Source organism: Hufsiella ginkgonis, assembly GCF_009834915.1.
Classification (GTDB): domain Bacteria; phylum Bacteroidota; class Bacteroidia; order Sphingobacteriales; family Sphingobacteriaceae; genus Hufsiella; species Hufsiella ginkgonis.
In genome coordinates, this window is sequence record NZ_WVHS01000001.1 from 576,716 (window position 1) to 633,584 (window position 56,869).

General features: G+C 50.7%; 59 protein-coding genes, 1 tRNA gene and 1 pseudogene (2 of these 61 cut by a window edge). 35 read left to right on the forward strand and 26 right to left on the reverse strand.

Features of this window, described 5'->3' with window-relative positions:
* The 5 genes from hflX to GS398_RS02345 all read right to left on the reverse strand — a co-directional run.
* A protein-coding gene (hflX, locus tag GS398_RS02325) for a GTPase HflX (RefSeq protein ID WP_160905123.1) crosses the window boundary here: on the reverse strand, positions 1-1,067 show its 5' portion. Its footprint begins 124 nt before the window's first position; only the first 1,067 of its 1,191 coding nucleotides appear in the window; its start codon is at positions 1,065-1,067; its stop codon lies off the left edge, out of view.
* 14 nt (positions 1,068-1,081) lie between these two features.
* The gene (gene trpC / locus GS398_RS02330; RefSeq protein ID WP_160905124.1) at positions 1,082-1,870 is read right to left on the reverse strand and encodes an indole-3-glycerol phosphate synthase TrpC; all 789 of its coding nucleotides are present in this window, start codon (positions 1,868-1,870) and stop codon (positions 1,082-1,084) included.
* Between the two features lie 84 nt (positions 1,871-1,954).
* Entirely contained in the window at positions 1,955-2,521 is a 567-nt protein-coding gene (locus tag GS398_RS02335) for an anthranilate synthase component II (RefSeq protein WP_160905125.1), read from the reverse strand.
* Positions 2,522-2,609: 88 nt separating this feature from the next.
* Positions 2,610-4,013 (reverse strand): anthranilate synthase component I family protein, encoded by a 1,404-nt coding sequence (locus GS398_RS02340; protein ID WP_160905126.1) that lies wholly within the window; start codon positions 4,011-4,013, stop codon positions 2,610-2,612.
* 322 nt (positions 4,014-4,335) lie between these two features.
* Positions 4,336-4,785 (reverse strand): cytochrome B, encoded by a 450-nt coding sequence (locus GS398_RS02345; protein ID WP_160905127.1) that lies wholly within the window; start codon positions 4,783-4,785, stop codon positions 4,336-4,338.
* A 185-nt stretch (positions 4,786-4,970) separates the two neighbouring features.
* Here GS398_RS02345 and GS398_RS02350 point away from each other — a divergent pair, with 185 nt between their 5' ends.
* Positions 4,971-8,042, forward strand: coding sequence for an amidohydrolase family protein (locus GS398_RS02350; protein ID WP_160905128.1), 3,072 nt, complete (start codon positions 4,971-4,973; stop codon positions 8,040-8,042).
* 18 nt (positions 8,043-8,060) lie between these two features.
* The gene (locus tag GS398_RS02355; protein WP_160905129.1) at positions 8,061-9,374 is read left to right on the forward strand and encodes an amidohydrolase family protein; all 1,314 of its coding nucleotides are present in this window, start codon (positions 8,061-8,063) and stop codon (positions 9,372-9,374) included.
* A gap of 103 nt (positions 9,375-9,477) precedes the next feature.
* Here the strand turns inward: GS398_RS02355 and GS398_RS02360 are convergent, their stop codons facing one another.
* From GS398_RS02360 to GS398_RS02400, 9 genes are all read right to left on the reverse strand, one after another.
* Complete coding sequence (locus tag GS398_RS02360; protein ID WP_160905130.1) at positions 9,478-9,828, reverse strand: carboxymuconolactone decarboxylase family protein; 351 nt, start codon at positions 9,826-9,828, stop codon at positions 9,478-9,480.
* A gap of 38 nt (positions 9,829-9,866) precedes the next feature.
* Positions 9,867-10,202, reverse strand: coding sequence for an MGMT family protein (locus tag GS398_RS02365; protein WP_160905131.1), 336 nt, complete (start codon positions 10,200-10,202; stop codon positions 9,867-9,869).
* Complete coding sequence (gene trmB, locus GS398_RS02370; protein ID WP_160905132.1) at positions 10,189-10,851, reverse strand: tRNA (guanosine(46)-N7)-methyltransferase TrmB; 663 nt, start codon at positions 10,849-10,851, stop codon at positions 10,189-10,191. The genes GS398_RS02365 and trmB overlap by 14 nt, the downstream gene beginning before the upstream one ends.
* Before the next feature lie 60 nt (positions 10,852-10,911).
* The gene (locus GS398_RS02375; protein ID WP_160905133.1) at positions 10,912-11,355 is read right to left on the reverse strand and encodes a hypothetical protein; all 444 of its coding nucleotides are present in this window, start codon (positions 11,353-11,355) and stop codon (positions 10,912-10,914) included.
* Complete coding sequence (locus tag GS398_RS02380) at positions 11,356-11,730, reverse strand: phage holin family protein (RefSeq protein WP_160905134.1); 375 nt, start codon at positions 11,728-11,730, stop codon at positions 11,356-11,358.
* A gap of 29 nt (positions 11,731-11,759) precedes the next feature.
* Positions 11,760-12,026: a YtxH domain-containing protein gene (locus GS398_RS02385; protein ID WP_160905135.1), complete on the reverse strand. Its 267-nt coding sequence runs from the start codon at positions 12,024-12,026 to the stop codon at positions 11,760-11,762.
* Between the two features lie 78 nt (positions 12,027-12,104).
* A complete protein-coding gene (locus GS398_RS02390; RefSeq protein ID WP_160905136.1) occupies positions 12,105-13,172 on the reverse strand; it encodes an AI-2E family transporter in 1,068 nt (355 codons plus the stop codon).
* A gap of 67 nt (positions 13,173-13,239) precedes the next feature.
* Positions 13,240-14,181: a PAS domain-containing protein gene (locus GS398_RS02395; protein WP_160905137.1), complete on the reverse strand. Its 942-nt coding sequence runs from the start codon at positions 14,179-14,181 to the stop codon at positions 13,240-13,242.
* A 115-nt stretch (positions 14,182-14,296) separates the two neighbouring features.
* Positions 14,297-15,706: a sigma-54-dependent transcriptional regulator gene (locus GS398_RS02400; protein WP_160905138.1), complete on the reverse strand. Its 1,410-nt coding sequence runs from the start codon at positions 15,704-15,706 to the stop codon at positions 14,297-14,299.
* Between the two features lie 175 nt (positions 15,707-15,881).
* Here GS398_RS02400 and GS398_RS02405 point away from each other — a divergent pair, with 175 nt between their 5' ends.
* From GS398_RS02405 to GS398_RS02415, 3 genes are all read left to right on the forward strand, one after another.
* Positions 15,882-16,301: a cobalamin B12-binding domain-containing protein gene (locus GS398_RS02405; protein WP_160905139.1), complete on the forward strand. Its 420-nt coding sequence runs from the start codon at positions 15,882-15,884 to the stop codon at positions 16,299-16,301.
* A gap of 26 nt (positions 16,302-16,327) precedes the next feature.
* Complete coding sequence (locus GS398_RS02410; RefSeq protein WP_160905954.1) at positions 16,328-17,101, forward strand: enoyl-CoA hydratase/isomerase family protein; 774 nt, start codon at positions 16,328-16,330, stop codon at positions 17,099-17,101.
* A gap of 145 nt (positions 17,102-17,246) precedes the next feature.
* A complete protein-coding gene (locus GS398_RS02415; protein WP_202405929.1) occupies positions 17,247-18,914 on the forward strand; it encodes a glutamine--tRNA ligase/YqeY domain fusion protein in 1,668 nt (555 codons plus the stop codon).
* A gap of 77 nt (positions 18,915-18,991) precedes the next feature.
* Here the strand turns inward: GS398_RS02415 and GS398_RS02420 are convergent, their stop codons facing one another.
* Positions 18,992-19,816 (reverse strand): N-acetylmuramoyl-L-alanine amidase, encoded by an 825-nt coding sequence (locus tag GS398_RS02420; protein WP_160905140.1) that lies wholly within the window; start codon positions 19,814-19,816, stop codon positions 18,992-18,994.
* Positions 19,817-19,930: 114 nt separating this feature from the next.
* Here GS398_RS02420 and GS398_RS02425 point away from each other — a divergent pair, with 114 nt between their 5' ends.
* Genes GS398_RS02425 through GS398_RS02445 form a run of 5 tightly spaced genes read left to right on the forward strand, consistent with a single transcriptional unit; the run spans position 19,931 to position 22,879 of the window.
* Positions 19,931-20,347, forward strand: coding sequence for a DUF4199 domain-containing protein (locus tag GS398_RS02425; RefSeq protein WP_160905141.1), 417 nt, complete (start codon positions 19,931-19,933; stop codon positions 20,345-20,347).
* Positions 20,348-20,635 carry a DUF2752 domain-containing protein gene (locus GS398_RS02430; protein WP_160905142.1) on the forward strand — a complete coding sequence of 96 codons (288 nt, stop codon included), beginning with the start codon at positions 20,348-20,350 and terminating at the stop codon, positions 20,633-20,635.
* 9 nt (positions 20,636-20,644) lie between these two features.
* Complete coding sequence (locus GS398_RS02435; RefSeq protein WP_160905143.1) at positions 20,645-21,016, forward strand: TM2 domain-containing protein; 372 nt, start codon at positions 20,645-20,647, stop codon at positions 21,014-21,016.
* 19 nt (positions 21,017-21,035) lie between these two features.
* Complete coding sequence (locus GS398_RS02440) at positions 21,036-22,133, forward strand: Nif3-like dinuclear metal center hexameric protein (protein WP_160905144.1); 1,098 nt, start codon at positions 21,036-21,038, stop codon at positions 22,131-22,133.
* The gene (locus GS398_RS02445; protein WP_160905145.1) at positions 22,133-22,879 is read left to right on the forward strand and encodes a zinc ribbon domain-containing protein; all 747 of its coding nucleotides are present in this window, start codon (positions 22,133-22,135) and stop codon (positions 22,877-22,879) included. The genes GS398_RS02440 and GS398_RS02445 overlap by 1 nt, the downstream gene beginning before the upstream one ends.
* A gap of 75 nt (positions 22,880-22,954) precedes the next feature.
* On the opposite strand, the gene GS398_RS02450 is transcribed toward GS398_RS02445, so the two are convergent.
* From GS398_RS02450 to GS398_RS02470, 5 genes are all read right to left on the reverse strand, one after another.
* Positions 22,955-24,025, reverse strand: coding sequence for a PA0069 family radical SAM protein (locus GS398_RS02450; protein ID WP_160905146.1), 1,071 nt, complete (start codon positions 24,023-24,025; stop codon positions 22,955-22,957).
* A gap of 30 nt (positions 24,026-24,055) precedes the next feature.
* The gene (locus GS398_RS02455) at positions 24,056-24,694 is read right to left on the reverse strand and encodes a response regulator transcription factor (RefSeq protein WP_160905147.1); all 639 of its coding nucleotides are present in this window, start codon (positions 24,692-24,694) and stop codon (positions 24,056-24,058) included.
* 49 nt (positions 24,695-24,743) lie between these two features.
* Positions 24,744-28,088, reverse strand: coding sequence for a transcription-repair coupling factor (gene mfd / locus GS398_RS02460; RefSeq protein WP_202405930.1), 3,345 nt, complete (start codon positions 28,086-28,088; stop codon positions 24,744-24,746).
* A 134-nt stretch (positions 28,089-28,222) separates the two neighbouring features.
* Complete coding sequence (gene pyk / locus GS398_RS02465) at positions 28,223-29,653, reverse strand: pyruvate kinase (RefSeq protein ID WP_160905148.1); 1,431 nt, start codon at positions 29,651-29,653, stop codon at positions 28,223-28,225.
* Positions 29,654-29,729: 76 nt separating this feature from the next.
* Positions 29,730-30,173: an IPExxxVDY family protein gene (locus GS398_RS02470; protein WP_369410211.1), complete on the reverse strand. Its 444-nt coding sequence runs from the start codon at positions 30,171-30,173 to the stop codon at positions 29,730-29,732.
* A gap of 123 nt (positions 30,174-30,296) precedes the next feature.
* Between GS398_RS02470 and GS398_RS02475 the strand changes: the two genes are divergently transcribed.
* From GS398_RS02475 to GS398_RS22795, 6 genes are all read left to right on the forward strand, one after another.
* On the forward strand, positions 30,297-30,533 hold the full coding sequence (locus GS398_RS02475) for an acyl carrier protein (RefSeq protein ID WP_008508386.1): 237 nt from the start codon (positions 30,297-30,299) through the stop codon (positions 30,531-30,533).
* A 21-nt stretch (positions 30,534-30,554) separates the two neighbouring features.
* Positions 30,555-31,808: a beta-ketoacyl-ACP synthase II gene (fabF, locus tag GS398_RS02480; RefSeq protein ID WP_160905149.1), complete on the forward strand. Its 1,254-nt coding sequence runs from the start codon at positions 30,555-30,557 to the stop codon at positions 31,806-31,808.
* 13 nt (positions 31,809-31,821) lie between these two features.
* Positions 31,822-32,550: a ribonuclease III gene (gene rnc, locus GS398_RS02485; RefSeq protein WP_160905150.1), complete on the forward strand. Its 729-nt coding sequence runs from the start codon at positions 31,822-31,824 to the stop codon at positions 32,548-32,550.
* 1,281 nt (positions 32,551-33,831) lie between these two features.
* A complete protein-coding gene (locus GS398_RS02490; protein WP_160905151.1) occupies positions 33,832-34,674 on the forward strand; it encodes a hypothetical protein in 843 nt (280 codons plus the stop codon).
* A 10-nt stretch (positions 34,675-34,684) separates the two neighbouring features.
* Positions 34,685-35,524, forward strand: a complete 840-nt coding sequence (locus GS398_RS02495) for a DUF6443 domain-containing protein (RefSeq protein ID WP_160905152.1) — start codon at positions 34,685-34,687, stop codon at positions 35,522-35,524.
* 89 nt (positions 35,525-35,613) lie between these two features.
* Positions 35,614-38,298 carry an RHS repeat domain-containing protein gene (locus GS398_RS22795; protein WP_160905153.1) on the forward strand — a complete coding sequence of 895 codons (2,685 nt, stop codon included), beginning with the start codon at positions 35,614-35,616 and terminating at the stop codon, positions 38,296-38,298.
* Between the two features lie 303 nt (positions 38,299-38,601).
* On the opposite strand, the gene GS398_RS02505 is transcribed toward GS398_RS22795, so the two are convergent.
* Positions 38,602-38,958 (reverse strand): helix-turn-helix domain-containing protein, encoded by a 357-nt coding sequence (locus GS398_RS02505; protein WP_202405931.1) that lies wholly within the window; start codon positions 38,956-38,958, stop codon positions 38,602-38,604.
* Positions 38,959-39,129: 171 nt separating this feature from the next.
* Between GS398_RS02505 and GS398_RS02510 the strand changes: the two genes are divergently transcribed.
* The 7 genes from GS398_RS02510 to GS398_RS02540 all read left to right on the forward strand — a co-directional run bounded on the left by GS398_RS02510 (position 39,130) and on the right by GS398_RS02540 (position 45,300).
* Entirely contained in the window at positions 39,130-39,330 is a 201-nt protein-coding gene (locus GS398_RS02510) for a SymE family type I addiction module toxin (protein ID WP_160905154.1), read from the forward strand.
* Complete coding sequence (locus GS398_RS02515) at positions 39,312-40,940, forward strand: MTBMA_p00010-related P-loop-containing protein (protein ID WP_202405932.1); 1,629 nt, start codon at positions 39,312-39,314, stop codon at positions 40,938-40,940. Before GS398_RS02510 ends, GS398_RS02515 begins: the two co-directional genes overlap by 19 nt.
* Positions 40,921-41,826 (forward strand): tyrosine-type recombinase/integrase, encoded by a 906-nt coding sequence (locus GS398_RS02520; protein WP_160905155.1) that lies wholly within the window; start codon positions 40,921-40,923, stop codon positions 41,824-41,826. Before GS398_RS02515 ends, GS398_RS02520 begins: the two co-directional genes overlap by 20 nt.
* Positions 41,813-42,745 carry a tyrosine-type recombinase/integrase gene (locus GS398_RS02525; protein ID WP_160905156.1) on the forward strand — a complete coding sequence of 311 codons (933 nt, stop codon included), beginning with the start codon at positions 41,813-41,815 and terminating at the stop codon, positions 42,743-42,745. The genes GS398_RS02520 and GS398_RS02525 overlap by 14 nt, the downstream gene beginning before the upstream one ends.
* Before the next feature lie 64 nt (positions 42,746-42,809).
* Positions 42,810-43,355 (forward strand): ORF6N domain-containing protein, encoded by a 546-nt coding sequence (locus tag GS398_RS02530; RefSeq protein WP_160905157.1) that lies wholly within the window; start codon positions 42,810-42,812, stop codon positions 43,353-43,355.
* Positions 43,356-44,125: 770 nt separating this feature from the next.
* Entirely contained in the window at positions 44,126-44,977 is an 852-nt protein-coding gene (locus tag GS398_RS02535) for an RHS repeat-associated core domain-containing protein (protein ID WP_160905959.1), read from the forward strand.
* 2 nt (positions 44,978-44,979) lie between these two features.
* Complete coding sequence (locus GS398_RS02540) at positions 44,980-45,300, forward strand: DUF6984 family protein (RefSeq protein WP_160905158.1); 321 nt, start codon at positions 44,980-44,982, stop codon at positions 45,298-45,300.
* A 33-nt stretch (positions 45,301-45,333) separates the two neighbouring features.
* On the opposite strand, the gene GS398_RS02545 is transcribed toward GS398_RS02540, so the two are convergent.
* On the reverse strand, positions 45,334-45,690 hold the full coding sequence (locus tag GS398_RS02545; protein WP_202405933.1) for a helix-turn-helix domain-containing protein: 357 nt from the start codon (positions 45,688-45,690) through the stop codon (positions 45,334-45,336).
* Positions 45,691-45,860: 170 nt separating this feature from the next.
* On the opposite strand from GS398_RS02545, the gene GS398_RS02550 reads away from it, so the two are divergent.
* The 5 genes from GS398_RS02550 to GS398_RS02570 are packed head-to-tail and all read left to right on the forward strand — an operon-like array spanning position 45,861 to position 49,534.
* Positions 45,861-46,067, forward strand: coding sequence for a SymE family type I addiction module toxin (locus GS398_RS02550; RefSeq protein WP_160905159.1), 207 nt, complete (start codon positions 45,861-45,863; stop codon positions 46,065-46,067).
* Positions 46,064-47,692: an MTBMA_p00010-related P-loop-containing protein gene (locus GS398_RS02555; RefSeq protein WP_160905160.1), complete on the forward strand. Its 1,629-nt coding sequence runs from the start codon at positions 46,064-46,066 to the stop codon at positions 47,690-47,692. The genes GS398_RS02550 and GS398_RS02555 overlap by 4 nt, the downstream gene beginning before the upstream one ends.
* Positions 47,673-48,386, forward strand: coding sequence for a tyrosine-type recombinase/integrase (locus GS398_RS02560; RefSeq protein WP_160905161.1), 714 nt, complete (start codon positions 47,673-47,675; stop codon positions 48,384-48,386). Before GS398_RS02555 ends, GS398_RS02560 begins: the two co-directional genes overlap by 20 nt.
* 16 nt (positions 48,387-48,402) lie before the next feature.
* On the forward strand, positions 48,403-48,645 hold the full coding sequence (locus tag GS398_RS22640; protein ID WP_160905162.1) for a tyrosine-type recombinase/integrase: 243 nt from the start codon (positions 48,403-48,405) through the stop codon (positions 48,643-48,645).
* Between the two features lie 10 nt (positions 48,646-48,655).
* The gene (locus GS398_RS02570) at positions 48,656-49,534 is read left to right on the forward strand and encodes a tyrosine-type recombinase/integrase (protein ID WP_160905163.1); all 879 of its coding nucleotides are present in this window, start codon (positions 48,656-48,658) and stop codon (positions 49,532-49,534) included.
* Positions 49,535-49,669: 135 nt separating this feature from the next.
* Here the strand turns inward: GS398_RS02570 and GS398_RS02575 are convergent, their stop codons facing one another.
* Positions 49,670-50,050: a hypothetical protein gene (locus GS398_RS02575; protein ID WP_160905164.1), complete on the reverse strand. Its 381-nt coding sequence runs from the start codon at positions 50,048-50,050 to the stop codon at positions 49,670-49,672.
* Positions 50,051-50,427: 377 nt separating this feature from the next.
* Here GS398_RS02575 and GS398_RS02580 point away from each other — a divergent pair, with 377 nt between their 5' ends.
* Both GS398_RS02580 and GS398_RS02585 read left to right on the forward strand, forming a co-directional pair.
* On the forward strand, positions 50,428-51,297 hold the full coding sequence (locus GS398_RS02580; protein WP_160905165.1) for an RHS repeat domain-containing protein: 870 nt from the start codon (positions 50,428-50,430) through the stop codon (positions 51,295-51,297).
* 2 nt (positions 51,298-51,299) lie between these two features.
* The gene (locus tag GS398_RS02585) at positions 51,300-51,716 is read left to right on the forward strand and encodes a hypothetical protein (RefSeq protein ID WP_160905166.1); all 417 of its coding nucleotides are present in this window, start codon (positions 51,300-51,302) and stop codon (positions 51,714-51,716) included.
* Positions 51,717-51,769: 53 nt separating this feature from the next.
* Here the strand turns inward: GS398_RS02585 and GS398_RS02590 are convergent, their stop codons facing one another.
* Entirely contained in the window at positions 51,770-52,105 is a 336-nt protein-coding gene (locus GS398_RS02590; RefSeq protein WP_160905167.1) for a helix-turn-helix domain-containing protein, read from the reverse strand.
* Between the two features lie 38 nt (positions 52,106-52,143).
* Between GS398_RS02590 and GS398_RS02595 the strand changes: the two genes are divergently transcribed.
* From GS398_RS02595 to GS398_RS02610, 4 genes are all read left to right on the forward strand, one after another.
* Positions 52,144-52,488: an ORF6N domain-containing protein gene (locus tag GS398_RS02595; RefSeq protein WP_160905168.1), complete on the forward strand. Its 345-nt coding sequence runs from the start codon at positions 52,144-52,146 to the stop codon at positions 52,486-52,488.
* A gap of 982 nt (positions 52,489-53,470) precedes the next feature.
* The gene (locus GS398_RS02600; protein WP_160905169.1) at positions 53,471-54,028 is read left to right on the forward strand and encodes an RHS repeat domain-containing protein; all 558 of its coding nucleotides are present in this window, start codon (positions 53,471-53,473) and stop codon (positions 54,026-54,028) included.
* Positions 54,013-54,219: a hypothetical protein gene (locus tag GS398_RS02605; RefSeq protein WP_160905170.1), complete on the forward strand. Its 207-nt coding sequence runs from the start codon at positions 54,013-54,015 to the stop codon at positions 54,217-54,219. Before GS398_RS02600 ends, GS398_RS02605 begins: the two co-directional genes overlap by 16 nt.
* Positions 54,219-54,686, forward strand: coding sequence for a hypothetical protein (locus GS398_RS02610; protein ID WP_160905171.1), 468 nt, complete (start codon positions 54,219-54,221; stop codon positions 54,684-54,686). Before GS398_RS02605 ends, GS398_RS02610 begins: the two co-directional genes overlap by 1 nt.
* Before the next feature lie 211 nt (positions 54,687-54,897).
* Here GS398_RS02610 and GS398_RS02615 read toward each other — a convergent pair.
* Together GS398_RS02615 and GS398_RS02620 are read right to left on the reverse strand one after the other, a co-directional pair.
* Positions 54,898-56,429: pseudogene (locus GS398_RS02615) on the reverse strand (IS1182 family transposase).
* 74 nt (positions 56,430-56,503) lie between these two features.
* A tRNA-Met gene (locus GS398_RS02620) sits at positions 56,504-56,577 on the reverse strand.
* Positions 56,578-56,710: 133 nt separating this feature from the next.
* Here GS398_RS02620 and GS398_RS02625 point away from each other — a divergent pair.
* Positions 56,711-56,869: the 5' end (the start) of an START-like domain-containing protein gene (locus GS398_RS02625; RefSeq protein ID WP_160905172.1), read on the forward strand. 222 nt of this gene lie beyond the right edge of the window; only the first 159 of its 381 coding nucleotides appear in the window; the start codon lies at positions 56,711-56,713; the stop codon falls past the right edge of the window.

Genomic DNA, 56,869 nt, shown 5'->3' on the forward strand with positions numbered 1-56,869 from the left:
TTGAAGTCGGCCATCCAGCTTCGTTTAAACTCGGCGAGGGAGAGCGGCGGCACTTCAGGGGCGTCGGCATCGAACGGTGCGGGCCGGTACGCATCGGTTTTATTGAATATGGTGATCACAGGCTTATCCACGGCGCCGAGCTCCTTGAGCGTTTCGTTCACGGTGCGGATATGGTCTTCGAAATTGGCGTGAGAAATATCGACCACATGCAGCAGGATATCGGCTTCACGCACCTCATCGAGCGTCGACTTAAAACACTCTACCAGGTGATGCGGCAGCTTGCGGATAAACCCAACGGTATCCGACAGCAGGAACGGCAGGTTCCCGATCACCACTTTGCGCACGGTAGTATCCAGCGTAGCGAACAGCTTGTTTTCCGCAAACACCTCCGACTTGGAAACCAGGTTCATGATGGTGGATTTGCCTACGTTGGTATACCCCACCAGTGCAACCCTCACCAGCTCTCCCCTGTTCTTGCGCTGGGTTTCGTTCTGCTTATCGATCTGGCGGAGCTTCTCTTTTAACAGCGAGATCTTTTGCAGGATGAGCCGCCTGTCAGTCTCGATCTGGGATTCCCCGGGACCACGCATCCCGATCCCGCCTTTTTGGCGTTCAAGGTGGGTCCATAATCTCGTTAATCTTGGTAAAAGATATTGGAGCTGCGCCAGTTCCACCTGCGTTTTGGCCTGGGCGGTTTGTGCGCGGCGCGCGAAGATATCCAGGATCAGGTTGCTGCGGTCGAGGATCTTTACCTGCAGCTCGTTTTCGATATTGCGCAGCTGCGAAGGCGATAATTCATCGTCGAATACCACGATATCGATCTCTTCGGACTTTACGAATGCGTTGATCTCTTCCAGCTTACCGGTGCCCACAAAAGTGGCGCGCTCGGGACGCTGCATTTTTTGGGTGAACGACCTCACTGTTTCTCCGCCGGCGGTATCTACCAGGAAAGCAAGCTCGTCCAGGTACTCGCGTGTTTCGTCTTCCGTTTCACCGGGGGTAACAATGCCCACCAATACGGCCCTTTCGGGTTTGATGGCGGTGTCGTAAAATTTCTGTCTGGGCATGTTAGGGTAACCCTTTATTTTTTTAATTGTTCCACAAAATCTGCCATGGCGGCGCCGGGATCTTCCTGTTTCATAAAGTTCTCCCCGATGAGGAAGCCGTTAAACCCTGCAGACTTCAGATCGCGGATAGTTTGCACATCGCTGATGCCGCTTTCGGAGATCTTGAGGAACTGGCCGGGGATCGCTTCAACAAGATCGTAAGAATGTTTAATATCCACCGAAAAATCGGCGAGGTTGCGGTTATTCACACCGATGGCGTCGAGGTCTTCGCAAATGCTGCGATCGAGCTCTTCGCGGTTATGAACCTCCAGCAGTACGTTCATGCCAAGGCTTTTCGCCAGTCGGGCAAATTTGGCGATCTCGGCAGGCGTGAGGATGGCGGCGATCAGCAGGATGATGTCTGCACCAAGCGCCCTGGCTTCCACTACCTGGTATTCGTCGATCATAAAGTCCTTACGAAGCAGCGGGATGGCGTTTGCTCCGCGTGCTTCCACCAGGTCGCGTTTCTTGCCGCCGAAAAACTCGTTGTCGGTAAGTACCGACAAGGCCGAAGCGCCCGCCCCTGCATACTCCTGCGTTACTTTCGCCACGTCCGCGCGGTTATTGATGATGCCCTTTGAAGGTGATGCCCGTTTAAACTCGGCAATAATGCCCGTCCGGCTTGTATCCAGCATAAAATCCCGCATCGAATAGCAGGCATGCTGGAAAAGCTCACCCTCTTCGAGCCTCGATACCGGTACCCGGAGACGGGCTTTCGAAACCTCATCGCGCTTTTTAAGCACTATCTTATCTAGTATGGTCATATCTTTAGTATCAGTGGTCAGTTTTCAGTAGTCAGTCCCAGCTAAATGCCGTACCGGCACCGAAAGCTGCTCACCGACTACTGGTTACCCCTCCAGCCAGTTTTGTATAATCACCCTGCCGTTTTCCGTAAGTACCGATTCCGGGTGGTACTGTACGCCGCGCACGTCGAGCGTTTTATGGCGCAGCGACATGATCACACCATCAACATCCGTTCCGGTAACCTCCAATTCGGCAGGAAGGTTTTCCGGAGACACCGCCCAGGAGTGATAACGCCCCACGTTGAACTTTTCCGGGAGTTGCTGGTAAAGCACCTCACCGGGCTGTGTAACGTTGAGCATGGTGGCCCTGCCGTGTACCGGGCGGGAAAGGTTGTAGAGGCTTCCGCCAAACACTTCGGCCATGGCCTGCATACCAAGACAAATGCCGAGGATGCTTTTGGACGGCGACCAGGTACGGATCACGTCCGGCAGCAGGCCCGCTTCCGAAGGGATCCCGGGACCCGGGGACAGCAGGATCTTGTCGAAAGGTTCAATATCTGCCAGTGCAAATTTATCATTTCTCCATACCTCGGCCTGCCGCCCGCACTCATGTAGGAGATGTACCAGGTTAAAGGTGAAGGAATCGTAATTATCAATGACGAGGATTTTCATGTTAGTTGGGTTTTCAGTGATCAGTGGTCAGTTTTCAGTCCCTGTATGGCCCTACAGGAACTGGCAACTTACGACTGATCACTCATTACTAGATTTCTACTGCCATTTCCATCGCTTTGCGAAGGGCCATGATCTTGTTATTTACTTCGTTAAGCTCACTTACCGGGTCTGAATCGGCAACGATGCCCGCGCCCGCCTGGTAGTGCAGCACGTTATTGCGGCTCAGGAAAGACCGGATCATGATGGCGTGGTTAAAGTCGCCATTAAAGCCCATATAACCGATGGCGCCGCTATAAAAGCTCCGTTTGCTGTTCTCGAACTTGTTAATGAGGGTCATTGCCATATACTTGGGTGCACCGCTCAGGGTACCTGCCGGGAAGGTATCGCCCACCACGTACAACGGATCGGCGGTTTCCTGGAGTTTGCCCGTAACCTTCGATACCAGGTGGATCAGGTGCGAATAATACTGCACTTCTTTAAACGCTTCCACCTGCACTTCGGTACAATGGCGGCTCAGGTCGTTACGGGCGAGGTCTACCAGCATTACGTGCTCGGCGCTTTCCTTGGGATCATTTTCCAGTTGTTCGGCTAGCTGCGCATCGAGTATGTCGTTCCCGGTACGTTTAAAGGTACCCGCGATCGGGTAAATTGCGGCCGCACGGTTCTTAATGGTTAACTGCGCTTCCGGCGAAGAGCCGAACAGCTTAAAATCGCCATAGTCGAAATAGAAAAGATATGGCGAGGGATTAATGGAACGCAGCGCCCGGTATACGTTAAACTCATCTCCCTGGAACGAGCGCGAGAACGCCCTCGACGGCACGATCTGGAACACATCGCCCCGGAAAATATGCTGCTTAAGGTTTTTTACCACCTGGATGAACTCTTCGTCGGTAAGGTTGGAGGCTTCTTCGCCTATGGCGGAAAAACGGTATTCGGGGAAATCCTTGTTTTTAATCAGGTAGCTGATCCGCTCCAGGCCTTCGCCGGCACTGTTACCGGTACCATGCTCAAAAATATACAGTTCGTTCTTAAAATGATCGATGGCGATCACATACCTGTAAATGTGGTATTGCAGCAATGGGATATCGCGGCCGTTTTCTGCCTGTGGCTTCAGCTTGATATCTTCAAAATACTCGATGGTTTCGAAGGTAAAGTACCCAAACAAGCCGTCGGAAATAAACTTGAAGGGTTGGGCCTCCTCCTGTTTAAAGCTGTTGCGGAAGACAGAAACACGCTCGTGCAGGTTAAGACCCCGGGCAGAATAGGATTCGGTGCGCCCATCAGGATAGTATTCCGAAAATGTTTCCCCCGTAAGGGTGATGCCTGCGATCGGGTCGCAGCAAACATAGCTCATGCTATTCTCGCGGCTGTGATAGTCGGAACTTTCCAGCAGCAGGCTGTTCGGGAAAATATCGCGCAGGCGCAGGTAGATACTTACAGGGGTAGTGGTATCTGCGAGCAGTTTCTTGTAGTTGGTAGATAACTTGTACATGGACGTTATTACTATCAGCTGCCAGCTATCAGCCGTCAGCTTATTAAATTAATTATCAAGTTGCAACTCTTTAGCACGTTGCAAAGAGCTGATTGCTGACAGCTGACACAACTGACCGCTGATTCACAGCACAAAAAAACCCAACGGGTTAGCGTCGGGTTCATCTATCGTATAGTTCTTATTTCTTTGCTATAAAACGACTATTTCCCGGCGCAGCTGTGCGGGCCACCACCAGATATTGCTTGTATGTAATGCGTTAGTCATCGGGCACAAAAATAGAAAGAAAATTGGATCTGCAAATTATTTGAACATTAATGTGTGGTTACAGGTGTGTCATAGCGAACAACCCGCGCCCGCTATGGACGATGGCTCCAATTACTACCAGGAAGGCAAGGGTGTAAAAAATGGCGATGGTGCGGTGTTTTAATGCGGCTACCGGTTCTTTTTTTGAACGGGAATGACCGATGGTGAACAAAGCGACGGCGATGATCATCATGGTAGCGTGCTCAACGGTCCAGTACCGAAGGGTCGGGTCTTTCATAGCCGTGCCCATGCTGCCTGTTTGTACCAGCGGGCTGTAAAAATAGAGGATGAGCCCTACCAGAAACTGCATATGAACAGCGATCATAGCGAACAGGTTGAGCTTGCGGACGCCTTCGCCATAAGCCTTTTTACCGAGCCAGCCATCGAAGCTGAAGATAATGGCGACAATTACCAGTACCAATACCACATAACGGAGACCTGAATGACTTTCGAGGAGAATTTTGTACATAAAATTATTTTTTTCAAAAATAGGCTAAAAAACTGAGTCTGAGAATTTGGATTTTTCCTAAAAATTGCCGGTTTATATTGAATTTTCGACAACAAAATACGAATAACTATAAAGTTACTTCACCCGCCCATTGTGAAATTAAAAATATCCCCTATTTTCGGACATACTTTAAAATTTTATAGCGAATGAGAAAAATTCTACTCTTGTGCTTTATTCTGGGCACGGTTATCCGCGTAGCTGCGCAGGGAACATTTCCTGTTAACGGCGCATGGGATACCCGCCCCGGGCTATACGCATTTACGAACGCAACGATCGTTGTGAGCGCAGACCAGACGATTTCCAAAGGAACACTCCTGGTTAAAGACCGCACCATCGAGGCCATCGGGCCCGGTGCTGCCATACCTGTTCCAAAAGGATACATCGCGGTCGACCTGAAAGGTAAGTTTATTTACCCGGGCCTGGTAGATGCTTTTACCGGCTACGGTCTTCCTGCCCCGGCGGCAGGCGGCGGCGGTTTCGGCAGGGGCGGCGGCGGTGGTGCAGCGGCGGCGCGCCCGGCAACACCGGCAAAAACCGGCGCTTACGGCTGGAATGAAGCGATCAAACCGGAAGTACATGTGGGTACCACCTTCACCGCAGATGTGGCACGCGCAGAAGCCCTGAAAAAACTCGGCTTCGGAGCGGTACAGGCAGTGAACCGGGATGGAATTGTTCGCGGAACTTCGGCGGCGGTAACGCTTGGCGACGAGCCGGATAACCTGGTGATGCTGAAGGACAACGCGGCAGCCAACTACTCGTTCAGCAAGGGAAGCTCGACCACCAGCTATCCCACTTCGCTGATGGGTACGATTGCGTTACTGCGCCAGACTTTCCTGGATGCAGCCTGGTACAAAACATCGAAGGACGAGTACAACATCACCCTGGATGAGTTTAATAAAATTCAGTCGCTTCCGCAGATCTTCGAAGTAACCGACCCGCAGAGTGTATTGCGGGCCGATAAGATCGGGAAGGAATTCGGCAAACAGTTCATCTTTAAAACAGACGGTAAAGAATACCAGCGCATGGACCTGATGAAGGCCACCGGCGGAAGCTTTATCGTGCCGGTTAGCTTTCCAAAACCATATGATGTGGAAGACCCTGCCGACGCACGAAACATCACTTACGCGCAGATGAAAGACTGGGAGCTTGCCCCTACTAACCCTTCGGCACTGGAAAAAGCCGGGATCCGCTTTGCGATCACCTCGTTTGGCGTAGATAACGCCAGGGATTTCTGGGCCGCCATCCGCACTGCGATGGAATATGGCCTGACCGAAAAACAGGCGCTGAGATCCCTGACCGAGATCCCTGCTGATATGCTGGGCATCAGCGCCCAGGTTGGTACGCTGGCGAAAGGCAAGCATGCCAACTTTATCATCAGCTCCGATAACCTGTTTAAGGCCAACACCACCATTTACGAAAACTGGGTAGACGGCCGCCCGTACGTGGTTTCCAAGATGGATGTGCTCGATATCCGCGGGAACTACACCTTCAATATGGATGGCTCCCCGGCCCTTACCCTCCGGATTGGCGGTACCACCCCGGCTGCGCTCGACGCAACCATCATCCGCACCGGCGCCGACAGCGTACAGGCACGCGGCACCTTAACGCGTAACGGCGACATCATCGGTCTTTATTTCGACCTCAGGAAAAACCCCGCAGGTAACGTAAGGCTGAGCGGCTATATTTCCGGTTACTCCCCCGTTACCATGAGCGGTGAAGCGGTAATGCCAGATGGCACTGCCGGACGCTGGAACGCCATCCGAAAGGATACCCTGGCAAACCGCGGAGGAAGGCCCGAGGCGGCCAAAACCACCCCTGTTACTGGACCGGTAGTTTATCCTTTCCTTGCCTATGGCAATGCCGAAATACCCAAAACAGAAACGGTGTTATTTAAAAATGCCACCGTATGGACCAACGAAAAAGATGGCATCCTGAAAAATACCGACGTATTAATCGAGGGCGGCAAGATCAAAGCGATCGGCAAAAACCTGTCGGCAGGAAGCGCCAAAGTGATCGACGCTACCGGCAAACATATTTCGGCAGGTATCGTGGATGAGCACTCGCACATCGCGGCAAGCAACGGCATTAACGAAGGCGCCCAGTCTGTGAGTGCCGAAGTAAGGGTTGCCGACGTGATCAACGCTGAAGACATCAACATCTACCGGCAGCTGGCGGGCGGGGTAACCACTTCGCACATCCTGCACGGTTCGGCCAACTCGATCGGCGGCCAGACCCAGCTAATCAAGCTTCGGTGGGGGAAAAGCCCCGAGGAGATGAAATTTGAAGGCAGCGACGGCTTTATCAAATTCGCCCTTGGCGAAAACGTTAAACAAAGCAACGGCGGTGGCGGCGGCTTCGGCCAGAACGTTAACCTGCGTTTCCCCCAAACACGTATGGGTGTGGAACAGGTATACATCGATGCGTTTACCCGTGCAAAGGAGTACAAAGCTGCACGCGCGGTAAAGGGCAGCACTACCCGCCGCGACCTCGAACTGGATGCGCTGGTAGAGATCCTGGACGGCAAACGGTTTATCACCTGTCACTCCTACGTACAGTCGGAAATTAACATGCTTATCCATGTGGCCGATTCGATGGGCTTTAAGATCAACACATTTACGCACATCCTGGAAGGTTACAAAGTGGCCGACAAAATGAAAGCACATGGCATTGCCGGTTCTACGTTCTCTGACTGGTGGGCTTATAAAATGGAGGTTGCAGAAGCGATCCCGTACAACGGCAAGCTGATGCATGAGGTGGGTGTGGTTACCGGTTTCAACTCCGACGATGCCGAAATGGCACGCCGCCTGAACCAAGAAGCTGGTAAAGCGGTAACTTACGGTAAAATGAGCGAAGAAGACGCACTGAAGCTCGTTACCCTTAACCCTGCCAAAATGCTTCATGTGGATAACCGCATCGGGAGCATTAAGGTAGGTAAGGATGCCGACCTGGTACTGTGGTCGGCTAACCCGCTTTCTATTTACGCAGTGGCCGAAAAAACCTACGTAGAGGGCGTTCCTTATTGGGACATGGAGCAGGATGCGGTGAAACGCAAAGCGCTTAAAGCAGAACAAGGCAAGCTGATCCAGAAAATGACCGAAGCGAAAGCAGGCGGTGCGGGCACCCAACGTCCGGGCGGATTTGGCGGCCGCGGACCACGTTTGTACGAATGTGAAACCACAGAAGCCGACCTCGATCAGCTGATAGGCGGGAACCATTAATTATTTAAGAAACCAGACATGAAGAAATTTATATCAGGGCTCGCGGCCGTTCTTGTAACTACCACCGCGGCATTTGCACAGCCCAATATTATGCCCGCCCTGCCCCAGGGCAAACCGGTAGTGATTACCGGCGCAATGATCCACGTGGGCAACGGGCAGGTAATCAGCAATGGTTACATTGCTTTTGATAAAGGAAAGATCACGGCAATCGGCGAAGGTGCTGCTCCGGCGGTTACCGGCGCGGAAGTGATCAGCGCTGCCGGAAAACACGTGTATCCCGGTTTTATCGCGCCCATCACAGACCTCGGCCTGGTGGAAGTTGAATCGGTAAAGGCTACGCTCGACGAGTCGGAAACTGGCAACATGAACCCGCACATCCGTACGCTGATCGCGTATAACACGGATTCGAAGGTGATCCCAACCCTCCGTTCTAACGGGATCCTGCTGGCACAGCCTACCCCGAACGGCGGTGTGATCTCCGGGCAATCGTCTGTGGTAACCATGGACGGCTGGAACTGGGAAGATGTAGCTTATAAAACCGACATCGCCATTCACCTTAACTGGCCGGTTTCACGTACCGGCCGCGGTTTTGGCGGCGGCGGTTTCCCTGGCGCAGCTGCCGCAGGCGCAGATGCCGGCGACCGTACGCAAAAGGAGATCGACGACCTGTACGCTTATTTCGCGGCAGCCCAGGGGTATGCTACGATCGGCAAGCCAGCTGTTACTAACATCCGCTTTGCGGCGATGGCCGGGTTGTTTAACGGCACTAAAAAGCTGTTCATTTCCGTAAATAACTCGAAGGATATCCTGAAAGCGATCGCCTTTATCAAAAAGTTCGGGCTAAAAGGGGTGATCACCGGTGGTAACGAGGCTTACCTCGTAGCCGACGAACTGAAACAAAATAACATCCCCGTGATACTGGAAGAAACACAGACACTGCCAAACCGCACCGAAGATGACGTATACCTGCCTTATAAAATGCCAAAAATGCTGCAGGATGCCGGCGTGCTGTATTCCCTGACCGGGATCGGCTTCTGGCGCCAGCGCAACCTGCCTTTCGAAGCAGGCACCGCGGCGGCTTATGGTTTAACCAAAGAACAGGCTTTATCAATGATCACCCTGAACACCGCCAAGATCCTCGGGATCGACAAAACGGTGGGCAGCCTCGAAAAAGGAAAGGACGCCACCCTGTTCATTTCCAAAGGAGATGCGCTTGACATGATCACGATCGACGTGGAAACCGCCTTTATCGGCGGCAGGAACGTTAGCCTGGATAACCTGCACAAACAGTTGTACAAACGATATGCGGAGAAATATAATTTGAAGCAGTAATTTTTTAGCTGAAAGCAAAAAGCCGGAAGCTTAAAGCGACGGGAATGTCGCTTTAAGCTTCCGGCTTTTTGTTACGGCATGATCTTGCTTTAAGCTTCCCGCTTTAAAGTTTTCCCGCATTCAGCTCATCCCAATACTCCACCGCCCGCCGGTAATGCGGGATCACGATCGAGCCGCCTACCAGGTTAGCGATCATAAACAGTTCATTCATTTCGTCGTGGGTAACGCCTTCGTGGTGACATTTCTCCAGGTGATACCTGATGCAGTCGTCGCAGCGCAGCACCATGGAGGCCACCAGGCCCAGGAGCTCCTTGGTTTTAACGGGAAGTGCACCTTCGGCGTATGAAGTGCTATCGAGTGCAAAAAACCGCTTGATGTTGGTATTGGCGGTTTCCATAATACGGTCGTTCATGCGGGAACGGTAAGAGTTAAAGTCGTTTACAAGCTGTGACATGGCATTTTATTAAAGGAACGTAAAAATGAGGTACGATATCAATCGGGTTTAAGTTCGATAGACGGGTCCCAGAACACCGCTTTTAAGTGCCTTACCTGGTCGTTTTGCACTTCGACCCCTTCGCTTTCCAGCAATTGCTGCATGAGGCTGCCGCCGAAATGGTGTTTGGCGGTGAGCAGGCCGGCGCGGTTCACCACGCGGTGTGCGGGCACTGGCGGGTGCACCCTTCCTGCGCCGTTCATGGCATAGCCAACCATGCGCGAAGATCCCTTAGTGCCCAGGTATGCTGCAATGGCGCCATACGAGGTGACCCGCCCGCGTGGAATGAGCCTTGCTACCTGGTATACCATGTCGAAAAAGTTATCTTTCTCCATCGGGGAAACCGAATTTGATGTAATTGATATTCTTATCTTTTTTCAGGTATTTCTTTTCGTAGTAGGTATTTATAGACAATACTTCGTCCGCGTACTCCGACTGGTACAGGTTGTCGGTTTGTAAGTGTACGGTTAATCCTTTTTCGTTTACCTTGTCTATCGTGTAAAGGAACAGGGCATCGTCGTCTGTTTTGAGGTGTACCACGCCGTTCGGCTGAAGGATCTCGCGGTACATGTCCAGGAACCGTGGCGATGTAAGCCGCTTCTTTTCCCGGCTTACCTGTGGTTGCGGATCGGGAAAGGTGATCCAGATCTCCGCGACTTCGTGAGCCCCGAAATACGCCAGGATCTGTTCTATCTGGATGCGCAGGAACGCCACGTTACCGATCCCTTCTTCGAGCGCCGTTTTGGCTCCGCGCCAGATGCGGTTCCCTTTATAATCGATGCCGATGAAATTCCTCCCGGGAAAGAGCCGGGCCAATGCAACTGCGTATTCGCCTTTGCCGCAGGCGAGCTCCAATACCAAAGGGTTCGGATTCTTAAAAAAGTTACTGTTCCAGCTGCCTTTGTTGGTTTTTCCCTCATCCAGCTGAAATACGTTTGGAAACGTGGCGATCTCCGCAAAGCGACGGAGCTTGTCTTTACCCATTAGATCTTTGTTTGTGGGGCAAAAATATCTATTATGGGGAGAAAGAGAATAGGAAACCTCCTAATACGTTTCGCTGTCCGGCGGGATGCCGTAATCTTTTATCCTGATTGCGGATTTCTTTGGCTCTCTTGGGCGCTTTTTAAAGAGGTGTGTTACTTTATCGACCAGGCCGGCAAACATATCACTATTTACATTTTTTGCCGCTTTCTGTGAAAGGAAGGTGACAATAGCTTTAGTGATGAAACCCGACTTTCGGAAAACTATCTTGTTGAGTACCAGGGGAAGTACCACACGCGTAATGGTGGTCACCATATCGTGGCTCATCAAGTCGCCGAGGAGCGATTGTTTACCTGTTCCGCTTTTAAAAAGACCGGTTATGGTACCGAAGATCGCGCCGGGACTGCTGAACTTTTCCTTGATAGCGCCTTCCTGTTCGATCCTGCGGCCTTTCAGCATAAAGATCTCTGTCCTCAGTTCATCTATTGTGGTGAATGATCTTTCCATCTACTTCTTTTTACGAAATATCTTCTTTACCATAAAATTGATCAGGTACTTTTCTACGTACTTGTCTTTTATGAAGTACATGATCAGGGCGAGCCCGAAATAGATCAGCGATACGATCCCGAAGCCGGCAGCGGTCGACTGCAGTTGTTCGCCCAGGTAGAATCCCAGCGTCATCGACCCGAATAAAAAAGTGAGGATCATGGCCACTACTACAAACGCATCGGTAGCCACGTTGGCGATGATCACCACCAGCCGCTCGATAAGCGTGAGGCGTCCAAGCTCCATGCGGGTGGTGAGGTATTCTTTCAGCAGGGCGATGAGATCTTGTTTCTCAGGCTGCGGTATTCCTTCTTTTGGTTCGTATGATTCTGGCATAAGATCTCCTGATGTTTATCCGGCCAGGATTATACCTGGTCGGTGGCGCCGTTAAACTCTTCTTCGGGGGTAGCGGTTTTCGAGCGGAAACCGCCTATTACTTTGTCTTTCAGCTCTGCAAGGTGATCGATCTCTTCCGCAGCGCGGTCTTTAATAGAATCGCCCAGGTTCTTTAACGCATCGCTCAGTTTATCACGCGTTTCGGTGCCTTTATCTGGTGCGAATAGTATTCCTAATGCGGCTCCGGCGGCTAATCCCGCCAGCAGGGCTACAATAACTTTGGTGTTATCTTTCATGGTTCTAAGGATTTTATGTTTAAGTTTCAGTTCCAGGGTTAAGCATCGCGTATATTACCTTTACAATACAAGGGATCGTTATAAAGTGTTTTCAGAAATGTTATTCTTTTCTTCCGAAAGCCTGATCTTTTCCAGCCGCTCGCTGGCCATTTTACTGGTTTCGTAAATACGGATGGTCAATATAAAGTAAGACAGTAACAGGGGGCCAAAAACGAGCCCCATAATACCGAACATAGGGATCCCGATGATCACCCCGATCACTGTAATAATGGGATGCGTATCTGCCACGCGCTTGGCGATAATAAAGCGGATCACGTTGTCGATATTGATCACCAGGATAAGCCCCCATAGCAGGAGCCCGGTACCGCTAAACGTGTTTCCGTTAAAGATCTGGATGAGGGCGGCGGGGATAAATACGATGGGCGCGCCCACTACCGGCAGGAACGACAAAAAGATACAAACCACTCCCCAGAATATGGCGTCGTCTATGCCAAAAATAAAGAAGCCGATGCTCACCAGCGCACCCTGCACAAAGGCGATAAACCCCTGTCCGAGCACGTTGGAGTATGTAATATTTTTCAGCTCGGTGGCGAATTTCAGTGCATTCTGTTCGCGGAAGGGCGCGTACTTGAGCATCCCCGCTTCAAATTCCTCGTGCTGGGTAAACATGAAATAAAGCAGGAAATACATGATGGTAATGCCCAACGCGATCTCACCTGCGCCCCCCAGGATAGAGGGGAACAGCTCTCCGGCGAGCGTATTCGATTTCTCGATGAGGTGCTCGTACATATCCGGCTGGTTAAATTTATCCGACAGGAAATCGTCTATCTTCGATCCGATCACGCGGATGCGGATGGCATCTTTCTTAAAATCCGCGATCTTGTTGATCACCATCATCGTAAGCGTAAGGAACGGCAGGATGATGATGATAAACGAGCCGATCATCACCGTGAGGGCCGCCACCGAGCGCCGCCACCTGAGGCTGTCGGCAAAGTACAGGTACACCGGCCGCAGGATGGTGAACATGATAATGGTACTGAGCATCGACCCGGCAATGGCGCGCAGCGAATACACCACACAGGCACCGAGCAGGATCAATATAAACAGGACGACGCTGTTTCGCTGTCTGTGGTTAAAGAGGGACATCGGTGGTAAATACTTGTCGGTAAAGTCAGCCTTATACGTGCTACAAACTATGCACCAACGAAATTGTTTACCGAAACTTTGTCAGCTGGTTAATCTTGTCGCAATTTTCCTTCACGATAGAAAGGTAATATTTTACGTCCTGCGGCTGCCCGTGCAGCTGGGCGCAGATCTCATCTACCGCGAGGTTTACGGCGGTAAGGGGATTGCGGATCTGGTCCGCGAGCAGCACGGTACCGTCTGGCTGGGCTTTGCGTGCTTTTAAAGCGGTGATGTCATGCAGGGTGACATAATAAAGCTTGAGGGAGCCATGCTGCGAGATCTGCAGGAAAGAAGAAATGCTGGAATAACGCAAGCCGCCATTAGCCAATTTCAGCGAAATTTCATGCCCGGTTACAAAACCGTTCCGCTCCATCTCCGTCACGTAACGATCGCGCTGGTACTCGTCCGTGTAAAAGCTTGCGGCATTGGCGCGCAGGAATTCCGCACGCGTTGTTTCGAAGTATTCCAGGGCGGCATCGTTCACATCGTAATGCTTCCCGCTGATGTCTGTTACAAACATAGGGTCTTTAGATCGTTCGAAGATGATGCGGAACTTATCCTCGCTGGCCTTCAGCGCGCTGAACGACCTGCTGTTCTTTATCGCATAGCGAATGCAGGAGTCGAGCACATGCCCGCTGATGCTGTCGATGGAAAAATAGGCGGCGGCACCGAGATTCATGGCCGTCTCGTCTGTTTCCTTGTTGTAATGTTCACCCAGGAAAATAATGGGCTCGGTGCAATTTGAGCGGATCGCTTCGTGTAAAAGATCGAGGCCCTCGTACCCCTGCACCTTTTCATAAAGCAGGTAGGCCTCGAAACGCGATTTAAGCATGGCATTGATCGCCTCCGGGTAAGTGCCGCACCTGGTTACGCGGTAAACTTTATTGCCGGTTGTTGCACCAAGGAGGCGCTCAAGGGCCGTCAATTCCGGCTCCTGGTTACCAGCAAGTAAAATGTTCACTAATTTCATCGTCCTCCTTTATTGATCAGGAGGAAGCCATTACAAGATGCATGCCCGCAGCAATTCCAAGCGGCAAACCGCCTGAAACACGGCATTACTGTGCATTCTGTTGCTCAAATGCGGGTTATTCGATCTTAATTCCCCGCATTTTATTGTAAAGGGTCTTACGGTCGATGTTAAGGATCCTGGCGGCTTTGGTTTTGTTAAAGTTCACTTCTTTGAGCACCTTCAGGATGGTTTCATACTCCGCCTCCATGGCGGCGTCCTTCAGCTTACGCTTACTTTCGCCAACAGGCGCAGCCGTGGCGCCCATGGCAGTTTCCATAGCCGATACACGGGCGAAGGTGGAGATCTCCAATGGCAGCGACTTGATCTGCACCACGCTGCCCTCGGTAAGCAGGGTGGCCCTGCGGATCACGTTCTTCAGCTCGCGCACGTTGCCCGGCCAGTTATAAGAAAGCAGGCATTCCACTACATCGTCAGAAAAACCGGTCACGTTGCGGTTCAGTTCCTGGTTGGCTTCCTTCAAAAAGCTGTCGGCAAAGATCAGGATGTCTTTCCCGCGCTGCCTTAACGGCGGAAGGTGAATGCTAAACTCGTTAAAACGATGGTAGAGGTCCTCGCGGAAGCGGCCTTTTACGATAGAGTCCTGCAGGTTTTCGTTGGTCGCTACAATGATGCGCACATCGAGGTTGATCTCCTTGGTGCTGCCGATACGTTTTACCTTGCGTTCCTGGACCGTTCTGAGCAATGCGGCCTGGATGTCGTAAGAAAGGTTACCCACTTCATCCAGGAACAGGGTACCGCCGTTAGCCATCTCGAAATGGCCGATCTTAGTGTATAGGGCGCCCGTGAATGAGCCTTTTTCGTGCCCGAAGAACTCGCTTCCCGCCAGCTCCTTGGTGAGCGATCCACAGTCCATCGCGATAAACGGCTTATCCTTACGCAAGCTGTTGAGGTGTATGGTTTTTGCAACCGACTCCTTGCCTGTGCCGCTCTCGCCGGTGAGGATCACGCTATAACTGGTGGGCGCGATAAGCTCGATCTGCCGCACCAGGTCGGCCGAGACCATGCTTTGCCCTGTAATGAACTTTTCCTTTACAAAACCCGCATTGGCCTGCTGCTTTTGCTGGGGGTTGCCCGGTTCTTCCTTGTACACTTTTGAAAGGGCTTCCTGCGTTTCTATGGCTTTGTTAATGGTGTTCAGGATCTCGTCTGGATACAAGGGCTTGGTGATATAATCGTAAGCACCGAGCTTGATAAGCTCTACGGCAAGCTTGATATCCGAGTAACCGGTAATGATGATCACCCCGGTGGTGGGGTGGATGGCCTTGATCTTTTTAAGGATCTCGCGCCCGTCGGTATCCTCCAGCCTGAAGTCGCAAAGTACCAGGTTGTAGGGTTCCTTAGAGATCAGCTCCATCGCCGTCGCGCCGCTCGTGGCCGTATTTACCTCGAAGCCGTTGCGGGTTAAAAACCGGGAGAGAAGTAATCCAATGTTTACTTCGTCGTCTACGATCAGGATCTTCTTCATATAATTGGGCGCGTTTCTTTGAACCGATATTTAAACGAATAAATATAGAATTAAATTTAAAAAGCGGGAATTTTTTTCCACAAACATGCGTCATATACCTGAAATCAGGTAGTGCGGCACAGGTGGCGGAGATTAATCATTATTCATTATTCTCCAAAAAGGATACTTTTACGGGATGAGCGACAAGATACAACGCCCGATCAGAATCCTGGTTGCCAAAGTAGGCCTCGATGGCCATGACCGGGGCGCCAAAGTCATTGCGGCCTCGTTGCGGGATGCCGGCATGGAGGTGATCTACACCGGTTTACGCCAAACACCCGAAATGGTGGTAGCCACTGCCCTGCAGGAAGACGTAGATGCCATCGGGATCTCGATCCTTTCCGGCGCTCACATGACGGTTTTCCCGAAAGTGATCCGCCTGATGAAGGAAAAAGGCCTGGACGATGTACTGCTTACCGGCGGCGGGATCATACCCGAAACAGACATGGAAGCCCTGTATGCGCTCGGCGTGGGTACGCTCTTCCCTCCCGGCACCAACACACAGGATATTGCCGCTTACATTCGCCGATGGGTAAAGGCCAACCGCGATTTTTAACCAATATCATTATCGTTCAACATACCATGGAATACCAGAACCTCCTCCTCCGCGCTGCAGATAAGGTGCTCACCATCACTATAAACCGGCCGAATAAGCTCAATGCCCTGAATAAAGAAACCCTGGCAGAGCTGAACCAGGCCTTTACCGCCGCTTTTGCGGATGCAGGCACCCGGGCGGTCATTATTACCGGTGCGGGTCCTAAGGCATTTGTGGCTGGCGCCGATATCAGCGAATTCGCCTCCTTCTCTGTCGAGGAAGGCCGCGAGCTCGCCCGTGAAGGTCATACCCGCGTATTCGACCTGATCGAGAACGGCCCCAAGCCGGTGCTGGCGGCTATCAACGGCTACGCACTGGGGGGCGGCCTCGAACTGGCTATGGCCTGCCACCTGCGCATCGCGGCAGACAATGCGCGGCTCGGCCTGCCTGAAGTAAGCCTCGGCCTCATTCCCGGTTACGGCGGTACACAACGACTTACCCAACTCGCCGGTAAGGGCAAAGCGCTGGAAATGGTCCTCACGGGAGATATGATCTCCGCTGAAGAGGCGTACCGTACAGGGCTTGTAAACAAAGTAGTTCCCGCCGCAGAACTGCAGGACGCCGCAAAAACCCTGATCGGCAGGATCCTTACCCGTTCTTCCAATTCGGCCGCAGCGGCCATCCGCGCCATCAATGCCGCTTGTAAAGATGGCGTGAACGGTTTTGAAACCGAGATCGCCGAGTTCGGCAATTGCTTCGGTACGGCCGATTTTAAGGAAGGAGTATCCGCCTTCCTGGAAAAAAGGGAGCCGAAATTTTAACCGGGATGCAGGAGGTTTGAAGTCGGAGGTTTAAGATGGGAGGCTTAACCGGCCGACCGCCCTCAAACTTCAAAAGCCCTAAAATGCGACAACGGCACCCTATTATTCGCCGCCGTTCATTACTTTTGCGTCCCTAGTATATATTATGAGCGAAGACCGGTCACTGAACTTTATTGAAGAGATCATTGAAGAAGATATAAAAAGCGGGAAACACGGTGGCAACGTTATCACCCGTTTTCCGCCGGAGCCAAACGGGTACCTGCACATCGGCCATGCCAAGTCTATCTGCCTTAATTTCGGGCTGGCACAGCGCTATGGGGGCAAAACCAACCTCCGCTTTGACGACACCAACCCCGAAACCGAGGAAACCGAATACGTTGAAAGCATCAAATACGATGTACAATGGCTGGGATTTGAATGGGCCGAAGAATTGTACACTTCCGATTATTTTGATAAACTATACAGCTTTGCCGTAAAACTGATTGAAAAAGGACTTGCCTATGTTGACGATAGCACTTCCGAAGAAATAGCCGGACAAAAAGGTACCCCGACAGAGCCCGGTGTTCCTTCGCGTTACCGCGACAGGAGCGTTGAAGAGAATCTCCGGTTGTTTTCGGATATGAAAGCCGGCGTTTACCGCGATGGAGAAAAGGTACTTCGCGCGAAGATCGACCTCGCCTCCCCGAACATGCACATGCGCGACCCGATCATCTACCGCATTAAACACGCCCATCACCACCGTACCGGCGACAATTGGTGCATTTACCCGATGTATGATTTTGCGCACGGGCAGTCTGATGCCATCGAAAAGATCACGCATTCGGTGTGTACGCTGGAGTTTATCCCGCACCGCCCGCTTTACGACTGGTTTATCGAGCAGCTGGAGATCTACCCGAGCAAACAGTATGAGTTTGCGCGCCTGAACATGACCTACACGGTAATGAGCAAGCGCAAGCTGCTGCAGCTGGTGAACGACGGATACGTAACGGGCTGGGACGATCCGCGTATGCTTACCATCAGCGGCTTGCGCCGGAGAGGATACACGGCGGCATCCATCCGCGAATTCTGTGAACGTATAGGTGTAGCGAAACGTGAAAATATCATTGATGTAAGCCTCCTCGAATTCTGTGTACGCGAAGACCTGAATAAGCGTGCATGGCGCCGCATGGCGGTGCTCGACCCTATCAGGCTGGTGCTTACCAACTACCCGGAAGACCAGGTAGAGATTTTCCAAGGGGAGAATAATCCGGAAGAAGAGAACGGCGGCGGCAGCAGGGAGATCCCTTTCAGTCGCGAACTGTGGATAGAACGCGAAGACTTTATGGAAAATCCTTCCAGGAAATTCTTCCGCCTTGGCGTCGGCCTGATGGTTCGCCTGAAGAATGCGTATATCATAAAGTGCGACGATTTTCGCAAGGATGAGGCCGGCAATATTACCGAAGTGCACTGCACTGTTGTTTGGGGCACCCGGAGCGGTGAAGACAACAGCGGCCTCTCTGTAAAAGGCACCATCCACTGGGTGAGCGTGCCGCATGCCAAAACCGCCGAGGTGCGCCTCTACGACCGCTTGTTCCGGGTAGAAGATCCGGGCAGCGGGGAAGGCGACTTTAAGGAATACGTAAACACCGAAAGCCTGCAGGTGATTCCCGGCGCTTATATCGAACAGGACATGGCCACCGCCGAAGTTGGCAAAGGCTACCAGTTCATCCGGAAGGGATATTTTACGCTCGACAAAGAATCTACCCCCGAAAAACTTGTATTTAACCGCACGGTAACGCTGAGAGATGCCTGGGCCAAGGAAATGAAGAAGTAGTAGTAAGATCAGTAACCCGTGATCGGCGCCGGTAAGCGCCATACAGGAACTGATCCCTGATCACCGGCTACTGATAACTACAAGTACTTCCTATACACGTTATACAACACATCCAGGTCATGCTGTGTTAGCTTTGGGGCGATGTCTGATTGGATAAAGTGTCTTTTGAAGGCGATGACGGCCGATTTCAGGTCGCCGGTATCGTAGCCGATGATACGGAGCGCAGGTACCGGGTCGAAGTTTGCCGGCGCCACCTCAATGATGTTATCGTACCATAGTCCGAAACCTTTTTCGGCAAGTTTCTGCCAGGGAAAATGTTCGTTCGGATCGGGCTTGCGGCGCGGCGCCACGTCTGCGTGCCCGATAAAATTGGCCGCCGGAATGCTGTAATTTTTCTTGAGGTTGCCCAGGAGTTTTAAGAGGCTGGCGATCTGGCGATCGTCGAAGGGCTCAAACCCGTTGTTATCCAGCTCGATGCCGATTGATGAAGAATTCAGGTCGGTGGCATTTCCCCATTTGCTTACCCCTGCGTGGTGGGCACGGAAATAATCGTTCAGCATGTGGTAAATCGTGCCGTCTTTGGCGACCACGTAATGTGCGCTCACTTCCGTTCGTTTAAGGGTAAAGGTGCTAAGCGTCTGACCCACGGAATCCTGCGCGGTATGATGGATCACCACGAAATTGGGTTTCCGCATGCTGAAATTGGTGGTACCCACCCAGTCTGCCGCCAGGCTGAGCGAATCCTGGCCGGCGTTAGTTGCCGGAACGTATTTGTAGATCCTGGAAAATTCTTTCGCCTGTTTCTTGTAAACCTTGTTGGTGGCTTTGTATTTAAACGGAGCGCAGCTGCTTACAGCGATTCCGCATACAGCCAGCAGGCAGCGGGAAAGGGTTGACTTCATGAAAATAATGCGTGTTTAGCATGCCAAAGGTAGGGATACGATCTTAACTACCACGAACAATTTAAGTTACCGGCTGTTAAAAATGATCATTAGCCAACCTAAAATACAAAAATCATGAAGAACGCGATTAAATATGGGATTGGGATCGGGATCGTAAGCGGCATCTGGCTGCTGGTGATGCACTTCGCAGGAGTGTTGAGGGGTGATGAAGCAAATACGACCGACCGCACGTCGTGGATGGAATACGCCTCGGTGCTAATTCCGTTAACCGGCTTATATTTGGGTATCAAAAATTTCAGGGACGTGGAAAGCGGCGGCAGGATGGAATTTTTCGAAGGAATTTTTGAGGGATTTAAGATTATGCTGGTGGCAGGGGTCATCGTTGCCTTTTTCTCGGTAGTGTATATTCAATATGTTTCTACCGCTTTGGAAACCAACCTGATGGGACGCATAGCCGCAGCCGGCATCGTGGGGATCCTTTTCAATATTGTGATGTCGCTGGTGCTTATGAACAAGCAACGAAATTTGTAAATGCTAAAAAGATTTCCTTTCGAATTGGTATGCTGGCTGGGCGGATTGCTTTTCCTCGCTGTGGCCAACCCTGGGGAAACTCATTTTACCGTTTGTCCGCTTGCGCTTGCCGGGTTAAACTGGTGCCCGGGCTGCGGGTTGGGACGTTCGGTATCGGCGCTGCTGCATGGCGATCTGCGTGCTTCGTTTGGTTACCATTGGCTTGGCCTCCCCGCAACGGTGATTTTGACCCACCGCATTTTGATCTTGTTTAAAAATTACTTAAACTCACTGCGGATTTACGCTTAAACCATCACTATGCATCAGGATTTTTTAGGACAGTTAAAAGGGATTACTCCTGAGGAGTACGCATATCTTCAGCATACCATGACTGGCATGACCGATGAACAGGCAAAACAGTTTGTCTTGTTCTATTCGGGAAGACGGAAATCCGCCCAGGATATCTTGTTATTTACCCTAATAGGATTATTAGGTATCGGAGGCATTCAGCGATTTGTAACAGGGCAAACCGGCATGGGCATTTTATATATCTTAACCATTGGCCTCTGTTATATCGGAACCATTGTCGACCTCATTAATCACCAAAGCATCGCCAGGGATTATAACGAGAAAACAGCATACGAGTCTGCAAATATGGTTCGGGTGATGTATCCGGCCAAAGGAATATAAGCTGCGGAAAACGCTGCCGATGAAATTATCCGAGCTTACCGCCTGCATCGAGTCTTTAGCCCCTCTATCTTACCAGGAAGACTACGACAACGCCGGCCTCCTGGTGGGATCTGCCGACAGCGAGGTTAATTCGGCATTGATCTCCCTCGATTGTACGGAAGATATTGTCGACGAAGCGATCAGGACCGGCTCGGATCTGATCATTTCTCACCACCCGATCGTTTTCAAGGGCCTCAAAAAGTTCAATGGCAAGACCTACGTAGAGCGCGTGGTGATGAAGGCCATCCGGCACAACATCGCGCTTTATGCCGTTCATACCAACCTCGACAGTATCCACACCGGCGTAAATGCCATGATCTGCGAAAAACTTGGGATCCAGGAGCCCCGGATCCTTTCGCCAAAGAACAACCTGCTAAAAAAGCTCGTCACGTTTTGCCCCTTTTCGCAGGCAGCGCAGGTACGCGAAGCGTTATTTACCGCGGGGGCAGGCCAGATATGCGATTATGACTCCTGCAGTTACAACACAGACGGAACCGGCACCTTCAGGGGGAACGAAAATACCGAGCCGTTTGCCGGTGAGCCGGGAAAATTACATACCGAGCCGGAAACCAGGATAGAGGTGATCTACCCCATAACGATAGAACGGAATTTACTTAAAGCCCTGGCAGCCGCCCATCCTTACGAGGAAGTGGCTTACGACCTTTACCCGCTCGCCAACACCCACCCGCTGGTGGGCCCTGGCATGATCGGGAACCTGGCGGAAGCACAGGATGAACTGGATTTTTTGCGGTTCGTGAAATCGCAGCTGGGCGCATCAGTGATCCGCCATACCAAACTCCTGGGAAAAAAGGTAAAGAAGGTGGCCGTTTGCGGCGGCGCGGGAGGTTTTCTCCTCCCCCATGCCATTGCTGCCGGCGCCGATGTTTTTGTAACCGCCGATTATAAATACCACGAGTTTTTTGACGCCGAAGAAAAGATCGTGATCGCCGACGCCGGACATTTTGAAAGTGAGCAATTTACACAGCAACTGTTGTTTGGAATAATACGGAAAAAATTTCCTACTTTTGCACTCCGTTTAACGGAAATAAATACCAACCCCATCAATTACTTGATTTAATGGAACAAACTGTAGAACAAAAGCTAAAAGCTTTATACGAGCTTCAAACCATCCACACACAGATTGACAGGATCCGGCAGGTTCGTGGAGAGCTTCCTATGGAGGTTACCGACCTTGAAGATGAAGTAGCCGGTTTGGAAACGCGTATTCAGAAAATAAAAAATGAGCTCGACGATCTCGAGGACTCGATCGTAACACGCAAGAATAACATCAAAGACGCTCATGCAGCCATCAAGAAATATGAAGGACAGCTGAACGAGGTGAAAAATAACCGCGAGTACGATGCGATCTCGAAGGAGATAGAGATCCAGGGACTTGATATCCAGGTTTCGGAGAAAAAGATCAAAGAATACGATTTCGAGATCACCAGCAAAACCGACGTTTACGAAAAGGCCTTAGCCGACCTCGAAGAACGTAAAAAAGACTTAGCTGCAAAAAAAGCGGAGCTCGATAACATCACTTCCGAAACACAGAAGGAAGAAGATGAGCTGTCAGACCGTGCAACCGAAGCGGAGAAAACCATCGATGAGCGTTTATTAACCGCCTACAAGCGCCTGCGCAACAATGCCAAGAACGGATTAGCCGTGGTAACCATCCAGCGCGATTCATGCTCAGGATGTTTTAACCAGATCCCGCCGCAACGGCAGATGGATATCCGCCAGCATAAAAAAGTGATTGTATGTGAACATTGCGGACGCATCCTGGTGGATGAAGCGCTGGCACACGATATTGTGGAAGAAGGATAATCACCATCCGGATATAAAGGCGAGCCCGGCGGGCCTTTTTTATATCCGGATGGTAGCTGGCCAATAGTTATCAGTTTAAAAAAGCCCCAATTGTTTCCCTCCTGCGGGCATAAACAGGTCGGTTCGTTGTTCAGGCATCGACCTGCCTTTTAAAAACCTGTTTACCGAGATCCTGAATAGTTGGTGGATGCTGTCTGCCACTTTCCCGTCGCCCCGCATGCGGGTACCCCAGCGGCTGTCGTTTAACCGGCCGTCGTGGCAATCGGCGATCATGTGCAGCACTTTCTCCGCCCTATCAGGGTATGCTTTGCGGATCCAATCGGTAAAGATCTCGGATATCGCGCCGTTTAGCCGCACAATGGTAAATATCGCACCGCGAACACCTTCCTCTGAAGCGGCCTTTATTAACGCGGGGATCTCGTCGCTGTTTAAGCCCGGCACGATGGGCGCCAGCATCAACCTCACGGGAATGTCTTCAGAAGCAAGTTTATTGATGAGCATCAGCCTGCTCCGGGCGGTAACCGTCCTGGGCTCCATCTTCTGCCGCAGGCTCTCGTTTAACGAATTTATGGTGACGGTAACATGCACCAGGTCCATACGGGCCAGCTCTTTCAACAGGTCCAGGTCGCGGTAGATCAGGTTATTTTTGCTGATGATCGCCACCGGGTTACGGTATTTCAGGAACACTTCCAGCAGCGAACGGGTGATCTGCAGCTTGCGTTCCACAGGCTGGTAGCAGTCGGTATTCCCCGAGAGCATAATGGATGTAGGTTTATACCCGGGTTTATTAAAAAACGCCTCGAGCAATTCCGCGGCATTTTTCTTTACCACTATCTTTCGCTCGAAATCGAGCCCGGCACTAAATCCCCAGTATTCGTGCGCGTTCCTGGCATAGCAATACAAACAACCATGCTCACATCCCTGGTAAGGGTTTATGGAATACATAAACGGCAGATCGGGGCTGTCAGAGATGCTTACGATCTTTTTAGCATGCTCCATAAACAGCTGGGTGGCCGTGTTTTCGTGCATCACCTCGTCAAGGCCCTCGATATGATCGGTTACATACCTGTTCCGGAGAAACTTGTTGTAAGTATTTACCTGCGCACCCCGGCCCTTAAAATACTCGTCGTTCTCTTCATAAGGCATGGATCAAAATTGCTAAATATATTAGCAATTTCAAAATTCGATCAGTCTTTTTTTAATGGCATACATTACCAGCCCAACGCGGCTTTTCACGCCGATGCGTTCAAACAGCTCCGCCCTCATCGAGTCTATGATACGAAAGCTTACGTTCATGCTTTCCGCCATTTCCTTGTAAGTAAGCTCGGTAGCGGCGTGCCTGATAAAATCCTTCTCCAGCTCGGTTAGCTCAGACATCACGGTTGGTTCGCCGTTGAGGTTTTTCACGAGGAAATCCGTAATGAATGAAGGAAAATAAGTTTGCGACTTAGCGACGGTATCGAGCGCGGTGAGGAATTCGGCGGGTTTGGTATTTTTGAGCAAGTAGCCTTTTACACCTGCCCGCAACATGGTGAGCACGCGCCCCTCATCCTCGTACATCGAAAGAATGATGGTACCGATCTTAGGGTGATTTTTCTTCAGCCACCTGGCGGTCTCCAGGCCATCCATTACGGGCATATTAATATCGAGCAACACGATGGAAGGAACCTGGCCTTTTTTGATCTTTTCGATCATCTCCTGCCCGTTCCCGGCCTCGAAAAGAATCTTGTAACCGCTGAACTCACTAAGCACAGAAGCAATTCCGCTTCTGAAAAGGGAATGATCATCTACAATTGCTACTCGTACTTCTGTCATAAAAACCGGGGAGATTTCGGCTGTAAGGTACAGAAAGTTCAGGTAAGTTTTAGCTTCGGCTGATCTCTTCCAGCAGCAGGATGGCTTCAGAGATCGTAGAAACATCGTCGATCCCCAGGCGCAGCGTATCCTTTACTTCCTTGAGGTTACACCGGCGCGGGTTGCCGCTTACAAACCTAAGGATCCGTCCGAACTGCCCGCTTTCAAAATAAGCCGATTCTTTGTTGGTGATAAAGTACCCGCGAAGCACTTTTTTCTTGAAAGAGATCTTCTCAAAACCGAGGTCTTTTCCCAGCCACTGAAGACGCAGGGTATTCATCAGCTCTTTCACCTGGTAGGGCACCGGGCCGAAGCGATCGTTCAGGCCGCGCGAGAACTGGTCGAGCTGTGCGTCGTTTTCCAGTTTCGAAAGCTCGGTGTACAGGTTATAGCGTTCGGTGATGTTGGTTACGTAATCGTCGGGAATAAGCACTTCCAGGTCCGTATCTACTTGCGTGAACGAGATGAACGGCCGCGGCGACTCGTTGCTGAACAGGCCCTGGAACTCTTCGTCTTTTAACTCCTGGATGGCTTCATCCAGGATCTTGTGGTACATTTCAAAGCCAATTTCGGCTATAAAGCCGCTTTGTTCGGCGCCAAGCAGGTTCCCGCTTCCGCGGATGTCGAGGTCGCGCATGGCCACATTGAAGCCGCTGCCAAGATCCGAGAACTCTTCGATGGCGCTTAACCGCTTCCTGGCTTCGCTGGTAAGCGTGGAGAGCGGCGGGCTCAGCAGGTAACAAAAGGCCTTTTTATTCGACCGGCCCACCCTCCCCCGCATCTGGTGCAGGTCGCTGAGACCGAACATATGAGCGTGGTTAATAATGATCGTATTTGCGTTGGGAATATCCAGGCCCGCTTCAATAATGGTAGTGGCCACCAGCACGTCCTTTTCACCACTTACGAACTGCAGCATCACGTCTTCCAGGTCGTCGCCCTCTAACTGCCCATGTGCGATACCGATACGTGCTTTAGGTACCAGCTTTTTGATCAGGCCGCCAAGCTGGGCAAGATCCTGCACCCGGTTATGGATAAAGAACACCTGGCCGCCGCGGTCGAGCTCGTATTCTACTGATTCTTTAATCAGTTTCTCATTAAACACATGCAGTTCGGTGGTTACCGGCTGCCGGTTTGGCGGCGGGGTGCTGATGATGCTCAGGTCGCGTGCGCCCATCAGCGAAAAATGCAGCGTACGTGGGATCGGCGTGGCCGTAAGCGTTAACGAATCTACGTTGGCGCGCATCTGCTTGAGCTTCTCCTTAACGCCTACACCAAATTTCTGTTCCTCATCGATGATCAGCAAGCCGAGATCGCGAAACTTAATGTCTTTACTCACGAGTCGGTGCGTACCGATAATGATGTCAACTTTACCGTCTTCGAGCTTTGCCAGCGTTTCCTTTACCTCCCTGGGCGATTTAAACCGGTTGATATAATCTATGTTACACGGAAAATCTGCCAGGCGCGACGAAAACGTCTTGTAATGCTGCGCTGCAAGTATCGTAGTCGGTACCAGGATAGCTACCTGTTTGCTGTCGGCAACCGCCTTAAAAGCGGCACGTACGGCGATCTCGGTCTTGCCAAAGCCCACGTCCCCGCAAATCAGGCGGTCCATGGGATGCGGCGCCTCCATGTCCTTTTTTACGTCGGCGGTAGCCTTTACCTGGTCGGGGGTATCTTCATACAGGAACGAAGCCTCCAGCTCGGTCTGCAGGTAAGTATCGGGGTGGAAGGCCGTGCCTGTTTTCGATTTCCTGACGGCATAGAGCTTGATCAGGTCGCGGGCGATATCTTTAACTTTTTTTTTTGTGGTTTTCTTTAGCTTGTCCCAGGCATCGGTGCCCAGCTTATTCATTTTCGGCACCGTGCCTTCCTTGCCCGAATAACGGGAAATGCGGTTCAGGGAATTGATGTTTACGTACAACAGATCGTTGTCGGCGTACACCAGCCGGATCATCTCCTGCGTTTTCCCGTTTACCTCCACTTTTTCGAGGCCGGCATATTTACCTACGCCATGATCTATATGGGTGATAAAGTCGCCGGGTTTTAGTTCCCGAAGCTCCTTCAGCGTGATGGATTGTGTACGGTTATACCCTTTTTTCAGTTTGTATTTGTAGTACCGGTCGAAGACCTGGTGGTCGGTATAACAGGCGATATTGAGGTCGTGATCTACAAAACCTTCGCGTAAGGAGAGGTTAATGGGTGTAAATTTTACCGTTTTATCGATGTCTTCGATGATGCTGTACAGCCTTTCCGCCTGTTTCGGCGAATCCGTGAAAATATAGTTAGCGATCTTCGCGTGGTCGTGCAGCTTAAAGTTATGGATCAGCAGGTTAAAATCCTTGTTAAAGGAAGGCTGCGGTTTGATGTTGAAATCGAAAACCTCCTTTGCATGATAAAAAAACTGCTTCCCGAATTCCGCGATAGCGAAATCCGACAGCTGGTCTGCGAGCAGCTTTTCATCCGTAAAATTAAACTTCGGATCGATCCAGGAAAGGTTCTGTTCCTTTTCCGCTGCCGGGAGGGCTTTCCAGAGCTCCACCGCTTTTTTATAACCGGTACGTATAATATCCAGTGTAAACTGCACGTCCCTCATCCACACGAGTGAGCCTGGGCCAAGGTATTCGAGAATCGAGATATTATGTTCTGTGAGAAATTTCGCCTGCACATTGGGCACTATGGTGATGGCTTTCACGGATTCAACAGAAAGCTGGTTCTCGGTGCCAAACGTACGGATACTCTCGATCATGTCGCCGAAGAACTCGATCCGGTACGGGAGCTCGTGCGAAAACGAGAAAATATCCACAATCCCCCCGCGAACGGAGAACTGACCGGGTTCGTAAACGAAATCCACGCGCTGAAAGTCGTATTCTACCAGGAACTCGCTGATGAACTCGATATCCAGTTTATTCCCGGCGGCGATCTCCAGTGTGTTTTTTTCCAGGTCGTAACGGTCTATCACCTTTTCGGCGAGCGCTTCTGGATAGGTAACCACCAGCTTGCCGTATTCCGAAGCATGGTTCAGCTCATTGAGCACTTCAGCGCGCTGCAATACGTTAGTAGTATCTACCTGTGTAAAGTCAAAGGATTTGCGGAAAGAGGAAGGAAAGAGGAGGACGTCGTTATCGAGGATATTCTCGAGGTCGCTTTGAAAGTAAGCAGCCTCCTCCCTATCCGGCAGCACGAAGATCATATGCTGGTGCTGCAGGAAATAAAGGGCAAGCGCAACCATCGTTTCCGACGATCCGACCAATCCTTTAAGATGCACCCGCGGGTTTTTCGAGCCATTAAGCGCCGTTGCCAGTGCGGCTACCCTTGCATCTGCCTTGTATAAATTTACTAGATCACGAACATTCAAACCGGGGCAAAGGTACGTAAGAGTAATCAGTTTTTAGTGATCAGTTGTCAGTTGTCAGTGATCAGTTTTCAGTGATCAGTTCCGCAGGCGTATAAAGGAGGGATCACTGATAACTGACAACTGATTGCCTCCTGCTACTCTACAACGGTTACACGGATCATATTCGTTTTTCCCTTCTTCTCGATCGGCATGGCGGCGGTATTGATCACCACTTCGCCATCTTCGATCAGGTTTTCGGCCTTGAGGATGGCATTTACGTCGCTGATAGATTCGTCGGTACTTACAAACTTATCGTAATAAAATCCGCGAACGCCCCATAAGAGGCTCAGGGAGTTAAGCAGTACCCGGTTACTGGTAAAAATAAAAGTACCGGCTTTGGGGCGGTGACTGGATATTTCGAAAGCGGTATAGCCCGAAGACGTCATGGAAATGATCCCGATCGCATCTGTTTTTTCAGACAGGTAAACTGCCGAGCCGCAAACCGCGTCTGCGTTATACGTAGACGACTTCATATTCAGTTTTTTCGGGGTATGGTAAGGGTAGGCGGTATCCTCTACGTTCTTAATGATCTTCGCCATGGTTTCGATTACGATCAGCGGAAATTCGCCAACGGAAGTTTCGCCGCTCAGCATCACCGCATCGGCGCCGTCGAGCACCGAGTTGGCCACATCGTTCACCTCGGCGCGTGTAGGTCTTGGCGTGGTGATCATACTTTCGAGCATCTGGGTAGCTACGATTACCGGCTTGGAAGCTTCGCGGCATTTACGCGCGATCATTTTCTGAAGTACAGGCACCTGTTCCATCGGCATTTCTACCCCCAGGTCGCCACGTGCCACCATCACCCCATCCGTAACCTCGATAATCGCGTCGATATTATCGATCGCTTCCGGTTTCTCGACCTTGGCGATTACGCGGGCGGACTTTCCGCTGCGCGAGATAATGCGTTTCAGGTCTACTATATCTTCGGCCGTACGCACAAATGAAAGACCGATCCACTCAACGTCATTTGCCAGCGCAAACTCAAGGTTGGCAAGGTCATCCTCGGTTAAGCTGGGGATAGAGACCTTGGTGTTGGGCAGGTTCACCCCTTTGCGGGAAGTGAGAATGCCGCCGTGTATGATCTCGCAGTTAACGGTATCTTTATTATTGGTGCCCAGCACGCGCATCTGGAGTTTTCCATCGTCGAGCAGGATCACTTCGCCTACCCGTACATCTTTCGGGAAGCTTGGATAGGTAATGTAAATCTTTTCGTCGTCGCCGATCTGCTCTACGGTGGTAATATCGATCGTGTTGCCGTTTACCAGGTGAATGCCGCCGTCTTTTACCATCCCGATACGGATCTTGGGGCCCTGGAGGTCGGCGAGGATCCCCACGTTGGTTTTATATTTTTGGTTCAGCTCGCGGATGGTGTTGATCACCACCAGGTGATCGCTAAGCCGGCCATGGGAAAAGTTGATGCGGCAGACGTCGACACCCGCCTTGATCATACTTAATAGCACTTCCTTCTTTGAGGACGCGGGGCCCATCGTCGCAACTATTTTCGTTCGTTTGTGAACTTGTCTCATGATATCCTTGTTAAGTTTTACAACTGGTTTAGGCGCTAAAATAATAGTGTAAAATGTACACCATGTTAATATGCCGCTAAAATATCAGATTTTCTTTAGATTTCAATCTCTTGGGATCAACTTCTGCGGCAACAAGCACTTCGGGAATTTTATTCAGGGCCGAAATCAGGGCTGAGAGCTCCTCAACGTCGATATAGCTCCTGATTAAAATAAAAAAATCTGCTGTTTTCATTTCCGGGACCAGGAAGCCCTCCGTACCTTTATTAGCGATAAGATAATAATCCGTTTCTGTTTCTGCCACAAAATAGTTGTACCTTGTAAACCAGGAAACTTCGGAAATATTGGCCTGTTGCAGTGATAATTCGTCGATACGCGCAAACTGAATCCGCAATTGCTTGTTCACCTTAAAACATAGCCTGTAATCTTTTAACGGAGCAGTTATCGCAATTAATACGAAATCAAGGTCCGGTTCGTACCGTAGGATCAGCTTATTCAAGATCGGGTCGATTTTATAACTCAAAATTACAAACTATAACGCTTTAGCCGCACTTTTTAGCTGTAATGCCGCAAAAACAAAAAGGTTTGATATTTACAGGAATTTATTTTTCTTTGCACAGAATTTTAACCATTAAATCATAAGACCATGTCTGATATCGCTTCAAGAGTAAAAGCAATTATCGTTGAAAAATTAGGTGTTGACGAGAGTGAAGTAACACCAGAGGCTTCCTTTACCAACGACCTGGGTGCTGACTCTTTGGACACCGTTGAGCTCATTATGGAATTCGAAAAAGAATTCAACGTCGCCATTCCTGATGACCAGGCGGAAACTATCGGAACCGTAGGTCAGGCGATCGCTTACCTGGAAAAAAACGTAAAATAACCGTCCGGCCACATTAAATAAATGGAGCTCAGAAGAGTTGTTGTAACGGGATTAGGTGCGCTTACTCCGATTGGGAATACTGTTTCAGCATACTGGAACAGCTTAATCAATGGAGTAAGCGGCGCTGCTCCGATCACTAAATTCGATTCGACGCTTTTTAAAACCAAGTTTGCGTGCGAGATAAAGAACTTCGACCCCGAGGACTTTATGGACCGCAAAGAAGCCCGGAAACTGGATCCCTTTGTTCATTATGCTCTTGCCGCGACAGATGAAGCGGTAAAAGACGCCGGTCTCGATTTCGACCAGCTGGACACGAACCGCATCGGGGTGATCTGGGGATCAGGCATCGGCGGGTTAAAAACCTTCCTTGACGAGGTGACCAATTTTGCCAAAGGCGATGGCACACCGCGTTATAACCCTTTTTTTATCCCTAAAATGATCCTGGATATCGCCCCCGGCCATATCTCTATCAAGTACGGGTTAAGGGGACCCAACTTCTCTACCGTTTCGGCGTGTGCTTCCTCCACCAATGCCCTGATCGACTCATTTAACTATATCCGTTTGGGTATGGCAGATATGCTGATCTCCGGCGGTTCAGAAGCCATTATCAATGAGGCAGGCATGGGTGGATTTAATGCCATGCATGCGTTATCGACACGCAACGACGACCCGGCGACGGCGTCGCGCCCGTTTGATAAAGACCGCGATGGTTTTGTCGCCGGCGAAGGTGCCGGCACCATTATCCTCGAGGAGCTTGAGCACGCCAAAGCCAGGGGCGCCAAGATCTATGCCGAGCTGGTTGGCGGCGGCATGAGCGCCGATGCGAACCACATTACGGCCCCCCATCCCGAAGGCCTGGGCGCGCGCCTGGTAATGACCAATGCACTTAAAGACGCACAGCTCACCACCGCAGACATCGATTATATCAACGTGCACGGCACGTCTACCCCACTGGGCGATATCAGCGAAGCAACCGCCATCCTGCAGCTTTTTGGTGAGCATGCCTATAACCTGAACATCAGCTCTACCAAGTCGATGACCGGTCACTTGCTGGGTGCTGCCGGGGCTATCGAGTCTATCGCTTCGATCCTGGCTGTTAAGAACGACATCATCCCACCTACCATTAATCACTTTAACGACGATCCTGCATTTGATCCGAAACTGAACTTTACCTTCAATAAGGCACAGAAACGCCTGGTACGTGCAGCCCAAAGTAATACCTTCGGGTTTGGCGGCCACAACGCATCTGTGATATTCAGTAAGTATAAAGATTGATTGATGTGAACTGATGCCTTTTCTTAAGATCTATAAACTTCACCTTTCACCACAACGTAACTACGTAAAAACCCTGAGGAATATGCTGGGGTTCGTGCCGGGGAATATTGCGCTGTATAAAATGGCGTTCAGGCATCGCTCTGTGGCCATCCCCATAAAAAACGGCTCGAAAAACAGTAATGAACGTTTAGAGTTCCTGGGCGATGCCGTCCTTGGTTCGGTAGTTGCCGAGGTACTTTTTAAAACCTACCCCTACCGGGATGAGGGATTTCTTACCGAAATGCGTTCCAAGATCGTAAACAGGGCCAACCTGAATGCGCTGGCTAAAAAGCTCGGGTTCGATAAATTGATCGAATACGATAACCGCATCGTGAACTTCCCTATTAAACAAGGCTCGATGACGGGCGACGCTTTCGAGGCATTGATAGGCGCCATTTACCTCGACAAAGGCTACAATTTCGCCCGGAATTTTCTCATCAAGTTCATTATTAAGCCACACGTCGATATCGCAACGCTCGAACAAACCGAAACCAACTTCAAGAGCAAGCTCATCGAGTGGTGCCAGCGCCAGGGAAAAGATATCGTTTTTGAGCTGGTAAGTAATGCAGATGGCGAAAGCAGCAAGCTATTCACCATTCGTGCGCTGGTAGACGGCGAGCAGCTTGGTACCGGCTGCGACTATAGCAAGAAAAACGCGGAGAAACTCGCGGCCGAAAAAGCCTGTGCCGGGCTCGGGATCTGATTACACGCCAAACACCTGGGAAACCAGTATCCGAATTATACACTAATTCGACGGTGTCGCTGATTACAAAAACTTTTCCCTCTTTATCAAAATCCTCCAGGTGTTTTATCACCATGCACGCCTTTGGCACGTCAAGAGCTGCCTTCTGGTGACCTTCAGGTTGCTGGCAAGACGCTGCGAATGGAAGCAATGCAATTAAATGAACAAGTCTTGTTAAACGGTGCAGCAAACTCATAGCTATGGCAATTGCCAGGTTTTTGACTTATTAGTAATCACCGTTCTGTATAAACACAAGCTTTACAGACGATGCGGGGTTATTCTTATCAATATCTTTATCTTCATCCTGAAAGGCAACGGCTAAGGTTTTTGCGCTTTTCACCGGCACCTCGGTAATTGTGCTGTCACCGCTTTTATATTCAATCGCCTGCGCTCAATTGAGTTCTATTGAGAGGTTCTTCACCTTTTCAGATTGCTCGGATGACATCGTTTCACCATTGTCCGGTTGTTTAAAAATGGCGACGCTTTGGCTTTTGTTGTGCGTGTAGGCAGAATACCAATTCTTCAGTGAAGAAATTGTGTCATTCTTGCTTGTTGGTCTTTTCATTTTAATTGATTTGTATTTAAGTATTAGGGAATTAAGAACGCGATCAACTATCACTTTGTCTTAAAAACATAACGTTACCTGACAAGCGTCAAAAGTAACTGTAGGATTGAAAACCACCACACGACAACCAATGATTTAAATGTAGAAATATAAAGATTATCTTCAAATCACACAGAGCGTTTTTTAGAAATTTCTCCGGCTCAATACAGATTATTCTTCCAAAAAAATTGACCTTTAATCAAACAGTTACCCTGAACGCGTGAGTAGTTTGACGGGTTTAAACGAAGCCCAGAAAGACGCGACCCATAGGTCACGCCCGCAGCTGATGCGCCTCACAAATGCCACCTGGCTCGACGATTAGACGGGGTCAGTATATTTGTCTAAAATAAAAAAACCGCCATAAAATATAGCGGCTTTAAAAGTCGGTGGGGGGGGATCGACCCTCCCGCAGGCAGCAAGCACGACAAGTATTTTCCACACCAATAAGAAAAACGCTATTTAGTTGCTAACATTATTTGATGCGTTAAATATTACCTCTATATTTCAATCAAATTATCAGCCGGTAGCTTCGTCATTCGCACTCCTTTATCAAAAGGGTTCAGTCAAGATAGACGAAATACTTCGCTGACGCCTTATTTTACATGGCAGGTTAAATATTCCGATCCGGTTTTTTATGGATGAAAAATGAAAAAATGGTGATCGTGGCTAATGGGGATGTAGGTATCGGAAAAACTCTTCCGTCCTTTAAATTGGACGTAGCAGGAAATACCCGTCCAGGTGGCGCTATCAGTTCCGGAAATAGCGGGATCATGCCGGCAAGCGGTTCGATGAGTCTGGGCAATACCTCTTTAAGCTATTCACCAAATGACTCTACCTGGGTAAGCACCGGTTCAACTTTGCTGCTTAACGCGCAGGATTATTCAACATTGGTATTTCATGATTCTGGCTCCCGCGTTGATTTTATCCGTGCCGGGGCTGGAAAGATACAACTTGGTTACAATGGCGGTTTTGGCGAAGCATGCATTGGGCTCCCTGGCTCGGGTGGACTATATGCGCCAAAGGAAATATATACCCGGCAGGGATACAACAGCGAGGAATTGCGTATCCGGTACAGTAACTATGACGGCCACGGCGCCATTGTATCGATCAGGCAGGAAAATGGCGTTTCGGCATGTTACGTCTGGGGCTATGGCGGCGATTACCTGGTGGCGAAGATAATAAATGCCGGCTATGCGGCAGTGAGCACGGCGTTGGGCGGTCCCGCAGCCATTGAAACGTTCAGAAATAATAAAAATCCGGGCGATGCGGCTGTCGAAGCGTTTATCGGCCCCCTGCGTACCGGTCTTACGGGAGCGCAGATAGAAAGCTTTACCTGGCATACCCTGCTGAGCCATACAAGTCACACTGATGTAAAGGGACTGAAAACTTACTTTGAGTACGATATCTTCTGCCGGTTGGCTAATATTAAAGACCAGGATGGAAATATTGTAAAAAGTTACGGCTATCACTATAAAGACTAACAGCGCTGTCATGAAATATTATATTTTCTATTTCATCGTTTGCTTTTGGTTGTGCCCAGGGCTGGCAGTTGCCCAGCAGCATGTTTCGACCGACACCTATGCCGGACAATCGCAGATCAGGGCCTCTGAAAGTATTCACCTGCTGCCGGGCTTTAATACGGCAGGCAAGGATTTCAGGGCAAAGATCGTCCCCACGTTCACCAATTGCACCTTGCTGAATGCGGCTCCTTCCGCCAACCAGAATTACGTCATCAGTTACCTGATAAAGGTGCCGGGCATCACCTCGCAAGCCCAGCTGGGTGGCCTTACGGGCTGCGGGTTAATACAAACCGTCCAGTATCTCGACGGTTTGGGACGCCCCCTTCAAACCGTACAAACAAAGGCCAGCCCGCAAGGAAAAGATGTAATACAACCTGTTGAATACGATCCTTACGGACGTGAACTAAAAAAATATCAGTCCTATACTTCCTCCTCAGGTCCGGCAGGTTCCTATCGCGCGGGGGCGCTCAGCGGTACGGGCGGATACTCAGGAAGCGAGCAATATGCTTTTTTCCAGGCCAGCGGAGGAGGCTATACTACCACTGCTGCGCCGTTTGCCGAAACATTGCCGGAGGCCTCCCCGCTTGCCCGGCCAATGCAGCAGGGAGCACAGGGGGCGGATTGGCAGTTAGCCGCAGGCCATATTCAACGGGTGGAGTACGGGGCTAACAATATGGATCACAACTATAGCACCACCGGCTACTCGGTAAGGCAGTGGCGCGCCGACACCGTGCCCACAACCGGTCAACTTTACAAACGGCGACTGGTTCTTGAAACGTTAATTCAGGCTATTATGCGGCAGGTGAGCTGAGGCTTACTATTACCAAAGATGAAAACTGGACCAGCGGTGATGGCAAGAAAGGCGTTAGCGAAGAATATACCGATAAAGAAGGACATGTTGTGCTCAAACGAACCTTCAATTATTTGCCGGCCACGGCAGCCATCGAGGTGCTTTCTACTTATTACGTTTACGACGACCTGGGCAACCTGAGTTTCGTTCTTCCTCCAAAAGCCGAACCAGACGGCGGCTCGATCTCTCAAACCGTCCTTGATAACCTTTGCTACCAGTACCGTTACGACACCCGCGCCAGGCTGATTGAAAAACAGATACCCGGCAAAGGATGGGAATACATGAACTATAACAAGCTGGACCAATTGGTATTTTCACAGGATTCGGTTCAGCGTACGCAGACAATTGCTGGTTTTACTCCCGGTCAGTATCATATGTTTAGTAAATATGATGCCTTTGGCAGGGTGATCATCACTGGTCAGGAACGCAGCCAAGGCCTCGACCGGGCCACGGTGCAATATTATCTCGACAATGCCGCCGCATGTTGGGAAGAACGCGTAGGCAGCGGCGGCTACCAAGGGTATTCCAATAACGCCGTTCCTACCCTTACCGGCGACTTCGACCCTTACGTGATCAACTATTACGACGATTACAATATTCCGGGCATGCCGTACGGGTCGGTAGCGGGTAATTACAGCGCCAATACCAAAGGCCTGCTTACGGCCACCAAAACAGCCGTGCTGGGAACTTACGGCACCTTCCTTTGGACGGTGTTTTACTACGATAATGAAGGCCGCGTAGTAAAAACCTATAAGCAGCATTATAAAGGCGGAGTTCAGCATGTGAACAACTATGACGAACTGACAACCACTTATGATTTTACAGGCATTCCCCTGGAAACTGGGCGCAAGCATTATATGAACAGCGGCGGTGTGCCTGCTCTCGCTCTTACCACCGATAACTACACGGATTATGATCACGCCGGCCGAAAACTGGCATCCTTTCAGTCAACCGGCGGCGGTAGCGACGTGATCCTTTCCCGGATGATATATAACGAGATTGGCCAGGTAATAACCAAAAAACTTCACAGCGAAAATGGCGGCAGCACTTTCCTCCAGGACGTAGCTTATAGTTACAATGAAAGAGGCTGGCTCAGGAGCAGCAGCGCTCCGCTGTTCGCCCTGGAACTGAAATACAATACGGGGACCACCCCGCAATATAACGGCAACATCGCAAACCAGCTTTGGGAAACGCCCGGGAGCTTGGGCAATACCTTCACTTACAGTTACGACAGGCTGAACCGCCTCACTTCCGGCGCTTCGACCGGTATCGCAATGAGCGAAGCGCTCACTTATGATAAGAACGGCAATATCTCCACCCTCTCCCGGTACGATGGGGCGACATTGATCGATGACCTCAGCTATGCTTACCAAAACTCGGGGACCAGCAATCGGCTGGGTACGCTTACCGATAACAGTTCCGGCCCGGCAGGCGCAAGACCCGGTGCTTATAATTACAGCTACGATGGCAACGGCAACGCCACCACCGACGCCCGCACGGGGCATACCCTTACCTATAATGCCCTTAACTTACCCGAGACGGTGAACAGCGCAGGCGGCCTTACTTATATCTACGACGGAACAGGCACCAGGATCCGCAAAGTGAGCAACGGCACCGCCACTGATTATATCGACGGCATCCAATATACCGGCAGCACGATAGAATTTGTGCAGACCGAGGAAGGCCGGGCATTGAACAGCGGCGGTAATTACAACTATTACTATAACCTGAGCGATCACCTAGGGAATGTCAGGCTAAGTTTTTACAAAAATCCATCCACGGGACTTGCAGAAAGTACGCAGATGGATAACTACTTTCCCTTCGGGATGCGGAAAGTTGCGGCGGGAGGTACGAATAAGTATCTTTATAACGGCAAGGAGTTGCAGGAGGAACTGGACGGGCAGTATGATTATGGGGCAAGATTCTATGATCCGGTGGTGGGGAGGTGGAACTCTCCTGATATGCTAGCCGAAATGGCCTATAGCTTAACTCCCTACAGGTACTGCTTTAATAATCCTGTTAATTATATTGATCCTTTCGGCTTATGGGAAACTACTGCAGGTGGATATAAAACCGACAAGAAAGAAGACATTGAACGATTGATGTCTATGTTGGATGCCGAGAAGTATGTGCTGAAAAAAGACGCTAATATATCTCAGATCTCAAACTTCATAGCCGGTGAGATGGAAGGCGGTTTAGGTAAACTAAGCGATGGATCTAAATTATTATCGACTGTTTCAGCCACAAGTTACAAGGGGGTAGGCGGATTCACCAGAATCAATGTTGAGCAGAAAGCAATGGACAATTTATGGCATGAAGTCCAACGAGGCTTAACGCCTGATGCGCTCGACCCAAGAACAATTGGCCAGAACATCTTAGGATTAACTTATGCGGGTCCTTGGAATCCCACAAAATATAACGGGAAAGATGATTATTCTTATGCTCCAAAGTATCCGGAAGACATCCCGGCTTATATTCACGACAAAGATTTTGATCGCTTAGGCCTCAAAGGAGCAGGGCCTGTTTTCAATGATTCTAGGGCTCAGGGTCCAAATGTCAGCCTGGTTAACCGAGAGATAGGTGTTGCTTTCTCACTTGACGCTTCTCTTATGTCCAGAATAAGAGCACTTGTTGTGGCTAACGGAATAGGGGCTGCCAGTATCTATCATGATATCAAAAGTGCCGCTGATGCTGTTGCAAAACCGTTCCAGGATATGTATGGCAATAAAAAGTAGCCGAGGAATACGATAAAATATGCTTTTGTGCTCAAGCCTGTCAGCTTCCTTAAGGCAGACTTGAGCACAAGTAGTTTTATCGAGTTGCTTTGCTAATAGCTTTACTGATCAAATATATTACGCAACCACCCGCCATAACAAGTCCCAATATTATAATTATATTGTTCATGCTCGGACTACCCAGTCGGGTGGTAAACGCTAGTGCCATTAAGTACGCTCCCAGGCAAATTCCGCCCAGGGCAAGAATAACTTTAATGTATTTCCACATAATCATTGTATTATAGTAGATATCAGCTTTCTGTGTTATTTAGCCAGTTCCTGTATCTGCCTTTTGGTCAGGAAAGCATCAATAAACGTCTTAACCAGGTGCTTGTCTTCGGGGCTTAATTGCTCGACGAGCTTGAACAGCCGTAACAGTTCCTTGTCGGTCAATTGTGCGGCCACGGCTTCGTCGTGGCTTCCCATCATCAGGAAATCCGTGGTGGTGTCCAGCGCCTGGGCGAGCTTCTGCAATACGTCCGAGGAAGGCGCCGACTTCTGCGTCTCGTAACGTCCCACCTGGATGTACGTTAACCCCACCTTTGCGGCCAGTTCGGCCTGCGTCAGCTTCTTTGCCGTGCGTAATTCCTTGATCCGTTCCCCTATGTTTATTGCCGCCATGTATCGTTCTGCTACCTGTATAGATCAAAAATACCTGTTAGTAACCTCCTGTTAAAACATTGTGGATAAGTAATGATACCATAGTGTTTGATATAATCATACATATTGGTATTATTGCAATACAATAATGTATCAAAACTTTTTTTATACATCGATCAGAGAGGAGGCACTATGAACAAAGCACTTAAACTTACCACCCGAAAAATCCGCGTCTACAGCAAATGCGCCGCCCATTACCAGCGCCGTCCCTGGGTGACCCTCAGCGGCCTTTGGCTGGAACAGGCGGACTTCAAACCGGGCGATTACGTGGACATCAGCGTGGAAGAAGGCAAACTAACGCTCACCCGCACCGTATGGAAAGCCCGAAGCTGATCACCTCAAACCCCGACCTGCTGTTGTACACGGAAGGGAAATTGCAAATGGCCATCCCTGGTGGGGTGAAGCTCACCGGGCTGGACCGGTTGAAGGTCACCCTGAAACTCACCCCGACTGGTCAGCCTAACGGCCCGGCTTTCCGGCACCACCTGGACCTGTATAATCATATTCAAACGGAGCAACTGGCAGAAAAAGTATCGGAGGCGCTGAACATAAACGCTTACGAGATCCGCACGGTGATCAGCAACCTGACCACCGCTTTAGAGGCTTACCGCTCGGAGCGTTTAGAGGCGATGAAACCCCGGCAGGCGGAGCAAAAAGAGCTGACGGAAACGGAGCGCAAAACGGCTCTTGCCTGGCTGAAAGCCCCCGATCTGCTCGGCCGTACCAGACAGGCCATTGCGGCCAGCGGGCTGATCGGCGAGGAAACGAACGGACTGATAGCCTACCTGGTCTATACGTCAAGAAAACGCCCTGCGCCCCTGCACCTGGTCATTCTCAGCGCAAGCGGGATGGGCAAGACCTGGTTACAGGAAAAGGTATCGGAGCTGATGCCGGAAGAAGATAAGCTGGAGATCACCGCGCTTTCGGGCAACGCCTTCTACTACTTCGGCCAGCAGGAGCTGAAACATAAGCTCCTGCTGATCGAAGACCTGGACGGGGCCGAAAGCGTGCTGTACCCGCTTAGAGAACTGCAAAGCAAACGCAGGATCAGTAAGACAGTGACGCTCAAAGACGGTAAAGGCACCCTGAAAACGGTCACCCTCAACGTGGAAGGGCCGGTTTGCGTGTCGGGTTGTACGACCAGGGAACAACTGTACGAAGACAATGCCAACCGCTGTATCCTGCTGTATATGGATGCCAGCCCCGAACAGGATAAACGGATCATGGACTACCAGCGGAAGTTATCTGCGGGACTGATCGATCAAAGCATCGAGCGAAGCGTACGGGAGCAGCTCAAAAACGTACAGCGGATGCTGAAACCCATTACTGTAAGGAACCCGCTGGCCACGTACTTACAACTGCCTGAATCGGTGTTCAAACCACGGCGCACCATGCTGTTACTGCTGCTGTTCACCGAAACGGTCACCTTCTATCACCAGTACCAGCGGGAGCTGAAAATGGATGAAGCCACCGGCGAACAGTACATCGAAAGCACCATAGAAGATATCGAGGCCGCTTTTATACTGCTGGAAGATACCTTACTAAAAAAGAGCGACGAGCTGACCGGAGCCTGCCGGAACTTCTTCGAACAGTTAAAAGCCTGGTTAAAAGAGCAGGGTACGGAATGCTTTTACAGCAAGGGCGTACGCTCGGCCTTCCGGATCACACCGAGCAGTTTACAACGTTACCTCGCGGAACTGGAACGGATGGGCCAGATCCTTGCCATCAGCGGCAACCGCTACAAAGGCTTCGTGTATAAGGTAGCCGCCTGGGACGATCTGGAACTGCTGACTGCAGGCACCCGCAGGCTGGTGGAAGACATCCTGTCACAGATCCGGGCGGTAGCCCGTAACCCGGCAGTGGCCCAGGGCAGCGATGGGTTACATAACTCGCTAAAAATCAATCCTAAGAAATCAGTCACCCGTGGAAAATCAAAAACATAAGGCTACCGCTTTGCCGGAGCTGAAAACCCCGCTGTACGTGCGGCTGAAAGAAGGCTTCGCCACCTGGCTCCGCGTACTGAACTTCGATCATACCAGCCAGCGGGATATGCCTAAAATCCTGCACGAGTTCCTGCTCTTTATGGAAGCCGGCGGTTGTCATACTATTACCGAAATACAGGAGGAAAAAATCCGTGCTTATCTTGATCACCTGGCCGTGCGCCCGAGCCGCAAACGGGAAGGCGGTTTGAGCCTGAACTACATCCGCAAGCACCTGCAGGTGATCCGCAAGTTCGCCCGTTACCTCACCGAGAGCGGACAGGAGAGCTTCGGGGAACAGATCGAAATTGAAGGCAAGACCTCGAATATCAAAAGCATCCTTAGCCCGGAAGAAATCGGCCAGTTGTACGGGGCGACGGGTGACGACCTGCTGGGCCTGCGCGACCGGGCGATACTGGGGATCTGTTACGGGTGCGGCTTGCGCAAGAACGAGGCGATCAGTTTGAACACGGCCGATATCCTGCTGGAAAAAGACCTGGTACTGGTAAGAAAGGGCAAGGGCTATAAAGCGCGGTTCGTACCGCTTTCCGGGGCGAACAAGACCGATATTGAATACTACCTGAACTATGGCCGTCCGTATCTGGTCAACGGGAAGAAACAGGAAGCCTTCCTGGTGGGGATCCTGGGCAACCGGTTTACGAACATCTTCGGAAGACTGCAACAACTCAAAGCGAAAACGGCGATCACAAAATCCTTCGGGCCGCATACGCTCCGGCACTCGATCGCTACGCACCTGATCGAATCAGGCATGGAGCTGGAACAGGTAAAGGACTTTTTGGGGCATGAATCACTGGAATCCACACAGATCTATACGCATGTCACCGCTTAGCTTTGAAGATTACCTGTCCGCTCAGCGGTTCAGCCCGCATACGGTGAACCAGTACCGGCGCTATGCCGCCTGCTTTACCGATTGGATGGACGGGCAAAGCCTGGTAGTGGAACAGGTCGGACACAGCGAGACGCTTGATTACGCGGACCAGCTGCGCAAAGAAGGCAGGAGCATAAACCAGGTGAACAAGATGCTCATCGCCGTCCGGTATTACTTCGCCTGGCTGATCGGGCAGGGAAAAGCGGCACATAATCCTGCTTCGGGTCTTCGGCTGAAAGGAACGGTACGGAGCGTGCCGCACGGCCTGCTGGAGAAAGCGGAACTGGAAAAGCTGTACGAAAGCTACGGGGTAAACGACGAGCGGACGCACCGGAATAAAGTCATGCTTGGCCTGATGGTGTACCAGGGAATCACCTCGGAAGGATTGCACGATCTGCGGGCCGAACACCTGAAACTGCGGGAAGGCAAAATACTGATCCCGGCTACCGGTACGCTGAACGCCCGGATGCTCCGGCTGGAATCGCACCAGGTGCTGGACTTACAGGAATACGTGTTGGCCATACGTCCGAAAATACTGGCTGACCGCTCGAAAGAACGTCCGGGCAGGAAGCCTGAAGCGATGAAAGAAGCGGACGCGATCCGGCAACTGTTCATCAGCATGAACGGCAGTGAGAACATAAAGAACGGCTTGTATCATCTTGGCCGGGCATTGAAAAAGATCGAGCCGAAGTATCGCGACCCTGATCAGATCAGGCAAAGCGTGATCACGAATTGGCTGAAAGAAAAGAACCTTCGAGTAGTGCAGTACATGGCCGGTCACCGGTATGTGAGCTCGACGGAGCGGTACAAAACCACGAACCTGGAAGACCTGAAAGAAGCACTGAATAAGTTCCACCCGATGAATAAAAAGGGTGGATAAAAACATAAATTGGAGGACGCAAATTGCGACCTCCAATCGGGAACTGAACTTAAAACACCTGAATATGGAAACCAATATTACCATACCTGATGAAGTGATCATCAACAAAATCTACCTGGTACGGGGGCAAAAGGTGATGATCGACCGGGACCTTGCCGTGTTGTATGGCGTAGAGACCAAACGTTTGAAAGAAGCCGTAAGACGTAATATCGCCCGGTTCCCGGAGGACTTTATGTTCGAGATGAACAGGCAGGAGTTCGATAACTGGCGGTCGGAACACGTAGACGTCCAAGAAGACAAACAGGGCCTTCGGTATGCTCCGTTCTGCTTTACCGAGCAGGGAGTAACGATGCTATCCTGTACCCTGAACAGTCCGCAGGCCATCGCCGTCAATATCCGGGTGATCCGTGTCTTTACGCGGATCAGGCAGTTGCTGATGGACAATACCGAAATCCGGCTGGAGATCGAGAAGATCAAAAACAAGCTGGACAACCAGGACAAGAATATGGAGATCGTGTTCCGTTACCTGGATGAACTGCTGGAAAAGAAAGAGAACCCGGAACCGCGGAAAGTGGTCGGTTACCGGTTGAAGGGCAAATCCGAATCCTGAATAAGATCATGTTCCTTTTCACGGCAGGTAAAGCGGCATTCGTCCTCGTCAGTCTGCGCAAAAGCCACGCCAGCCCGTCCGGCGCTACAAAATCCTGCTACCATAAAAGATCACGTTCAGCGCCTACCTGGCTGTCATGTCTTTCGCCTTCCTTCCTCTTCCTCATAGTCGGCTCCCCTGTCTGCTCGTGCCTCGCATCCAGCCGCCGCCTTATTGTCTGGCTCGCCTGCGGGTCGCTTGGGCTTCGGGCGAATTGGTTTAGTTGCCTGCGGCAGCATGGCCGCCCTCGTGTAGTTCGGCCGGGCCGACACGATCCGTTAACCTTGAAGATAAGAGCAGGCCCGGCCTCCTACATGTGCGCCGGTCGCGCTCGTGCCTCGCGCTTCTCCCGGCACACCCTCGCTCCACTCGCGGACGGCTCGCAACGAAGATCCTGCCCTTAGTGATGATCCGTTAGGAACGGGATGCTTACCTGTAACAGCGAAGGTAGCCTCCGGCAGGGATCGGTTCAAGGGCTTTCGCGGCATAAATGCTCATTCCGCTACGCTCCATTCCGCTTTATTCCACGGTCCCTTGAGCCGATCCCTGCCTACGAGCTCTTTGCGGCTTAACAGGTCAGCACCCTAACGCTCTGCTAATCCCCGTCAACGCCTCTACGCCTTCGTTCATCACAAAAAATTGGGGTGGTTCGATCCTGTCAAACAGCTATCTTTGGTGGTAACGTTCTTTGAAGTAACCCCGGGGAGTGTGGCCGGAAAGTTCGGCTAACGCTGAAAAGTCGAGGTAGGCAGTATGATTATGGGGCGCGGTTCTATGATCCGGTGATTGGAAGGTGGAATAGTTTGGATCCGCTGGCGGAAAGCTATTATAGCCTATCTCCCTTTAACTATGGAGCAAACAACCCTATTCTCATCTATGATGAAGACGGGCGTTTTTTAGGAACATTGATCGGGGCTGCTGTAGGGGCAGTTGTTGGGGGAGTAAGAGCAGCTATTAAACACGAGAATGTTTGGAAAGGTGCCGGTAAAGGATTAGTTGCCGGAGCCGTAGTAGATATTACGATAGCTACAGCAGGCACTGGAACCGTGGCACTAGTTGCCGCTGGAGGGCTGTCAGGAGTAGCTGGTAGTGTAACAGATCAGCTACTGGATCATGGAAGTGTTAGTCTTAAACAAACCGCAATTGCTGGAGGGTTGGGTTTGGGCTTGGGCTATATCGGGGCAAAGCTTGCTCCTGTTGTAGGTAGCTGGTTTAGTAGCAGCAGCAATGGAATAGCAGTAGGTGAGCTTCAAATGACGCAAATTGGCAATCGTGTGGTTCAGCCTTCGGCGGAGGCAGCAGCAGAAGCAGCCGCAGCCGCTAGCAAACCTTCTATACCGATACAATTTGGGAAAGATGCCAATCAGGTCTATCATACCTTCAGGCATATTGAAGAAGCCGGCTTAAGCAGAGGTGCTGTACAGTCAGCGGTGGAAGCTGATCTTGTAAATACATCAGGGGCTATTCAAGCGGGTAAACTTCATACTGGTACAGTAAACGTTAATGGTACAGCAGTTACATATAATGCGTTCAAACTCCCTAACGGTACTATTAACGTGGGAAGAATAACTACACCCAAATAAATATGGCAAGAAGGTTAAAAGACCCGGAAAGCAGTCTAATAAAGGCACTATTGAAAGGAACCAAGTTTGAAAACGAATTGACTGCTCAAATAGGACTGCTCCAGGTGGAAGAAATGCAAGACGGAGAGATGGGTAGTTTAAGAGTTGTGCGACCACATAAGAAACAGTCTTTAGGCGCAATCGCAGCTCAAGCAGAATTTACCGACGAGGATGATGTTCCTGTGAGTGTTACCTTGAACCTCAACCAAGACGGCGAACTTTTTGAGTTAGATATATTCAAAGCAGACTTTTCTCCCTTAAAAAAGTTTCCTGAAATTGAATAGAAGAAGCCCGGCGGATCCCGCCGGGCTTTTGTGTTATTTGGCCAGTTCCTGAATCTGCCTTTTAGTGAGAAAAGCATCAATAAACGTCTTAACCAGGTGCTTGTCTTCGGGGCTTAACTGCTCCACCTGTTTGAACAGCCGTAGCAGTTCCTTATCGGTCAATTGCGCGGCTACCACCTCATCCTGGCTTCCCATCATCAGGAAATCGGTGGTGGTGTCCAGTGCCTGGGCGAGCTTCTGCAGCACGTCCGAAGAAGGCGCCGACTTCTGCGTCTCGTAACGTCCCACCTGGATATACGTTAACCCCACCTTTGCGGCCAGTTCGCCTTGCGTCAGCTTCTTTTCCGTGCGCAGTTCCTTGATGCGCTCCCCTATGTTTATGCCTGCCATGTATCGTAGTGCTACCTGTATAGATCAAAAATACTGTTAATAACCTCCTGTTAATACATTGTGGATAAATAGCGATACATCGCTGTTTGATATTATGATACATATTGGTATTATTGCAATACAATAATGTATCAAAACTATTTTTTCACTTAACGATCAGAGAGGAAGCCATGAAAAGACCATCCAAGACCAACCGCCGCGTTAAAATCTACGACAAGTACGTCGTACGTGACCAGCATACGATGGGCCGCCATCACATCGTCATTCCCTGGCTGAACATGAGCGGCCTCTGGCTGCAGGATGCCGGGTTCTGCCCGGGCGACCAGGTGGACGTACAGGTGGCACAGGGGCAGTTAACGATCACCAAACTGGTATGAACAAAAATACGCTGATCACTGCAAACCCCGACCTGCTTTTGTACACCGAGGGCAAACTAAATACGGCCATCCCGGGTGGCATCAAGCTCACCGGGCTGGACCGTCTGAAAGTCACATTGAAACTCACCATTGCAGGGCAACCAAACGGCCCGGCTTTCCGGCACAATCTTGACCTGTACAACAGCATTCAAACGGATCAGTTGGTGGAGAAAGTATCGGAGGCGTTAGAACTAAACGTTTATGATGTCCGCGCGGCGATAAACGACCTGAACACCGCACTGGAAGCCTACCGTTCGGAGCGATTGGAGGCCATGAAGCCCCGGCAGTCGGGGCAAAAGGAACTGACGGAGACCGATCGGAAAACGGCCCTTTCCTGGCTGAAATCCCCCGATCTGCTCGACCGCACGAAACAGGCCATTGCCGCCAGCGGGCTGATCGGGGAAGAAACGAACGGCCTGATCGCCTACCTGGTGTACACCTCGCGCAAGCGGGAAACGCCCCTGCACCTGGTCATTCTCAGTGCCAGCGGCATGGGCAAGACCTGGCTACAGGAAAAGGTGTCGGAGCTGATCCCCCAGGAAGATAAGCTGGAGATCACCGCGCTCTCGGGCAACGCCTTCTACTACTTCGGCCAGCAGGAACTGAAACACAAGCTCCTGCTGATCGAAGACCTGGACGGGGCCGAAAACGCGCTGTACCCGATCCGCGAACTGCAGAGCAAGCGCCGGATCAGTAAAACGGTAACGCTCAAAGACGGTAAAGGCGCCTTAAAAACGGTTACCCTGAACGTGGAAGGCCCGGTTTGCGTATCGGGCTGTACCACACGCGAACAGCTGTACGAAGACAACGCTAACCGCTGCATCCTGTTGTATATGGATACCAGCCCGGAGCAGGATAAACGGATCATGGACTACCAGCGGAAACTGTCGGCGGGGCTGATCGATCAAAGCATAGAACGGGACGTACGGGAACAGCTCAAAAACGTACAGCGGATGCTGAAACCCATTACTGTAAGGAACCCGCTGGCCACGTACTTACAACTGCCCGAATCGGTGTTCAAACCGCGCCGGACGATGCTGTTACTGCTCCTGTTCACCGAAACCATCACCTTCTACCACCAGTACCAGCGGGAGCTGAAAACGGACGAGACCACCGGGGAGCAATACATTGAAAGCACCATAGAAGATATCGAGGCCGCTTTTACAGTGCTGGAAGATACCTTACTGAAAAAGAGCGACGAGCTGACCGGAGCCTGCCGGAACTTCTTCGAGCAGTTAAAAGGCTGGTTAAAAGAGCAGGGTACGGAATGCTTTTACAGCAAGGGCGTACGCTCAACCTTTAGGATCACCCCGAGCAGTTTACAGCGTTACCTATCCGAACTGGAACGGATGGGCCAGGTCCTTGCGATCAGCGGCAATCGCTACAAAGGCTTCGTGTACAAAGTGGCCGCCTGGGACGAACTGGAACTGCTCATGGCAGGCACCCGGCAGCTGGTGGAAAACATCCTTTCGCAGATCCGGGCGGTAGCCCGTAACCCGGCAGTGGCCCAACAGCCGGATGGGTTACATAACTCGCTAAAAATCAATCCTAAGAAATCAGTCACCCGTGGAAAATCAAAATCATAAGGCCCACGCTTTAGCAGAGCTGAAAACCCCGCTTTACGTGCGTCTGAAGGAGAGCTTCGCCACCTGGCTCCGCGTGCTGAACTTCGATCGCACCAGTCAGCGGTACATGCCGGGAATGCTCCATGAGTTCCTGTTCTTCCTGGAAGCCGGCGGCTGCCACACCATCGCAGAATTACAGGAAAGCCACATACAAGCATATCTTGATCACCTGGGCCAGCGCCCTAACCGCAAGCGGGAAGGCGGGCTAAGTTTGAACTACATCCGCAAGCACCTGCAGGTGATCCGCAAGTTCGCCCGCTGCCTGGCCGATAGCGGCCAGGAGAGTTTCAGCGATACGCTGGAACTGGAAGGGGAAACGGAAGAACCCGGAGCGCTGACGCTGGCCGAGATCACCCAACTTTACGGGGCGACGGGTGATGATCTGCTAGGCCTTCGCGACCGGGCGATGCTGGCGGTGTACTACGGGTGCGGCCTACGCAAAGAGGAAGGGATCGCCCTGAACGTACCGGATATCCTGCTGGACAAAGACCTGGTACTGGTACGTAACGGCAAGGGATACAAAGCCCGTTTCGTTCCCCTTTCAGGCGGTAATAAGGAAGACGTGGAAGCGTATCTGAACTACTCGCGTCCATACCTGGCCGGAAGTAAGGAAAGCGCCTTACTTACAGGAGCGGGTAAACGGGATAGCCCGTGAAGATGAACCCGCCTTTATGCTGAACACGACGGGTAACAGAATGAGCGGACAGGGTTACCAGCGGGTGCTTTCGGCACTGCTCTTTCGTGCCGGTTTGCCGCAGGGAATTACGCTGCACCATTTGCGCCACTCGATCGCCACGCACCTGCTGGCCTCGGGCGTAAGCATGGAAATGCTCCGGGAGTTCCTGGGACACAGCCGCCTGGAAACCACGCAGATCTATGCCGGTATAACCCGGCAGCAGGTCTTAACCCTTTAAACTAAACATCATGAAAACGAATGACTACGGGTTTGAAACCTACCTGCGGGAACGCTATGCCCTGACCATGGCAAAGTTGTACGCCCGTGAAATCGGGATCTACCGGGGTAATTGCCCCGGTGCCGGGGATGCCGGCTTTAACGGGGTGATGGCCTATATCGGCCAGCTGCGCAACCGCTACCCCAATGCCGGGACCGTGCGCCGGGTCCTGTGTGCCCTCAAAGCGTATTACCAGTACCTGGCCCTTACAGGGCAGCGCAATGATAATCCTGCGGCATCGGTGCGCCTGCGTGATCCGGCTCCTTCCGATATCCAGTTACAAGACCTGTTCACGGCTTCGGAACTGGAACAACTGCTGCACAAAGAAGAGCGTTACCCGGTGCTGGCCGGGCGCAACCGGGTACTGATGGGCCTGCTCATCTACCAGGGCTTGCAGCCCCGCGAGCTGGAGGAATTGCGCGTACCGGACATCGACCTGGAAGCCGGAACGGTCCGGGTCCGGGCGCAAGCGAACACCAACGGACGGACCTTGTCGCTGAAAGCTGCCCAGGTGCTGCTGATCCTGAACTACCTGCAGGTCATCCGGGAACAGCTGCTTGCCGGCCAGCAAAGTGATCGTCTCCTGGTCGGTCTGCGGGGAAGCCGGTTCCTTGCTGCCGACATAATCAAACACGTAACGAGCCATTACGGCAGCCTGTTCCTTCCCCGCAAAGTGAGCTGCCGGACAATCCGGGCCAGCGTGATCGCAAACCTATTGAAAGACGGGAAAGAGCTGAGAGCGGTACAGGTCTTTGCCGGCCACAAGAAGATAAGCGCGACCGAAAAGTACCGGCAGGACCAGGTACAGGCACTGCACAGCATTATCCAGGCATGGCACCCGATGAAGTGAGCCACAGGCTTTACCTGCACTGCCGGGAAGTTCCCGCACTGCCTTTGTTCGGAGGGAAAGGGTATATCAGAACAAACTTTGGGTACCAGCTGGCGCAAACGACCCGGGCGGCGGAAGAAAAGCCCTAAAACGTGATCATCTTCTTAGCAGGACCTCCGGGGCTCTTCTTCTGACGGCTGGGTTGGACGGGCGCAGTGTCCCTGCTTCGGAGGATGCCGTTATTCTCCCGGCCAGGCTGGCACTGCCCCTAAGCGCTTTGCTGCAATTGGTTTGTACCAGGATCATCACTAAGGGCAGGATCTTCCTGCAAGCCGGTCTGCGAGCGGAGCCCGGGTGGCGCAGGAGAAGCCCGAGGTACGAGGGCGACTGCGGCACATGTAGCGGGGCCGGGCCTGCTCTGATCGCCAGGTGTAAACGGATCGCCTCCGGCCCGGACGCGCTACACAAGGGCAGCCCACCTGCCGGAGGCGATAAAACAAAGTCGCCCGAAGCCCGGGCGACCCGCAGGCGAGCCATACAATAAGGCGGCGGCTGGGTGTGGGCGGCCGGTGAGGAACGAGCCGGACGAACGCAGACAGGGTAGCCGACTATGAGGAGGAGGAAGGAAGGCGAAAGGCATGACAGCCAGGTAGGCGCTGAACGATAACCTGATGGGTAAACGATACTTCAAAGCGCCGGACGGGCTGGCGTGGCTTTTGCGCTGACTGACGAGGACGAATGCCGCTTTACCTGCCGTGGGTTGAACCGAAATCCTGTTCTGAACACGCGCCTTTCTTCTTTCTTTCAATTGAATAATCTTCTTCTTTCAGCTGAAAAAAATAAATCCGACCGGTAACCCTGTTCTTCTTTCTTTCAACTGAACTAAAAAATCCTACCTTCAAGGCAAGAAAACTTTGGCAAAAAAAGGCGTGCGAGACGTTGAAAATTGCCTGAAAACCGGTTCGGGGTGCAATAAGTATCTTTATAACGGGAAGGAGTTGCAGGAGGAACTGGACGGGCAGTATGATTATGGGGCCAGGTTCTATGATCCGGTGGTGGGGAGGTGGAACTCAGTCGATCCGCTTGTAGAATTAGGACAGGAAAACACCTCACCTTATATTTATGTCCTTAACAATCCGATCAGATTGAGAGATCCTGATGGAAGGTATCCAGATGGCGGAGAAGGGGGTGACGACTTCGCGCTAAATGGCGGATTGGGTTATTTGATTGGCAATACTATTGTTAATGCCTGGAATTCTACTAAGACTTTAGTGTACAGCGCTTTTGTTTCGGCTGATGAAGGAAAGAAGTGGGAAGCCGGACAAGAATACTCCAAAGAAAAAGGAAAATATGTTTCGACTGTAAAACAGGTACCTAGCGAAGGCCCGTTAGGAGATGCTTTTGGTCATCTCAGTGATGGGTTAAATGTTTTTGGCATGTATCCTGGTGGCGGCCCCGCTCAGTCTCTACTGACAAAGGTTCCCGGCGCGAAATCTAGTGCCGGTGCGCTGATCCGCTTTGGTAAGGAAGCTGAAGACACCACTCAGCTTGCTAAAGATGCCGCAAAAGCGGAAAATGCCGGGTTCCCTCATGGGGTATCAACCAGGTTAAAACCAAAGGTTCAAGGATCAGACAAACTACACAGGTCAGCAGAGAAGAGTGAAGTTAAAAGGTTTTCGAGGTTAAGCAGACCGGAAAAGATCCGAAGCATCACACAGTTATTTTGCCGAAGCCAGTTACCGAACAGGTTGCACAGTGGTTTAATTCACTGTTTAATTAAATAAATATGCATTTCATTGAAGTTTCAATCCTGGACTGGTATGATAATATCATAAAAGCGTTTTGTAAAACGGAGGATAATACGATTTACTATTGCAGTCTCGTTTACATCGACAAATCGACCGATAATAAAATATACATCTGTGTAGATATTGAGTTTTTTGAAGCCTACGAGCAGATAATAAGCTTCATAGAGTCAGATGCTCTTAAGGAGCATTGGGATGAGCTGTATTCTTTATTAAATAATATCCGTTCAGAGGCCAAATTGTATCTCATAGAGACCGATGACTTAATGAGCGATCAGAGTAAATTTATTAGATACAACGAGAATGTGGAGAAGTTGGAGGGCTTGTTGTTTGCTGATTACCCAGATCTGCTCGAGGAAACTGGGCAAGTTGATAATTGGCCTGCCTTTTTTAAATAATAAACTTACGATAAACGAACAAAGCCCGGTGCATTCGCCCGGGCTTTGTTCGTTTATGACCCATATTCCTTCCTGGTATTGGCGTTGCGTAGAAACGCATCGATGATGGCCAGTAAATGCGTTTTATCCTCTTCGTTCAGGCTGTCGATCTGCTGCAGCCGTTTTACGGTGCGCTTATCGAAGGTCGCGTTCACGCCTTCCCCGGCCAAATAATCCAAAGACACTTCCAGGGCCTGGGCGATCTTCTTTGCCGCTTCGATAGATGGTACCGCCTCATCACGTTCGTACTTGCCGATCATCACGCGGGAGATCCCGCTCTTCTCGGCCAGGTCCTTCTGTACCCAGCCCTTCTTTTCCCTCAAATCGGATATGATCTTACCTGTGTTCATCGCTTAAAGGATACTTAATTACTTGTTTACGGCTATATATGGCAAAAATATCACAAAATGTGATACCTTCCCGGCAGCACCTGGGTGGATCCCATCCGTTCGCTTTTACAGAAACCGGTGTGGCTATGTTGTCGAGTGTATTGAAAAGCCAGAGAGCCAGGGAAATGAACATTGCTATTATGAGGGCTTTTGTAGCGCTGCGTAAGCTTCTTGTTGAGCAGACCGATCTCCGTCTGGAGATTGAGAACATCAAAAAGAAGCTCGACAACCATGATAAGAATATTGAGTTAGTGTTCCAATACCTGGACGAGCTGCTGGAAAAGAAAGAGAATCCTAAGCCTGAAAAACCACCGGTAGGTTACAAGCTGAAAGGCAAATCCTGAACAAGATCACGTTCCCTTTCACGGCAGGAAAAGCGGCATTCGTCCTCGTCAGTCAGCGCAAAAGCCACGCCAGCCCGTCCGGCGCTATCACGTTCCCGTTACCGCAAGAAAATCCGTTCAGCGCCTTCCTGGCTGTCATGTCTTTCGCCTTCCTTCCTCTTCCTCATAGTCGGCTATCCTGTCTGCTCGTGCCTCGCATCCAGCCGCCGCCTTATTGTATGGCTCGCCTGCGGGTCGCTCGGGCTTCGGGCGGCCTTGTTTTATTGCCTGCGGCAGCATGGCAACCCTCGTGTAGTTCGGCCAGGCCCGCACGATCCGTTAATCCCTGATGATCACAGCAGGCCCGGCCTCCTACATATGCGCCGGTCGCGCTCGTGCCTCGCGCTTCTCCCGGCACACCCTCACTCTACTTGCAGCCGGCTCGCGAAGATCCTGTTCCTAAAGAAGATCCCGTTAAACTTCACGGCAGCACCTGGTCGCAGAGGGCTTCTACCAGCCTGGCCGGGGGAACAACGGCATCCTTCGAAGCAGGGACAGTACTCATGGCCGGGCAGCAGGCGAAAGAAAAGTGCCCAGGGGGGTTCTGGTACACTTTTCCCTCCGAACATCGGCAGCAGGTAAACATCGGTTCTGCTCAGAACTCCAACCAGGTTATCAGGGGCTCAGGGAGTTCATCCGTTAAGCCGAGAAGAGACGAAGTGGTTAAGAGGGTCAAGGGATCGTGGAATAATGGCCCTGTGCTGAAAAGGCCTTGTGGGTTTATGCCGCGAAAGCCCTTGACCCTCTTAACCACGGAGGCTATCTTTGCTGAAACGGATGATCTTCCGGATACGAATCTCTTAGCCACCAGCCGGAATAAACATCAATCCCACCAAAATCCTGTAAAAGCAACACAAAAAATTGGCGCGAGCCAGCCGTGTAAAAACCAACAATCAACGCCTATCTTTGAGCGGAGACGTTCTTTGAATAACCCCGCTCCGGGGTGACCAGAAAACCGGGCCAACAGCTAAAAAGTTGTGGTAGGCAGTATGATTATGGAGCCAGGTTCTATGATCCGGTGATAGCAAGATGGAACTCGGTGGATCTGATGTCAGAAATGCATACAGATCTTACCCCATACAATTATGTGATGAATAATCCATTGCTGTATAGTGATGAGTTCGGTATGGATACAACAAGAGTAATTCGCTTGCAAGAGATCCCAATAAAGTCCGGTTCTGTCAACCGAATTAAACCTGGCGTTATTTTTAATTGGAACCAAATCGATTATAAAAGAGCGCAAAGGGATCCTCAAGGATACGATCCAGAGGGAATGACAAGAGGCACCGCTGTTCAAGCCGGCTTGCTTTTAGTGCCTTGGGGAAGGGTACTTAAACCTTTGGGCGTCTTGCTTGAGTCTGTGATAGGAGCGGAAAAATTATTACCTATCGTTGAAGCGTTAAGTGCGCAGAAAATGATTAAAATAATGTCAAAATCCCATGCTTGGGGAAAGTGGCGGTTACCGAAGCTGAAGTTAAAGCGATTATGTCAAAAGCTTTAACCGAAGGGGCAGAAATGGGGTACGCTAATACAGCCCTTGGCTCATCAAGTAAAATTATACAATATGGTGGCGAAATTGTGCAAGTAACAACTAACCAGGTAGCAGGAAAGACTGTGGTAAGCAATGCCTGGGTAATAACAGACCCGGCTTACAAATGGCAAGCGCTAAAAATCCTCTCAAATGTTAAATAATGAAAGACAACGACTTGAAAACCTATAGGCAAATGCTTGACGCTTTGCAATTTAAAGAACTTGAATATGCTCTTGGGAAGTTGTCTTTTGGAGACAGGAAAGATGCAATACACCTGCTCGCGTACAATTCTGATACCGATGAAAGTAACTTAACTATATACACCTTTTTACAAAGTTTACTTTATAAGCATGAATCTGTTGAAGTTCATTTTTTTGCAAGTCAAGTAATGGCATTCACTTTAAACCATGTTGATAAAGCGGAGTTAATCGGTCTATTTCATGCATTGCGGGCGTCTGAGTTAGATCCGCAAGACGCTGATATCTTGGAATACCTGTTATACTTTAATCATATTCCAGAAAAGCTCTTGGGTGATGGTAAAGCCATTGAGATCGCAAAGCAGGTGATCTTAAAAAAACCTGAAAGCAAGGCAGCACAACTGACGTTGGCTAAATTGGCGTACAAATAGGCGGAAAAAATCGCATCCGATTGATCAGGTTTATACAAAATGATCACTGATAGTATTGGAAGAGGCCGTCTCATAAGCAATTATGGGACGGTTTTTTTTTGCACTGTTGGAGGTAGCGTTGGATGATCGTTTTTAACGAGGATTCAAGGCAGTGAGGTCTGTTGCTAAGATGCTGGTGTTTATATTGCCGCCGTTAAAGCTAAAGAAAGGCTTACGCCTTCCATTTTCTCAGGTTATGGGCGATTGAAAGTAGCCCGATCTCCACTTCCGTCTTATTCATTCCCTTTAGCAGGAAACGTTTGAAGCCATGATTGCTTTTGATACTGGCGAATACCGGCTCTACATCCCAGGGGCGTTTCTTTCGGTAAACTACTCCCTGTTCACTGCTAAGGCGCGTCCTTGCGGCCTCTTTGTGGCGGATAAGATTATGGTCGATCTCTACGATCCTCTCGCCCTGTCCCCTATGGCATTGTCCGCCTAAGGGACAGCCCTTGCAGTTGATCGCCTGGTACAGGTGGACAGTTCGTTCAAAGCCGGATGCAGTAGTGCGCCTGCTCTGGCTAATACGGTGCATCTTCTGGCCCATCGGGCAGTAAAGGCAATCGTTCTCCGGGTCATAATACAGCTTTTCGGCGGCAAAGGGTTTGGGGTCGTTCTTCTCCTTTTTCTGTTCTTTATCAAAGGTATTATACTTGATATAGGCTTCGACCTGTTTGCCTTCCAGCAGAGAATAGTTCTCCGCTGAGCCGTAACCTGCATCGGCTACTACCGCTGCAGGCAGCAGGTTATAAAGTGCCTGGTATTGTTCGATATGTGGTTTCAGGGTTAAGGTGTCGGTTGGATTGGGATGCAGCGAGTAGTCAGGATGAACTGGTCCTGTGTGCTGATCTGAAGGTTATAGGCCGGTTTGAGCTGCCCGTTACGCATATGATCCTCTTTCATTCGCATGAAGGTAGCATCGGGATCGGTTTTCGACATGCTGTTACGGGAACCGAGCTGCTTTTCCTGATCATTATACCGCTCCAGGTTATCCGGCCAGTGCTTGCGGGCATAGTTCAACTTTTGCTTTACCTTTTTATCCACTTCCTTATCCTCCAGCGCCTGGTCGATCCGGGCGATCGTTTTACGCACCTGCTCAGCATTCACCTGCCCGAATTCAGACGGGGAAGCATCTTTTAGTTCTTCAGCGGCTAGTCCCTGTGCGTATTTCCACAAGTCATCCAGTTGCAATTTGATCCGCTCTTTGCTCGTTTTAATGCTTTTTCCCCAAACAAAGGTATACCGGTTAGCTGCTGATTCGATCTTGGTACCATCGGTGAAAACGGCCTCCTTTAACGACACTATTCCTTCTTCCGACAACAACAGTACGATCTGCGAGAAGATCTGCTTTAATATCCCCGATAGCTTCTCGCTCCGGAAACGGTTGATGGTGTTATGGTCCGGAGTTTTCATCCCGCAAAGCCACATAAAATGGATATTCTGCCGTACCTGCTCTTCCAGTTTACGGCTGGAATAGGTGTTGGTCAGATAGCCATACACCAGTACTTTCAGCAGCATCCGGGGATGGTAGCTGGAGGCTCCGCCTCCTTTGTATTTACGGTTGATCGGCCGGACATCGATCTCATCGATAACTTTCTTTACGATACGGGCCGGGTGATTAGCCGATACCAGCTCTTCCAGGCTGGGTGGAAGTAACTGCATCTGGTCGGAATCATATGGCTTAAAAACAGGCGTGCTTCCCATACCTTTAAAATACGAAAATTGCCTGAAATAAAAAAAGAGGCTATCCTTTTGAGACAGCCTCCTCACAATCAGTGTAGCGGGGAGCAGGATCGAACTGCCGACCTTAGGGTTATGAATCCTACGCTCTAACCATCTGAGCTACCCCGCCGTTTAAGTTCGCAACGGCGAAAGGATGCCGGCCATTGCCCTTTTAAATAGTTTGCAAATATAGTTTAAAATCCCTTTCTTTAGAAAGAAATGTAAAAAAACGCGTACCGCGCTTTTGAGTAATAATTAATATAATGTCTGAAAAAAAGAAGATTACGCTCGAATATGAAGTAAAATCATCTCCTAAAATATTATTCGGTTTTCTGAACGAGCCTAACGGACTGGCGCAGTGGTTCGCAGATGATGTAGTTTACAAAGACAATATTTACACCTTCACCTGGGACGGGGAGCAG

Excerpts from the sequence above, each read along its gene's own strand:
- trpC (WP_160905124.1), bottom strand. The coding sequence starts at position 1,870 with ATGACCATACTAGATAAGATAGTGCTTAAAAAGCGCGATGAGGTTTCG.
- GS398_RS02335 (WP_160905125.1), bottom strand. The coding sequence starts at position 2,521 with ATGAAAATCCTCGTCATTGATAATTACGATTCCTTCACCTTTAACCTG.
- GS398_RS02340 (WP_160905126.1), bottom strand. The coding sequence starts at position 4,013 with ATGTACAAGTTATCTACCAACTACAAGAAACTGCTCGCAGATACCACT.
- GS398_RS02345 (WP_160905127.1), bottom strand. The coding sequence starts at position 4,785 with ATGTACAAAATTCTCCTCGAAAGTCATTCAGGTCTCCGTTATGTGGTA.
- GS398_RS02350 (WP_160905128.1), top strand. The coding sequence starts at position 4,971 with ATGAGAAAAATTCTACTCTTGTGCTTTATTCTGGGCACGGTTATCCGC.
- GS398_RS02355 (WP_160905129.1), top strand. The coding sequence starts at position 8,061 with ATGAAGAAATTTATATCAGGGCTCGCGGCCGTTCTTGTAACTACCACC.
- GS398_RS02360 (WP_160905130.1), bottom strand. The coding sequence starts at position 9,828 with ATGTCACAGCTTGTAAACGACTTTAACTCTTACCGTTCCCGCATGAAC.
- GS398_RS02365 (WP_160905131.1), bottom strand. The coding sequence starts at position 10,202 with ATGGAGAAAGATAACTTTTTCGACATGGTATACCAGGTAGCAAGGCTC.
- trmB (WP_160905132.1), bottom strand. The coding sequence starts at position 10,851 with ATGGGTAAAGACAAGCTCCGTCGCTTTGCGGAGATCGCCACGTTTCCA.
- GS398_RS02375 (WP_160905133.1), bottom strand. The coding sequence starts at position 11,355 with ATGGAAAGATCATTCACCACAATAGATGAACTGAGGACAGAGATCTTT.
- GS398_RS02380 (WP_160905134.1), bottom strand. The coding sequence starts at position 11,730 with ATGCCAGAATCATACGAACCAAAAGAAGGAATACCGCAGCCTGAGAAA.
- GS398_RS02385 (WP_160905135.1), bottom strand. The coding sequence starts at position 12,026 with ATGAAAGATAACACCAAAGTTATTGTAGCCCTGCTGGCGGGATTAGCC.
- GS398_RS02390 (WP_160905136.1), bottom strand. The coding sequence starts at position 13,172 with ATGTCCCTCTTTAACCACAGACAGCGAAACAGCGTCGTCCTGTTTATA.
- GS398_RS02395 (WP_160905137.1), bottom strand. The coding sequence starts at position 14,181 with ATGAAATTAGTGAACATTTTACTTGCTGGTAACCAGGAGCCGGAATTG.
- GS398_RS02400 (WP_160905138.1), bottom strand. The coding sequence starts at position 15,706 with ATGAAGAAGATCCTGATCGTAGACGACGAAGTAAACATTGGATTACTT.
- GS398_RS02405 (WP_160905139.1), top strand. The coding sequence starts at position 15,882 with ATGAGCGACAAGATACAACGCCCGATCAGAATCCTGGTTGCCAAAGTA.
- GS398_RS02410 (WP_160905954.1), top strand. The coding sequence starts at position 16,328 with ATGGAATACCAGAACCTCCTCCTCCGCGCTGCAGATAAGGTGCTCACC.
- GS398_RS02415 (WP_202405929.1), top strand. The coding sequence starts at position 17,247 with ATGAGCGAAGACCGGTCACTGAACTTTATTGAAGAGATCATTGAAGAA.
- GS398_RS02420 (WP_160905140.1), bottom strand. The coding sequence starts at position 19,816 with ATGAAGTCAACCCTTTCCCGCTGCCTGCTGGCTGTATGCGGAATCGCT.
- GS398_RS02425 (WP_160905141.1), top strand. The coding sequence starts at position 19,931 with ATGAAGAACGCGATTAAATATGGGATTGGGATCGGGATCGTAAGCGGC.
- GS398_RS02430 (WP_160905142.1), top strand. The coding sequence starts at position 20,348 with ATGCTAAAAAGATTTCCTTTCGAATTGGTATGCTGGCTGGGCGGATTG.
- GS398_RS02435 (WP_160905143.1), top strand. The coding sequence starts at position 20,645 with ATGCATCAGGATTTTTTAGGACAGTTAAAAGGGATTACTCCTGAGGAG.
- GS398_RS02440 (WP_160905144.1), top strand. The coding sequence starts at position 21,036 with ATGAAATTATCCGAGCTTACCGCCTGCATCGAGTCTTTAGCCCCTCTA.
- GS398_RS02445 (WP_160905145.1), top strand. The coding sequence starts at position 22,133 with ATGGAACAAACTGTAGAACAAAAGCTAAAAGCTTTATACGAGCTTCAA.
- GS398_RS02450 (WP_160905146.1), bottom strand. The coding sequence starts at position 24,025 with ATGCCTTATGAAGAGAACGACGAGTATTTTAAGGGCCGGGGTGCGCAG.
- GS398_RS02455 (WP_160905147.1), bottom strand. The coding sequence starts at position 24,694 with ATGACAGAAGTACGAGTAGCAATTGTAGATGATCATTCCCTTTTCAGA.
- pyk (WP_160905148.1), bottom strand. The coding sequence starts at position 29,653 with ATGAGACAAGTTCACAAACGAACGAAAATAGTTGCGACGATGGGCCCC.
- GS398_RS02475 (WP_008508386.1), top strand. The coding sequence starts at position 30,297 with ATGTCTGATATCGCTTCAAGAGTAAAAGCAATTATCGTTGAAAAATTA.
- fabF (WP_160905149.1), top strand. The coding sequence starts at position 30,555 with ATGGAGCTCAGAAGAGTTGTTGTAACGGGATTAGGTGCGCTTACTCCG.
- rnc (WP_160905150.1), top strand. The coding sequence starts at position 31,822 with ATGCCTTTTCTTAAGATCTATAAACTTCACCTTTCACCACAACGTAAC.
- GS398_RS02490 (WP_160905151.1), top strand. The coding sequence starts at position 33,832 with ATGAAAAATGAAAAAATGGTGATCGTGGCTAATGGGGATGTAGGTATC.
- GS398_RS02495 (WP_160905152.1), top strand. The coding sequence starts at position 34,685 with ATGAAATATTATATTTTCTATTTCATCGTTTGCTTTTGGTTGTGCCCA.
- GS398_RS02505 (WP_202405931.1), bottom strand. The coding sequence starts at position 38,958 with ATGGCGGCAATAAACATAGGGGAACGGATCAAGGAATTACGCACGGCA.
- GS398_RS02510 (WP_160905154.1), top strand. The coding sequence starts at position 39,130 with ATGAACAAAGCACTTAAACTTACCACCCGAAAAATCCGCGTCTACAGC.
- GS398_RS02515 (WP_202405932.1), top strand. The coding sequence starts at position 39,312 with ATGGAAAGCCCGAAGCTGATCACCTCAAACCCCGACCTGCTGTTGTAC.
- GS398_RS02525 (WP_160905156.1), top strand. The coding sequence starts at position 41,813 with ATGTCACCGCTTAGCTTTGAAGATTACCTGTCCGCTCAGCGGTTCAGC.
- GS398_RS02530 (WP_160905157.1), top strand. The coding sequence starts at position 42,810 with ATGGAAACCAATATTACCATACCTGATGAAGTGATCATCAACAAAATC.
- GS398_RS02540 (WP_160905158.1), top strand. The coding sequence starts at position 44,980 with ATGGCAAGAAGGTTAAAAGACCCGGAAAGCAGTCTAATAAAGGCACTA.
- GS398_RS02545 (WP_202405933.1), bottom strand. The coding sequence starts at position 45,690 with ATGGCAGGCATAAACATAGGGGAGCGCATCAAGGAACTGCGCACGGAA.
- GS398_RS02550 (WP_160905159.1), top strand. The coding sequence starts at position 45,861 with ATGAAAAGACCATCCAAGACCAACCGCCGCGTTAAAATCTACGACAAG.
- GS398_RS02555 (WP_160905160.1), top strand. The coding sequence starts at position 46,064 with ATGAACAAAAATACGCTGATCACTGCAAACCCCGACCTGCTTTTGTAC.
- GS398_RS22640 (WP_160905162.1), top strand. The coding sequence starts at position 48,403 with ATGCTGAACACGACGGGTAACAGAATGAGCGGACAGGGTTACCAGCGG.
- GS398_RS02570 (WP_160905163.1), top strand. The coding sequence starts at position 48,656 with ATGAAAACGAATGACTACGGGTTTGAAACCTACCTGCGGGAACGCTAT.
- GS398_RS02575 (WP_160905164.1), bottom strand. The coding sequence starts at position 50,050 with ATGGCTCGCCTGCGGGTCGCCCGGGCTTCGGGCGACTTTGTTTTATCG.
- GS398_RS02585 (WP_160905166.1), top strand. The coding sequence starts at position 51,300 with ATGCATTTCATTGAAGTTTCAATCCTGGACTGGTATGATAATATCATA.
- GS398_RS02590 (WP_160905167.1), bottom strand. The coding sequence starts at position 52,105 with ATGAACACAGGTAAGATCATATCCGATTTGAGGGAAAAGAAGGGCTGG.
- GS398_RS02595 (WP_160905168.1), top strand. The coding sequence starts at position 52,144 with ATGGCAAAAATATCACAAAATGTGATACCTTCCCGGCAGCACCTGGGT.
- GS398_RS02605 (WP_160905170.1), top strand. The coding sequence starts at position 54,013 with ATGTCAAAAGCTTTAACCGAAGGGGCAGAAATGGGGTACGCTAATACA.
- GS398_RS02610 (WP_160905171.1), top strand. The coding sequence starts at position 54,219 with ATGAAAGACAACGACTTGAAAACCTATAGGCAAATGCTTGACGCTTTG.